Below are 57671 nucleotides of genomic sequence, written 5' to 3' on the forward strand. Positions count from 1 at the left end.
GGCCAGCTCGTCGATGATGACCACGATGTGCGGCAGGCGCTGCAGCGGTTCGGGCTCTTCGGGCGTGAGGCTGAAGGGGTTGTAGATGAACTCCTCGCGCGCCTTGGCCTCGTCGATCTTGGCGTTGTAGCCCGCCAGGTTGCGCACGCCCAGCTTGGACATGAGCTTGTAGCGGCGCTCCATCTCGGCCACACACCAGTTCAGGCCGTGCGCGGCCTGTTTCATGTCCGTCACGACCGGCGCCAGCAGGTGCGGAATGCCTTCGTACACCGACATTTCCAGCATCTTGGGGTCGATCATCAACAGGCGCACGTCGCGCGCCTCCGCCTTGTAGAGCAGCGACAGGATCATCGCGTTGATCCCCACCGACTTGCCCGAGCCCGTGGTACCCGCCACCAGCACGTGCGGCATCTTGGCGAGGTCAGCCACCACCGGGTTGCCCACGATGTCCTTGCCCAGGCCCATGGTGAGCATGCTCTTGGCGTCGGCGTACACCTGCGAACCCAGGATTTCGGACAGGCGGATGGACTGGCGCTTGGCGTTGGGCAGCTCTAGCGCCATGTAATTCTTGCCCGGGATGGTTTCGATCACGCGGATGGAAACCAGGCTGAGCGAGCGCGCCAGGTCCTTGGCCAGGCCCACGATCTGCGAGCCTTTCACGCCCGTGGCGGGCTCAATCTCGTAGCGCGTGATCACCGGGCCGGGCATGGCGGCGACCACACGCACTTCCACGCCAAAGTCCTTGAGCTTTTTCTCGATGAGGCGGCTGGTCATCTCCAGCGTCTCGGGCGCCACGGTTTCCTGGCGCTGCTGAGCGCTGTCGAGCAGGTCCACCAGCGGCAGCTTGCTGTCTGGCATCTCGGTGAAGAGGGGCTTTTGCCGCTCTTTCACCACACGGGTGCTCTGGGGCACGTCCACCAGCACGGGTTCGATGATCTGGATGGGCTGGGGGTGGTGTTCTTCGATCTCGATGCGCTCTTCCTGCACCACCACCTCTCGCTCGCGCGCGGCCTTGCGGCCCACGGCCACGTCCTTGGCCACCTCGCGCTTGGCCAGACGCGCCTGGACCAGGGCGTCGATGCGGGCACCGAGAAACTCCGCCACATGCCCCCAGGAGAATCGGAACACCAGCGCCGCCCCCAGCACCGCCAGCACAATCGCCAGCAGGCCCGAACCGGTAAAACCGAGCCACTTCACACTGGCAGGACCGGTGAGATAACCCAGCACGCCGCCCGCATGTCCCGGCAGAAAGGATTCAAAGCGGTACAGCCGCGACCATTCCAGCGCGGTGCTGGCGCACATCAGCACCACCAGGCCCATCCAGAAGAGGCTGCGCCGCACCATCGGGCTGGCCGCGCCCGCCACCAGCTCGCCGCCGCGCATCCACCGCGCCAGCGACGAAAGCCAAGCCCGCACGCCGGCTGCCACGCACCACCACACCGAAAAGCCCAATGCAAAGTAGCTGCCATCGGCCAGCCAGGCACCAAACCGCCCCGCCCAGTTCTCCACCATGCGCGAATCACTCGCGCCCGACGTGGACCAGGCCGCGTCCTGCGCGGAGTAGCTGACCAGCGCCAGCAGCCAAAAAACCAGGGCCAGCAGGCCCACGACCAGGCCGATTTCGTGGCCAAACCGGGCGGCGCCCGTGCGGGGCGGCGACTTCGCCGCAGCCGATGCATTCAGGGTGTTCAGGGAATAGGTCATAAGCGTGCCGGGCGAGCTTAACGCAAGCGTCCAGAGCCGGAGAGCCCGGAACAAGAAACGCAAACTATACGCATCGGTCGTTCGTCATTGGCGACCTACGGTCCTTCGATAATGCTCATACGAAACGCCCTCCTGCGTACGTTGTCCGCAATGGCTGCGAGAGCAGCAAAGAATCTTTCTCATGGCAATCAATCTTTTCTCTAAACCAGCGGCCCTTCCCAGCGCGGGTGCAATCCAGCAACTGATTGCCCACTATCAGCACGGAAACTTGTCCGAAGCAAAGTGCGAGGCGGAGGCGCTCACAGGCAAGTTTCCGAGCCACCCCCTTGCATGGGCTATTCTCGGAGCCATTCACAGAGCTACATCCAAAAATGCGGAAGCGCTGGTATGCCTTAAGAAGGTTGTCGAACTGACTCCCAGCGACGCCAATGGCCAATTCAACCTAGCGAACACCTACAGAGATCTCGGCTACGCGACGGACGCGATTGATCACTATCGGCGGGCACTCAAACTCAAGCCCGACCTTCAGAACGGGTTCTTCCACCTCGGCAACCTGCAGCACGACGTGGGCTTGCTACAGGCCGCAGAGAAAAGCTTCCGCCAAGCACTGAAGCTCACTCCTACACACCTTGAAACCCTCAGCAATCTAGCCCATCTTCTACAAGACATGGGGCGGCTGCACGATGCCATCGCTATTTACGACGAGGCTCTGCAATATCACCCCCACCATGCCCTGCTGCATTACAACCGCAGCGACGCGCTGCGAGAGCTCGGGCTTTTTTCGGAGGCGGAACAAGCCGCGCGCACCGCTATCCAAATTGCGCCCGAAATGGCTGAAGCCCATGCGCGGCTAGCTGAGGCGCTATTGGAACTTGGGGACGTCCATAGGGCCGTAGCAGCCTATGAAGCGGCACTTGGGTTAGCACCCAATAATATCGTGGTCCACAGTAGCCTCCTGTTTACATTGAACTATGCGCCATCTTCAGATAGGCAGCGCAGTCTTGAGCTAGCCCGGTCATATGGCGAAAAGACAAAAGCTATAGCCACAAAATTGAAATGTCGCTGGAGCGGAGAGGCATTCCCGCAGCGCCTCCGGGTGGGTCTGCTTTCCGCAGATTTGCGCAACCATCCCGTCGGGCATTTCCTTGAAGGAATTCTTCGGCATATTGACCCCCGAAAAATCGAGCTTGTTGCTGTGAACACCCAAACGTTCGAGGACGAGTTGACACAAAGAATCCGGCCGTACTTTCACGAGTGGCAATCGATTGCTGGAGTGCAAGATGTTGAGGCTGCGGGATTGGTGCAGGAACTAAAACTCCACGTCCTGCTAGACCTGTCGGGCCATACCGCCGGAAATCGACTTTCCCTTTTTGCCCACCGGCTCGCTCCCATCCAAGCTACATGGCTGGGTTACTTCGCGACCACTGGCGTCGAGGAAATGGATTATTTGATCGCTGATCCCATCACGCTGCCTAAGGAACTTGAAGGCGATTTTTTGGAGCCCATCTGGCGGCTACCGGATACCAGGCTGTGTTTTACCGCGCCCCGGGAATCCATTGAGGTCAACAGCCTTCCTGCGCTTTCAAACGCTGGGATCACTTTTGGCAGTTTCAACAACCTCGTCAAGCTGAATGACGAGGTTATCGCACTCTGGAGTCGGATATTGCGCAGCCTTCCGACGAGCCGTCTGCTCGTTATGGCCAAGCAACTTCGCTCGCCTGAGATGAAAAGTAACCTGCTGGCACGATTCGCTAGCCACGGAATACTTCCCGCCCAATTGATCCTGGAAGCACCCGTGCCTCGAAAGGAATACTTGGCGACGTACCACCGAGTGGACGTTTGCCTTGACCCGTTTCCCTTCCCCGGCGGAACAACCACAGCAGAAGCTCTGTGGATGGGAGTACCGGTCCTGACGCTACAAGGACAACGATTTCTTGAGAGGCAAGGCGCTGGGCTGCTCCACAACGCGGGCCTTGTGGATTGGGTAGCTACGAATATCGACGACTACCACGCGCGCGCCATAAGCGTCGCAAATGACATTTCAACCCTTGCCCACTTGCGGTTGGAATTGCGCGAGCGAGTGCTAGCCTCGCCGGTGTTCAATGCAGTCAAGTTTGCCGAGAACCTCACGACTGCCCTGTGGGGCATGTGGGAACACCGCAAACCATTGTGAGCTCGGTGCATACGGTGCGCCCGATTCCCCCGCCAGATTTACCCCAGCGCGTTCAACCGGTCCTTGAGCACCGTCGCCCCATTGGGCAAGGCCTCGATGAAGCCACGCTCTTCCAGGTCTTTCATCACCCGGCTGACCATCTCGCGCGAGGCGCCCACCATCTTGGCCAGGTCCTGGCGGGATATCTTGTCCTTGATGACGAGCTGGCCCTGCGCGTCCGGCACGGCAAAATCCAGCAGCGCATGCGCCACGCGGCCGTACACGTCCAGCAGGGCGAGGGATTCGATCTTGCGGTCTGCATGGCGCAGGCGCTTGACCAGGCCGCGCATCACCACCAGCGACATGGAGGCGTTTTCTGTCAGGCAGCGGGCAAATTCGGCGCGGCCGAGCATAAGCACATCGGTCTGCACCTCGGCACGCACCGTGGCGGAATGAGGCTCGTTGTCGATGATGCTCATCTCGCCGAGGTAGTCGCCCTGCGACAGCGTGGCCAGGATGACCTCTCGGCCTCGGCTGTCGGCGGTCATCACGCGAGCCCGACCTGTCAGTAGGATGAAAAGGGCGTTGGATTTCTGTCCCTGCTCCACCAGGGCCTCGCCGCGCTTGAAGCGGCGCTTGATCACCGCGCCGCTAATCACCTCGGCCTGCGTCACCGTCAGCAGCGAGAACAGGGGCACCCGGCGCAGCAGGTCCAGGTTGGACAACATCGTCGACATGCAAGCATCTCCTTTCAAGGCAGGACACGGCTCCACCGGCGCCGCAGCGGGTTATCAATCGGTTCTTACAATCGCGGTGATTGAAAAAGGGGCCCCTCTTGCGAGCCGGCATCGGTTGATACTCGGCGGCTCAACCCCAGCTTTCCCAACAGCGCCCCGTGTAGCGGGCGCAAAACACAGGCTTTTACCATGTCCACCACCCAACACGCGAAAGTTCTGATCCTGGGCTCGGGCCCCGCAGGCTACACCGCGGCGGTCTACGCCGCGCGCGCCAACCTGAACCCGGTGCTCATCACGGGCATGGCCCAGGGCGGCCAGCTGATGACCACGACCGAGGTGGACAACTGGCCGGCTGACGTGCACGGCGTGCAGGGCCCGGACCTGATGCAGCGCTTTCTGGAGCACGCCGAGCGCTTTAAAACCCAGGTCATCTTCGACCACATCAACAAGGTCGATTTCAGCAAGCGCCCCTTCACCCTCACTGGCGACAGCGGCACCTACACGTGCGACGCACTGATCCTGGCCACGGGCGCATCGGCCAAGTACCTGGGGCTGCCCTCGGAGCAAGCCTTCATGGGCAAAGGCGTGTCCGGCTGCGCCACCTGCGACGGCTTCTTCTACCGCGAGCAGGACGTTTGCGTGGTCGGCGGCGGCAATACGGCCGTGGAAGAAGCGCTGTACCTGTCCAACATCGCCCGCAAGGTCACCCTGGTGCACCGCCGGGACAAATTCAAGGCCGAGCCCATCCTGGTGGACAAGCTCAATGAGAAGGTCGCCGCGGGCAAGATCGAACTCAAGCTCTTCAATACGCTGGACGAAGTGCTGGGCGACAACACAGGCGTGACGGGCATCCGCATCAAGAGCACCAAGGACGGCAGTACCGAAGAGATCAAGCTGCAGGGCTGCTTTATCGCCATTGGCCACGCGCCCAATACCGAGATCTTCCAGGGCCAGCTGGAGATGGAAAACGGCTACATCATCACTCAGGGCGGGCTGAAGGGTTTTGCCACACAGACCAGCGTGCCGGGCGTGTTTGCCGCCGGTGACGTGCAGGACCATGTGTACCGCCAGGCCATCACCAGCGCGGGCACGGGCTGCATGGCCGCGCTGGACGCTCAACGCTTCCTGGAACAAGAAGCTTGATGACGAGCAAGGCCCCCACGCTCCGCCGCTGCGCGGGTCGCTGCCCCCCAAGGGGGCTTTTTTGTCTTGGGGCGGCCCGTCGACAAAAATCGGGCTGCAGGCTATAATTTGCGGCTTTGCTGAATTCGGTCCGTCTTTGCGGCGGCTGAAGCCAAGCAAATCGGGTTACCGCCACCCTTTCTGGCGAGGTGAGGCCGCAAGCCATCCTGGGGACATTCCCCCGGGGCCCAGCGAACGGCCGTTGAAAAGTATCGGAGTGTCCTCATGGCACGCGTCTGCGACGTAACGGGCAAGAAGCCCATGACCGGGAACAACGTTTCCCACGCCAACAACAAAACCAAGCGCCGGTTCCTGCCGAACCTGCAATACCGCCGTTTCTGGGTCGAAAGCGAAAACCGCTGGGTGCGCCTGCGTGTTTCGAGCGCCGCCCTGCGTTTGATCGACAAGAACGGTATCGACTCGGTGCTCGCAGACCTGCGTGCCCGTGGCCAGGCTTAAGGAGTAGCACCATGGCAAGCAAAGGCGGACGCGACAAGATCAAGCTGGAATCCACTGCAGGAACCGGCCACTTCTACACGACGACCAAGAACAAGAAGACGATGCCCGAGAAGATGCTGATCATGAAATTTGATCCCAAGGCTCGCAAGCACGTCGAATACAAGGAAATGAAGCTGAAGTAATTCAGCCCATGCCCTTCAAAAAAAGACCGCCCTTCGGGGCGGTTTTTTTATGCCCGCCCCGCGCTAGCTATCGCGCCGGGCGACCTCCAGAAGGGCCACAGCGCGCTCAGGCGGCCTTGCGCGGCGCAGGCAGTTCGGCCATCTGCGCTGCCAGCAGGGCCCCGAGCGTGCGGTAACCCGCCTCCACCTCGGGGGTGAATGGCATCCCGCAGCTCAGGCGGAGAAAGTGCTCATAGCGCCCGGTGTTGGAAAACATGGGTCCAGGGGCGACCCGAATGCCGTTTTGCAGTGCCTCGTCATACAGGCGGGTTGATGAGATGCCCACGGGCAGTTCCAGCCACAGGCTGAGACCGCCCGGCGGCAGGCTCAGGCGTGTGCCCAACGGAAAATAGCGCGCCACGGCGCGTGCCGCCTGCTCACGCTGCATACGCAGCTGGGCCCGCATGCGGCGCATATGGCGGTCATATGCCGGTGAATCCACGCTGCGCGCGGCCAGCAGCTGCGACCAAGTCTGCATGTTGCGCGTGCGGGCAAACTTGATCATCTGCACGCGCGCCTGCCAGCGGCCCGCACTCATCCAGCCCTGGCGAAGACCGGGCGCAAAGCTCTTGCTGAGTGACGCGCAGTAGATCACCTGGCCGGCGTCGCCCGGGCGGTCCCAGGCCTTGGCGGGCCGCAGCACCTGAGGCGACTCCACGAACTCGCGGTAGATGTCGTCCTCAATGAGGGCCAGCCCATGCTCCACGCACAGAGCCACCAGGCGCTCTTTGTGGACATCGGGCATCACGCTGCCCAGGGGCATCTGCAGGTGCGGCACCACCACCACGCCCTTGAGGCGCGGCTCGTTGCGTGCAGCCAACTCCAGCGCCTCTAGCGACATGCCGGTGTGCGGACTGCTGGGAATCTCCAGCGCCCGCAGGCCCCGCACCTCAATGGCCTGCAGGATGCCGAAGAATGTGGGCGACTCGACGGCGATCACGTCCCCTGGCTCTGCGATTGCATCCAGCGCCAGATTCACAGCCTCGGAATTGCCCAGCGTCGCGCCGATGTCCGCGGGCGCCACGCACACGCCAAAGGTGAGGGCATGCCGCGCCATGGCGCGCTGGAATTCGGGGTGTGTGGTGGGAGCGGAGGGGCCATACACCAGAATGTCCGGCTGCTCGCGCAGCAGGCCGTGGGCCAGCCGGTTGAGCGCTGCAGCATCAAACAGGCTGGGCGCGGGCATGGCACTGCCCAGGTCCAGCGGCAGAGGGCCAGCGCGACGGGCTTTCTCCAGAAAGCCAGAGATGCGCTCGTTGATGCCCGCGAACACCCGCGGGTCGTGGGCCAGCGGCTCGTGCCAGTCCGGCTCGCGCGCCCCGGGCAACTCCACCCCGCCCAACTCTCGCACGAAATACCCCACGCGCTCCCGTGCCTCCACGCACCCTTGAGATTCGAGGTGGCGAAGCACCTGCAGCGCGGTGGTCAGGCTGACCTGATGGCGCTGGCAGAGCTCACGCACCGACGGCATCCGCATGCCGGGAGTGAGGCTACCGGCGGCAATCGCCTGTTCGTACAGAGCGGCGAGCTGGCGGTAAAGCGGGGTATCGCGGGATTCGGGCGAAGGTTGTTGTGGCATGTCCTGGACTGGGCTGGTACAGCGTGCACGAACAGTGGTGTGCTACCCGGCGCACGGCGGATGTTCGCATCGTGCCGGAACAGTGGCCGCAAGAACAGATACAGAACGACAAGGTAGTGACCATAACAGCACCCCATCCATCGGCACTGTTCTACCCGACTGTTATGGCACGTGTGCCTGTCGGAAAGGCGACGGTTTTTTTACGCTGGAGCCTTCTTTGCCACCCTTCTTCCACCCTCTGACTCGGAGCCGCACCATGTCCCGCGCCATGACGTCTACGCAACACATGCCCCGCCCTCAACCCCTGACTCTGGAACCAGGCCAGAGCCTCTGGATGTGCCTGCTTCCAGGCAGCACCCTCCACGCCACCCATGGCGAGGTGGCGGTGCGCTGGAGCCCTGCCACTTGCGGGCAGACCTGGCACACCCCTCCGCTAACGCGGCTGAGGGCGGGCGAGCAACTGCTGGGCAACGACCAGCGGCAGCCGGTCTGGGTGCAGTTGCACAACCCGCAGCCCGCCGCCGCCACAATCCAGCTCACAGAGGTCGCACCCACGCCGGGCTTTTTGGAGACTCTCTGGTGCAGTCTGCGCGCAGTCCTTTCATCGGCCAAAAAGTCGGCCAGAGGCCCTGGCGATCACGGCGGATGGAATACCGCGCGATAAGGACGCGGCGCAAAAAAAGACCTTGCCGGATGGCAAGGCCTTGGTGATCCATGAGCGCAGGGGCCGCGCCTGTCAGGCCTGCGCAGCCCGCAGCCGCAGCGAAAACTCGCGCAGGGCAGCAATACCGCTTTCTTCCGCGCGGCGGCACCAGGCTTGCAGGTCGGCCGTCAGTTGCTCGCGCGACTGCGAGGTATTCAGCCACAGCTGGCGCAATTCCTCGCGCATAGTGACCATCTTGTCGAGCGCAGGATGCGCGGCGCGCGCCTGGGCCAACTGCGGCAAGGCCACGGCAGGCACCTTCTCCGCGTCGCGGTGCAGCCAGCGCTTGGCAGCCTGGAGCACCGAGGCGTCGGCATTGCGCGCCTTAAGCGCCGCGATCTCGTCCTTGCAGGCTTGGCGCACACCGCGGGCGTAGCCGGCCATCACTTCGTAACGGTTAGCGATCAGGGCCTCCAGCGTCTTCTCGTCAGCCACCGGCTTCACATCGCCCAGCTGCAGCTTGGGCGGCACCTTCTTGACCGTGGCCCAGCCCACCTTTTTCATCAGGCTGATGTAGACCCAGCCGACGTCGAACTCATAGGGCTTGACCGAGAACTTGGCCGAGGTGGGATAGGTGTGGTGGTTGTTGTGGAGCTCTTCGCCGCCAATGATGATGCCCCAGGGCGAGAGGTTGGTGCTGGCGTCCTGCGCCTCGAAATTGCGGTAGCCCCAGTAGTGGCCCACGCCGTTGACGACGCCCGCCGCCCAGAAAGGGATCCACAGCATCTGCACGGCCCAGACCGCAGCGCCAATGGCACCGAACAGCGCGAGGTTGAGCACCAGCATCAGGCCCACACCTTGCCAGGGGAAGCGGGAGTACACATTGCGCTCCACCCAGTCATCGGGTGTGCCGTGGCCAAACTTCTTGAGGGTCTCCCGGTTCTTGGCTTCGGCGCGGTACAGCTCGGCGCCGCGCCACATCACGGTGTCCAGCCCGCGCGTCTGCGGACTGTGGGGGTCATCGGCGGTCTCGCACTTGGCGTGGTGCTTGCGGTGGATCGCCACCCACTCCTTGGTGAGCATGCCCGTACCGACCCACAACCAGAAACGGAAGAAATGCGAGGGCACAGCATGCAAGTCCAGCGCTCGGTGGGCCTGGGCGCGGTGCAGAAAAATCGTGACCGCCGCGATGGTGATGTGGGTGGTCGCCAGGGTGTACAGCACGATCTGCCACCAGGCCAGGTTCCACAACCCATGGCCCAGCCAGTCGATGGCCGCATTCAGTACAGCCCAATCCGGTAACAGCATATTCAACAGAAGCCTTACAACAAAGAAACCCGTTCACCAGCGAAGCAGGTGCCCGATTTTAAGGTGACACCCTCTGAAACACTCGAGGGTATCCATGGGATGTACGCTGGTTTAGCACCGATTTTCCATCCAACTGTCGCCAACTGGTCAGATCACCAAACTGGTGCACCCGGAAATCGGGGCTGACGACCTCAGCGCTTGCGGGTCCAGACTGCTGCAAAAAACCCATCGGTCTGATGCAGGTGGGGCCACAGGCGCAAATATCCAGTGCCCGATTCGCCCCCGCTGCACAGCGCCTGCGCGCCGTCTACCTTCAGCTGCGCCAGCAACTGGCCTGCGTCCTGCAATTCGAAATCCGGGTGCGCGGCGCTGAAGGCTTCGGCGATGGCCTCGTTTTCCTCGGGCAGGATGCTGCAGGTGGCGTACACCAGCCGCCCGCCGGCCTTGAGCAGGCGCGCGGCGCTGGCCAGGATGGCGGACTGCTTGGCCGTCAATTCCTGCACTGCCTTGGGCGTTTGACGCCACTTCAGGTCGGGGTTGCGACGCAAGGTGCCCAGGCCCGAGCATGGCGCATCCACCAGCACGCGGTCGATCTTGCCGGCAAGGCGCTTGACGCGCTCGTCGCGCTCATGGGCAATCGCAGCGGGATGCACGTTGGACAGGCCACTGCGCGCCAGGCGGGGCTTGAGCGCATCCAGCCGGTGGCCGGACACATCAAACGCATACAGGCGGCCGGTGTTGCGCATGCTGGCGCCGATAGCCAACGTCTTGCCACCCGCGCCCGCGCAAAAGTCCACCACCATCTCGCCGCGCTTGGCATCCAGCAGCAAGGCCAGCAGTTGCGAGCCTTCGTCCTGCACCTCGATGGCGCCCCGCGTGAAGGCGGGGAGCTTGGTCAAGGCGGGCTTGCCCTCGATGCGCAGCCCCCATGGCGAATACGGAGTTGCTACCGACTTGATAGCTGCCTGCGCAAGCTCCTTCTGCACTTCAGCCCGTTTTTCCTTCAAAGTGTTGACCCGAAGGTCTAGCGGCGCGCTTTGCGCAAGACTCTCGACCAGCGGCCAGAAACCCGCGCCAACCTGGTCCTTGAGCGGCTGCACCAGCCATTCGGGCAGGTTGTGGCGGTGCCGTTCCATCAAGTCGTCGGGCTTGATGGTGTCGCACTGGTCCAGCCAGTTTTTCTCCTGGTCGGTCAGCGCGCTCTTCAGGAAGTCGCGCGGGCCGTGCTCAACGCTAGCGTTGGCGCGCCTAGCGTACTCATCTTGGCTGTGCGCAAAGCCCAGGATGGCCAGGCGGCGCTCCTTGGGGCCGTAGCCGGAGGGGGCCAGGTGGTCGAACAGCAGCTTCTTGCGCAGCACGGTGTAGACCGTTTCGGCCAGCGTGGCCCGCTCCCGGGGGCCCAGGCCCCGGTTGTCACGGAAAAAGCGCGACACCATTGCATCAGCGGGATGTTCGAAGGTGAGGGTGAGCCTGACGAGTTCGGCGCAGGCGTCGAGGAGAGCTTTCGGATGCATATGTCCTGATTGTCCCACTGGACAGCAAACGCGCGGCCTGCGCCAGCAGCGCAGGGCGATAAGGGTGAGCGGCTACCGCGTGAAAATGGGATCGAACGCGTAGCGCTGGATTTCCTTGAGCGTGGGCGACTCGCCTGCCCAAAGCGCAAGAGCCGGGCCCGGGATGCTCAGATTGCGCTCCAGTGCACGGCACAGCGAATAGCGGCTGTCGTCGTCCATGCCGGGCAACTCGACAAACAGCAGGTAGGCGCGGCGCTGCGGGTGTTCGCGCAGTTGCTTACGCACCAGCCAGCACCGGGCCACGGGTGCGCAGCGGGCCAGTTCCGACTGCAGCTCCGCCAGTTCAAAGGGACTCAGGTCGTGCCGCGCGATCTGGCTGAAGAAGGACGTGCCCGACAGTTCTTCCCACGCCCGCTCTTCCGATTCCTGTGCGCGCTCCAGCCGCTTGCGCCACTGCTTGAAGGCAGCGGCATCGTGCTCCTTGCCCAGGCGCGGGGTTTCCAGCTCGGCCAGGGCGGTGCGCGCCGCCCAGTAGCGGTCGTTGCTGCCCGCGTCCCACAGCCGGTGCAGCAAGGCAAGCTTGCCGTCGCGGTCGTCCTCGGCCAGGCAGGGCACCAGCCCGCGCAGCGCAGCGGGGTGGTCGGGGCTGCGCTCCAAGGCCATGTCATACAGGGCCCGCACGCTGGCCCGCGGATCCAGATGGCGCTTGAGGCGGGCCAGCTCGACCAGGTCTGCGGCGGAGGCCTGCGCTACAGCCGCTTCCAGCGCCTCGGCGCGCGCGCGCACGCGGCCCAGCCAGGCATGGTGCTGCTTCCACTCGGTCGCGTTGTCGCGGCACCATTGCTTGTCGAAATGCTTGACCCAGCGCTTGGCGTCATCACCCAGCAGGGCCAGGGCCGTGCCGCGCGACCAGTCGGGCACCGTGGGGGTGGCGTCCAGCGCCTCGATGCGGTCGCGCAGGCCGGGGTGCGTATCGTCCACATCGCTCAGGCGCTTGAGGGCCTGGCGCATCGCGTCGTTGGCAAACGCCGCATCGGGCGGCTGGGCCAAGCGCCGCCGCATGCTGCGGTACGGGCCCACGGGCAAGGGGTTGCCGGCGGCGGCGCACCAGTGGTCGCGCCAGAACTCGGCGTTCAGCCACGCGCCGCGGATCTCGATCTCGGCCAGCGCCGCGGCCGTCACCTCGCGGCCCAGCAGCTTGCCGGCAATGCGGTCGGCCTCGTACTCGTCCTGCCGGGCCAAGGCAAAGGTCTTGGCCGAAAAGCGCGGGAAGTACCAGCGCATGAAGGCCTGCGTGGCAGCCGCCACGGGGCCTTGGTCATCCGCCAGGCTGTGGTTCAGCCGCATCCACGACAGGCGCGTGCGGTAGATCCACGCCGCAAAGCGGCCGTGGTCGCCGCGCAGATGGCCGTATTCGTGCGCCAGCACCGCCAGAAAGCGCGGGCGGTCCAGGGCCATCAGCAGCGGCAGGCCGATGGTGAGGTGGTTGACAGCGCCGCCCAGCAGCCCGTAGCGAGGCACCTGCTCAATGCTGGCGTTGAACTCGTCGTTCAGCAGCACCTTGTGCAGCGGCGGGCCTTTGATCTTGCGGCGGATGCGCTCCAGCGCCTCGAACAGCTCTGGCGCCTCCAGCGCCGTGATCTCCACGCCGCGGGGCGCGTCAAACCGCACCCACAGTGCGCGCAGGCTCACCCACAGCAGTCCCGCCGCGCTGACGAGCAGCAGTACCATGGCAAAACGAAACCGCCCTTGCAGCAACTGGGGCAGCACCCACGCCAAAATACCGATGGCAAGTCCCAGGCAGCCCAGCACCCACGCATAGCCCAGCGCGGCAAACGCAGCCACGCTGCGGCGGTAGGCGCGGCTGTTGTCGGCACTGGCATGCTCGCTCATGCGCACCAGGTGCACAAAATCTGCCTGATCCACGGGCGTCCCTCACTCTTGGTTGATTTTTGTCAGCCACCATCGTAACCACTGAACCCAGCCACCCTATGACCGACGATGACCTCCCGCCCCTCACACCCACCGCGCCCGGCCTGTACCGCCATTACAAGGGCATGTTGTATGAAGTGATCGACACCGTGCGCCACAGCGAAACGCTGGAGCCCATGACGCTGTACCGCGCCCTGTACGGCCAACGGGGCTTGTGGGTGCGGCCCGCGGCGATGTTTGGAGAAGACGTGGTCATCGACGGCGTGCGGCGTCCCCGGTTTGAAAAGTGCCCCGAAGACACGCCTCGCACATGACCAATGAGGCGGACCAAGGCGCCCCTCCAACGCCGCGCGCCGCTGCCCTTTCAAATTTGAATCAAATATGCCTCTAGCGCCTATCAGTCAAGCGCTGGAAGCTATCTATTCAATAGCATTCAGCGTTTGCACCAGCGCCCGCACGGCACGGGGGTAGATCACGTGCTCCTGCGTAAGCACCCGCGCCGCCAGCGTGGCGGCCGTGTCGCCGGGCAGAACGGGCACGACGGCCTGGTCCAGGATGGGGCCCACGTCCAGCTCGGCGGTCACCTGGTGCACGGTCACGCCAGCAAACTTGCAGCCGGCATCGATGGCGCGCTGGTGGGTGTTCAAGCCGGTGAAGGCGGGCAGCAGCGAGGGGTGGATGTTGACGAGCCGACCTGCATAGCGGCCCACGAAGCCCGGCGTGAGAATGCGCATAAACCCGGCCAATACGACCAGAGCGGGATGGTGGCGGTCGATGAGAGCGGCCAGCGCGGCGTCAAAGGCCTCGCGGCCGTCAAAGGCCTTGTGGTCCAGTACCTCCGTCGCAATGCCCTGCTGCCTCGCAAACGTCAGCCCTGCAGCATCCGGCTTGTTGCTGATGACGGCCGCCACGCGGGCGCCGTAGCGCTGCTCCCACTGCTCCTGCTGCGCCGTGCGCACGATGGTGGCCATGTTGGAGCCGCCGCCGGAGATCAAAATGACGATGTTCTTCATAGATTGCCCGCAATTATCCAGCCCATGCCATTCGACCCAACCACCCGCCCCCTCACCCCCAATGAAGCCCGCGTGCTTGCCACCTTGATGGAAAAAGCGCGCACTGTCCCCGACAGCTACCCCATGTCGCTCAACGGCCTGGTCACCGGCTGCAATCAGAAGACCAGCCGCGACCCGGTGATGAACCTGAGTGATGCCGAGGCGCAAGAGGCGCTGGATTCGCTCAAGCTGCTGACGCTGGCGTTTGAAACCAGCGGCAACCGCACCACCCGCTGGGAGCACAACTTTCAGCGCGGTGTGGGCGTGCCTGAGCAGTCTGCCGTGCTGCTGGGGCTCTTGATGCTGCGCGGCCCGCAGACGGCGGGCGAGTTGCGCATCAACGCCGAGCGCTGGTACCGCTTTGCCGACATCTCGTCGGTCGAAGCCTTTCTGGACGAGCTGCAGGAGCGCAGCGCCGAAAAAGGCGGCCCGCTGGTGGTGCTGCTGCCGCGTGCCCCCGGCGCACGCGAACCACGCTGGGCGCACCTGCTGTGCGGGCCGGTAGACACCAGCATCAGCGGGTCCTCCGCGGGCACCAGCACGGGCGGGGCCAGCAGCGCCACGGCGGCTCTGCAAAGCCGTGTGGACGCACTGGAGACCCAGGTGGCCGCGCTGCAGGCCACCGTGCAGCGACTGTGCGCAGAGCTCGGCATGGCCGACGGAATGTCGCCACCCGGACAGGACTAAAACGAACGACCGTGCTACAAATGCGGATCACTTGGAGACAAACCGATGGATCTCGCATTCACCCCCGAAGAACAGGCGTTCCGCGAAGAAATTCGCGCCTGGGTTCAAGCTAATCTACCGAAAGAAATTTCGCACAAGGTCCACAACGCCCTGCGCCTGACCCGCGACGATCTGCAGGGCTGGGCCAAGATCCTGGGCAAGAAAGGCTGGCTGGGCTTCGGCTGGCCCAAGGAGTTTGGCGGCCCCGGCTGGACGGCCGTGCAAAAGCACCTGTTCGAAGAAGAATGCGCCCTGGCCGGCGCGCCCCGTATCGTGCCGTTTGGCCCGGTGATGGTGGCCCCCGTGATCATGGCGTTTGGCAACGCCGAGCAGCAAAAGCGCTTCTTGCCCGGCATCGCCAGCGGCGAAGTCTGGTGGAGCCAGGGCTACAGCGAACCCGGTTCGGGCTCGGACCTGGCCAGCGTCAAGACCCGCGCAGAACGCGTGGGCGATAAGTACATCGTCAACGGCCAAAAGACCTGGACCACCCTGGGCCAGCATGGCGACTGGATGTTCAACCTGGTGCGCACCAGCACCGAGGGCAAGCCCCAGACCGGCATCTCCTTCCTGCTGCTCGACATGAAGTCCAAGGGCGTCACCGTGCGCCCCATCAAGCTGCTGGACGGCGAATGCGAGGTGAACGAAGTGTTCTTCGACAACGTCGAAGTGCCCGCCGAGAACCTGATCGGTGAAGAGAACAAGGGCTGGACCTACGCAAAGCACCTGCTGAGCCACGAGCGCACCAACATCGCCGACGTGAACCGCAGCAAGCGCGAGCTGGAGCGCTTGAAGCGCATCGCCAAGACCGAAGGTGTGTGGGATGACGTTCGCTTCCGCGACCAGATCGCCCTGCTCGAAGTGGACATCGTGGCCCTGGAAATGCTGGTGCTGCGGGTGCTGTCGGCCGAGAAGAGCGGCAAGAACTCGCTCGACATCGCGGGTCTGCTCAAGATCAAGGGCAGCGAGATCCAGCAGCGCTATGCCGAACTGATGATGCTGGCGGCCGGCCCCTTTGCCATGCCCTTCATCGAAGAGGCCATGGAAGCCGGCTGGCAAGGCGACTTCCCAGGCGGCGTCACCGCCAACGCGCCGCTGGCATCGACCTACTTCAACCTGCGCAAGACCACCATCTACGGTGGCTCCAACGAAGTGCAGCGCAACATCGTGGCTCAGACCGTCCTCGGCTGATCCCAAGTTCCAGGAGACAAGAACATGGATTTCGATTTTTCTGACGACCAGGAACAACTGCGTGACGCTGTGCGCAAGTGGGTGGACAAGGGCTACACGTTTGAGCGCCGCCGCGCCGCCGTGGCCGCCGGCGGCTTTGACCGCACCGCCTGGAACGAACTGGCCGAGCTGGGCCTGACCGCCCTCACCGTGCCCGAGGCGCACGATGGCATGGGCCAGGGCGCCATCGACGCCATGGTGGTGGCCGAGGAACTGGGCCGCGGCATTGTGCTGGAGCCCATCGCTCAGGCGTTCATCGCCAGCAGCGTGCTGTCGCACTACGCACCGGCCGATGTGCAATCGGCCTGGCTGCCCCGCGTGGCCAGCGGCGAAGCGCTGGTGGTGTTGGCCCAGCAGGAGCGCAAGGCGCGCTACCGTCTGGATGTTTGCGAGGCAAAAGCGACCGCAGCCCAGACTGGGTATGCGCTGACAGCTACCAAAAGCATAGTACCCGCCGGTGACAAGGCCGACGCGTTCATCGTGCCCGCACAGCTCGACGGCAAGATCGCGCTCTTCCTGGTCGAGCGCACCGCCAGCGGCGGGACCACGCAGGGCTACGTCACGCAAGACGGCAGCCGCGCCGCAGAGGTGAAGCTGGCCAACGCACCCGCCACGCTCATCACCACCGACGGCCTGGCCGCGCTGGAACTGGCCGTGGACACCGGCATTGCCGCCGCCTGTGCCGAAGCTGTGGGCGTGATGGACAAGACCGTGGCCATCACCGTCGAATACATGAACCAGCGCAAGCAGTTCGGCGTGTTCATTTCCAGCTTCCAGGCCCTGCGCCACCGCGTGGCCGACATGAAGATGCAGCTGGAGCTGGCCCGCTCGATGAGCTACTACGCCAGCCTCAAGCTCGGCGCCCCCGCCGACGAGCGCCGCCGCGCCATGGCCCGCGCCAAGGTGCAGCTGGGCCAGTCGATGCGCTTTGTGGGCCAGCAAGCCGTGCAGTTGCATGGCGGCATTGGCGTGACGGACGAGTACATCGTCAGCCACTATTTCAAGAAGCTCACGCAGCTGGAGATGACCTTCGGCGACACGCTTCACCACCTGGGCGAAGTGTCCGCCCGCATGCAGGACACAGCGGGCGTGTTTGCCTGAAAAGGACTGTCACGCAAGCATGCAATGCTCGTGGGCTTGACGGCCCACGGGCATTTTTGATTTCTGGAGTTCCCACCATGACGACAACCCCATTTATATTGCAGCGCCTGCAACGCCGCGCGCTCCTGGCCGCAGCCACCGCTGCCGCCGCGCTGGCCTTGGCAGGCTGCGCCACCCCTGGCACCATGCCCTCGCTGGCCGAGGCACCACCCATCGTCTTCGTGCACGGCAACGGCGACACCGCCGCGCTGTGGCAAACCACGGTGTGGCGCTTTGAATCGAACGGCTGGCCGCGCGAGCGCCTGCACGCCATCGACGTGCCCTACCCGCTCTCGCGCGACGACGACACCAAGCCCCAGCCCGGCCGCACCTCCGCCGCAGAACACATGGCCTACCTGAAGGCCGAAGTGGACAAGGTGCTGAAAGCCACAGGCGCCAAGCAGGTGGTGCTGGTGGGCAACTCGCGCGGTGGCAATGCCATCCGCAACTACATCTACAACGGCGGCGGCAGCGCCACGGTCAGCCACGCCATCCTGGGGGGCACGCCCAACCATGGCGTATGGGCGATTCCCGGCTTTCGCGAAGGCAACGAGTTCTCGGGCACCGGCCCCTTCCTCACGGCCTTGAACGCCCCCAAGAACGCTGCGGGCGATGAGGTCAGCGGACCGGTGAAATGGATGACCGTGCGATCGGACAACAACGACAAGTTTGCGCAGCCCGACGGGCTGTGGATTGGCCAGAAGGGCAAGCCCACCTACGTGACGGCCGCAGGCCCCGAACTGAAGGGCGCGCTGAACGTGGTGATCCCCCGCATCGACCACCGCGAGACGTCCTACTCGCCTGCCGCTTTCGAGGTCACCTACCGCTTCATCACCGGCAAGGCCCCACGGTCCACCGCCATCGTGGCCGAAAAATCCGTGGTGCTGAACGGCAAGATCACGGGCCTGGGCGTGGACCCCGCCGACCCCAAGACCGGCAACTTCAGCAACAACCTGCCCCTGGCTGGCGCAACGCTGGAGGTGTATGCCACCCACCCCGCCACGGGCGCCCGGGTGGGAAACGCCCTGCTGCGCAAGACCGTGGGCGCCGACGGCCAGTGGGGTCCGTTGACCACCCAGCCCGGCGTGCCACATGAGTTCGTGATCACGGCCCCCGGCTATGCCACCACGCACATCTACCGCAGCGGCTTTCCGCGCAGCAGCAACCTCATCCACCTGCGCGCCGAGCGCATGGCCGACGCCGACAAGGGTGCCGAATCCGTCGTCACCCTGACCCGCCCCCGCGGCTACCTAGACCCGGCGCGCGACGCCATGCTGCTGGACGGCGCACGCCCCGCCGGCGTACCCGAAGGCGCCGGAGTCGCCACCGCCAAGGCCAAGCCGACCGGCGGGGTACGGCCCATCACGGCGGAGTTCAACGGCGAGAAAGTGACAGGCCAGACCTGGCCTGCGGCCGAAGGGCGGGTGGTGATGTTGGAGATCAGCCAGTAAAGAAGGAAGGCGCACCCGGCGGCAAGCCCACGCGCCCCTCGCGGAAACAACCGAAGCGCGCCGGGGCGCCCAGCAACCCGGGGACTGCCCAGACCTTAGTGCTTGTGCCCGCTATGGTCGGCGTTCTGGGCCCGCCGGTGGTCGTCCACCACGTTCACTGTCACCCCGTTGGGCAGCAACATGTCGCCCGGACGCTGCCCGGCGGCGCAGTCACCCAGCCAGCGCCCTTCAAAGACCATGCGCCCGGTGTTGTGCAGCGGCGTCTTGGGGAACTTTGCCTCGAAGCTGCCATGGTATGTAGACTGCAGGTCTCCCAGCAGCCGCATCTGCGTGTCCACACGGTTGTCGTGCACATAGCAGACCGTGATGATGTCATGGCCCGCCTCAGCGCCCTTGCCGCGCCGAAGGACCTTGCGCTCGTGGCAGTCCTCCTGCCCAGGAACAATCGACATCAGCATGATCGGTTCAACGGCGGCGCTGGTGCATTGGCGCACCGTGACAGGCTGTGGCGTACCGCGCCCAGCCCTTTTGAGCACCAGATCATCGCTGCGCACCAGAACCTCCCACAAGCCGTCCTTGCGCGCTGGCAGCACAGCTTGCCGAGACGCCTTGGGCACATTTGGAACTGGGGCTGCAGTATGTTTTGCGCCGGCATGCGGCGCCTCATGGGCAACGCCCGATGCACCCCACGCCAGAAAACACAGTGCAAAAACGCCTGTTGGATACCGCATATTTGCTCCGATAGATTCAAAAACTATAGCTACTAGCGCTTTATTGACAAGCGCTAGGGATGGCCTGGATAACCCTCGCGAGTCTGTGGTGGTGCGGATCGGGATGGGCCGCAAGGCGTCTTTTCGCAGCCAATAGCCTGGCTATTGGTAAGAGCAACGCAGCGGACCGCCCGAGGCCGCGCTAACACGGACCGCAGGGAGTTACGCGGGCCATCCCTAGAGGCCAATATCATCAAAAAAGCCAGCGACGCTGCAAGGCGCCGCTGGCTGCCGGTGGCCGGGGCACCGCCGATGCCCTGGGTTCACACTGCCGATCAGAACCTCCGGCGGCGGCGCAGTGCCACCATGCACAGGGCGATCAGCACCGACGTGATGGCCAGACCCCATTCGCTGAGCGTAGGAATGGCGTGCGGATTGGCGGCAGCAGCGACCGCGGCAAAGCTGAACACCATGGCGCAGTTGGCCGTCACATTGGGCACCGTGTAGATGGTGTTGGTGGCGTCAAAGCTGCCACCGGCGCATGTGCTGGCTGGGTCGGCTGTACCAGCTCGGCTCAGCGTGAACACGGCCGAGTCGCCGCTCGCCACATTTTGTGAAGCACCCGCTATCACCGATCCAGCACCAGGAGATGTGCCACTGACCGTGCCTGTCACGGTGAAAGAGGCGACGAATGCAAAGGCAACGTTGCAGTTGGCATTGATCGGGGCAATGGTGTATTCCGTGCGGCCTGCGTTCCACGAACCCACACCGGGCGCGCAGGTGTGGGTGGGGTTGCCAGGTGCGAAGCCCGAGTTGGGCACCACACGCCAGGTCGCAGAACTGCCGGGAGTTACCGTCTTGGCACCGCCGATGATGGAGCCGCCGGCCGGGGCGTTTGGCGTGGCAGTGACCACGCCACCCGCGTTGGTGAAGGTAACGTCCACCGTGCAGTTGGCTGTGACCGTACCCGTGGTGTAGGTATTGCCCACATAGCTGCCCGCGGGGCAGGTGCCACCAAAGACGGGCGCAAAGCCAGCGTTGGGCACGACGTTGAGCGAGGTCGTGCTGCCCGACGCGACCGGCACGGTGGTACCGCCGGGAGGTGTCACGGTTCCGCCTGCCCCAGCGGTGACGGACACGTCCAGAGGCACCGAGAATGCGGCGGTCACACTGCGCGCTTGATCCATCGTCACGAGGCAAGGTTGCGCAGTGCCCGAGCACACCCCGCCGGACCAGCCAGAAAAAATGGATCCAGCAGGCGCGTTTGCATACAGCGCCACCTGGGAGCCCGCGGTGAATTGCTTGATGTCGGTGCACTGCGCACCGGCGGCGGTCTTGTCGCAGACGATGCCTGGCAGCACCGAGGTGACCCGGCCGATGCCATCGCCGGACGTATTCACCGTCAAGGGCTGCACAGCTGGACCGGCACTCATCGAATGGGCGCTGGTGTTGTTGCTGGATTCAGGGTCCACAATGGTTGCGTCGGCCGCTGGCAGGTTGACGGAAACCGCGTAGATGATGGAGCGGGAACCGCCAGCACAGGCATCTACGGTGGCGGCCACCGTGAAGACCATCTGCTCGCCAGGGGCCCAGGGCGTTGTTGTTGTGCCCGCGATGGAGCCCGAACCCGTGGCCGCAGGGCATGCCAGAGCGCCTGTGGCACTGCAAGTCCAGTTGCCGACGGTAAGCCCTGCGGGCACGCTGTTGCCGATGCTCACGCCGCTGGGGGCGGTGTCGGGGCCGTCATTGCCCAGCGTCACGGTGTACGTAGTGCTGGACCCACAGGTCTGCGACGACGACGGATTGGTCACCGCGACCTTAAGGTCAGCACGCTGCAGCGTCGTCAGCGTGGATTTGACCAGGGGGCCCAACAGCGGCGGCGAACTGGCCGACCGGATGTAGTAGTTGCCGTGGTTGAGCGTGGGTGCCCGGGCGGTGTCAGGCACGATCCACTGCACCTCAATGTTGCCGACGTTGCCGGGATTGAGCGTGCCTACGTTGCAGGTGACTACATCAATGGAGCCAAGCGAACTGTCGGCATGGGGTGGGCTGAGGGTTTGCGTGATGGAGCACCCGGCTGGCAGCGTTCCTGGGTCCACCCGCAGATTCTGCTGGCGGTTGATCACGGCACCGCTACTAGGGTTGCGCTCATCCTGGTCCTGCGGAGAACGGATGATGACCTGGCTGTTGGGCATGGGCGCTTCGCCCCCATTGCTGTACTGGTAGTTGTAGGTGACGGTACGCTGGCCTGCGGCAGCGGGTATCGACGGCGTGTTGGCACCGGCATCAGAGCGCACAACGTATTCCGGTGCCGTGGCCGTCACGAAGGGGCCGGGTAACGTGGTCAGCCCCTGACCCGAATCCACGTACACCAGCCCGCCATGGCCGCTTTGCCCGCAGCCGCCACTGACGATGATGACTTCTACCTGGTCGCCCACATCCAGCACGCCTGCGCCAGGAGACACATCCACAGCCTGCCAGTTGGTGAACTGGTAGTTGCCCACCGCCTGCCAGGCCACGCCGGTCTGGTTGGCGAAGTTGAAGGTGTAGAAGAGCTGGGTGCCCTTCGTCACGTTCTTCACTTCAACAAAAAAATACGGCTGTTGATTGCCAGGGTGCGTGGGTGCGTCCAGCACCGGCGCGACGGCAAAGCGCACGTGCACCTTGCCGTCGGCAGGATCAATGTCACCTACGCCCATGGTGGCGGTCTGGCGGATCTGTGCGCCACGGTACTGCGTGCGTCCGTCGCCCACCCGTGCGCTTTTGTTGCCAAACAAAGGGGTCGTCAGCGCACCGCCCGTGTTGGCCGCCACCGTGCTACCGACCACCGCAGACTGGCCAGGGTCGGCTGCCACCCAGGGCGTGGTGCCCAAGTCTTCAAACCTGGTGGGTGGAAACACCGGAATCGTGTTTGCCACACGCAGCGGCGACACCGTCCAGCCAGCCCAATCCTGCTCGAAGCTGCCGTTCTGAAATTCGGCGTGCGCCATGGGTGCTGCTAGCAACGCGGCGGCTAACGCCCAGACGGCTCGGGTGGATTTTCCTAACGCCCTTATGTTCACGCAATTTCCCTTCATTTTTAAGCTTCTTATTTGCACCATCGCTGCAGCACCAAACCGCATCAGCGGATCGACGATCCATTGCCTCGAAATTGGAGTTTTTTGGGCCCTATTGACTGGCCGCGACACCCGCTCATGGCGTCGTGCAAGAGACCCAGTTCATGCGACGAATACAAGCCCCTTGCCAAACACAGCACGCACCGGCAGGGCAGTGCCTGTTGTTTCCAAAGTTTTGCGACGCAGCCGCGTCAGTTGGGACTCGATGCGATGAAAGCCGTCCTCGGCCTCGTCGGCGCCCACGGCGTGCATGAGCGCTTGCTTGCTCACCAGCGCTCCCTGGGTAGCCATCAGGCATGCCAGCAGCTCCAGTTCGCGGCTGGTGAGATCCAGAGAACGTTGATTGGGGGCAATGAGCCGCGCCGCTGCCTGGTCCAGCCGCCACGGTGCCAATGCGCCCTGGGGTTCGGTGCGCGGCGTCTGGCGGCGCAGTTGCGAGCGGATACCGGCCGTGAGCTCCTGCATGTCCACCGGCTTGACAAAGTACTGCAAGGCGCCGGCGTCCAGGCCTGCGATGCGGCTGTCCAGGTCTGCCCGGGCCGTCATGAGAATGGTGGGCACACCTTGTCCGGCCAGACGCCCCACCAGGCTCAACCCGTCCTCGCCGGGCAGGCCGATGTCCACAACAACCAGGTCCGCGCGGTCTTTCAGCAGGCGCACATAGAAGTCCTCCGCAGACTCAGCACCCCATGCCTTGAAGCCTGACCTTTGGAGATATCGGCACACGTTGCCCCGAATGTCTTCGTCATCCTCGACGACTGCAATGATGGATTCAGAGGGCACAGACATGAAAATCGAGAAAGCGGCAGAGACTGAAACACTTGGATACGCCCTATTCTCTCTGCGCCCCGATTTGCCAGCCATGCACAAGCACTCACAATTACTCACAGACCGGAAAAGAGATCCATCGAGACCGGTATGGCAACTTATCCTGTGGCTTCTGTGCTGCATGCTGCTGGTTCACGTGGACCATACGCCGGCGGCCGCGGCCAATCCTTCCCCGGAGCCCGCCAGCCTGCGCCTGGGCTGGGATATCCCGGTGGAGCGGCTCAACGACCTCAGCGGGCAACTTGGGCCGGATGAGGCGCAGGCACTCAACGGCGCTAGCTGGGAAGCGATGCCCCATGCACTCAATGCCGGGTACGTCCAGCATGTCGTGTGGTTGCGGTTCAACGTGCCACCAGCTCGGGCCAGCGATGCACTGGACACGGGGCCATTCTGGTTGCTGGCCCATCCTGCGTATCTCGATTCGGTGGTGCTGTACCAGCGTGATGACGCCACGGGCGTATGGCGGTCACAGCGCAGCGGCGACCATGTGCCTGCGAGCGAAAAGCCGGCAGTGCGTCAGCACCTGTTCCGCCTGGAGCCGGGGACGCTGGCGCTGCTGCGCATACAGACCACCAGTGCCATGCAGCTGCAGGGGCAGGTGTTTACCACCCCGACTGCCCTCAGTGCGCAGCTTGCAGCTGGCGAGCGTGCGCTGGGCCTCTACTTCGGAGCGATGATTGCGTTGCTCCTCGGCATATGGGCTGCAGCCGGCGTCTTTCGCACACACAACCTCTTCGCGCTTGCCATGTTGGGCACGGTCAGCACGCTGCACGTGTTCAATGTTCGGGGATATGCCAGCCTGTGGGCGCCAGATGCCTGGGCTTGGTGGGTCGGCGACCTAGTGGGCCTGGGTGCCTTCGCCCTGCCAGCCACCGTCGCCTGGCAGATGCGAGAGCAGTTGACGCGCAACACCCGATTCCGCCGCACAGACCGGTTTTTTCTGGGGGTGATTGCACTCAACCTGCTGTGCATATTCAGCGTTCCACTGGGCTTCTATGCGTCTGTGGCCTGGATCAACCTGGTGTCCCTGGTCGCCAGCGACGCCGCAGCGGTGGCGCTGTGTATCTCCGCACTGCGTCGGCGACACCGCCAGGCCCAGCACGCGTTATTGCTGGCGGCCTATGCGGTGCACCTCCTGGGCGGCATCCCCACCGCAGCCGTGATGACCGGTACGGTTCACTGGGACGTCGATGTCACCACCCTCTGGCAGATGCAGATCCTGGTGTTCACAGGGCTGATCGCCATCGCAGTGTTTGTCGGCATGGTTCTCAGATACCGTCAGGCCGAAATCTCCAAGGACAAGGCCATAGAACGCCTGGCCCAGTCAGAACACCTGCTGGAAGACCGCATCGACCAACGCACTCAGGAGCTGTCGCGCACCCAGATGTCATTGAGGCAGGCCCTGGACAGCGAGCGGACGCTGCGCCATGAGCAGCGCCAGTTTTTTCACATGATCAGCCACGAGTTTCGAACCCCGCTGGCGGTGGTCGACAGCGCCGCTGCCGAGCAGCAGAGTTTTCCCGTCCCCGATCTACAGATCCAGGTCGACCGGGCTGCGCAGATCCGCAGGGCCTGCCGCCGCCTGACCTCGTTGATCGACAGCTGCCTCATCAATGAACGCCTGGACGGGGCTGGGTTCACCATCCAGGCTGCTCCAGCAAACGTGGAGGCCATGCTGGAACATGCGGCCCAACTGGTGCGGTGGTCACCTCACCATCGGCTGCATCTTTTCACTGATGCAGCCCCCACAGAATGGACCTGTGACCAGACGCTTGTGCGCATCGCGCTGTCCAACCTGGTAGACAACGCCGTGAAGTACGCGCTCTCTGGAGAGATCTTCATAGCGGCGCAAAAGAACGAGGCAGGTATGCTGGAGGTGACGGTGGCGGATGAAGGGTCCGGAATGTCGCTGGAGGTGATGAACCGGATTTTTCAGCAGTACGAACGCGGCGACCGGTCGGACCAGAGCCGGGGCTTTGGCCTGGGCCTGTGGGTGAGCCGCAGGGTGGCCCAGTTGCATGGGGGTGACATCACGGTGCAGTCGGAGGCGGGTCATGGCGCATGTTTCACGCTCACGCTGGCGCCACAACGTGTTGTCCGAGCCTCATGAGGCTGCTCCTCCGTGCAGGCTGGCCGCTGGCGTGGATTTGGGAGTTACGCGCCAGGGGCAGAGTCACGAACGCGAATCCTGGATAATCGCGGGCTATTTCTTTACGGCGCAGGCCCTCAGGCCCGCGCGGACCGCACCACGGTCACTTGCAACCATCCAGCACCCATGAGCGCCACAGCGACCGACCCCAACCTCCAGCACCTCACCAAGGCCCGTGATCAGATCGCACAGGGCGACCTGAAAAACGCCGCATTGACGCTCAACAAGGCCAATCGCCAATGGCCACAGGACCCTCGCGTCTTCATGCTGGGCGGCCTGCTGGCCGAGAAATCGGGCAACGTGAAGGGCGCGTTTGAGGCCCTGCGCAAATCCGTGGCGCTGGCTCCCGACTGGGGCCCGGGGCTGCTGGAACTGGCGCTGCTGCTGGCCCGCCAGAACCAGTTCAAGGAAGCCGTGGAAACCGCCGAGAAGGTGGCTTTGATCGAACCCCGCAACCTGCAGGTGCTGGCTGGCGTGGTGGACATCGCCCACCGGGCAGGGCATGCTGAGATGGCCGTGCGCCATCTGCGCCGTGGCCTGGAACTGGTGCCGGGCGACGTGATGCTGCGCCGCCTGCTGGCCCGCGACCTGAGCGAGCTGGGGCAGCATGAAGAGTCGATCGCGCTGTGGACCGCGCTGGTAGCGGAAAACCCCCAGGACCCGCAGTCCCTCATCGGTCGCGTGCAGGCCTGCATCGCCGCAGGCCAGCCTGCCCAAGCAGAGCAGAACACCGCCGCCCTGCTGCAGCTGGCGCCGGACGACGTGGTGTACCAGTACTACGCGCAACTGGCGCGCGGCGAAACGCCCGCACAGCAACCCGCTGAGCTGACACGCCCGATGTTCGACAACATGGCCGAGTTCTACGACCTGCACGTGGTGCGCGGCCTCAAGTACCAGTTGCCCAAGCAGGTGGGCGACCAGATCCTGGCGCGCCACCCCGACAAGAAGATCAATGTGCTGGACCTGGGCTGCGGCACAGGCCTGCTGGGCGTGTGCCTGGGGCGGCTGGACGGTGCGCTGGTGGGCGTGGACCCGTCGATGAAGATGATCGAGCAGGCCGCCCGCCACAATGTGTACGACCGCTTCCACACCGTCAACCTGCACGATGCGCTGCGCGAAACGCCCGACGCGCTGTACCAGGTGATTGCGGCGCTGGACGTGTTCATCTACGCGGGCGACGTGAGCGAGGCCATTCCCAACGCGCACCGCGTGCTGGCGCCCGGCGGCATGATGGTGTTCTCTTTCGAGGCGGCTCCTGAGCAGGGCCCCGATCTGGTTCTGCTGCCCTCGGGCCGCTATGCGCACAAGCGCAGCCACGTGGAGGCCCTGTGCCAGGCCGCGGGCTTTGCCACCGTGGAAGTGCGCGACACGGCGCTGCGGGAGGAGAACCGCCAGCCCGTCAACGGTTTCGTGGTGACGGCCTGCAAGGCCGCCTGACGCTCCCGATACCCCATTCCTGTCGGCCAACGCATCCTTGCGTGGCCGGCGTCACGCCAGCAGGCGCGACGACTTGGGCACGTGCGCGATCAGAAAGTCCATCTGGTCGGCCAGGATGCGCCGGTTGCGCAGGATGAAGTCCTCCCACAGGCTGGGCACATAGGGGGCGTACAGCAGCGGCATGTGCGCCTGTTCGGGCGTGCGCGGGCCCTTGCGGTGGTTGCAGGGGCGGCAGGCGGTGACGACGTTCATCCAATGGTCCTGCCCGTTGCGGGCAAAGGGCACGATGTGTTCGCGCGTGAGGTGCTCCTCGTGAAAATGTCCGCCGCAGTAGGCGCACACATTGCGGTCGCGCGCAAACAGCTTGCTGTTGGTAAGGCTGGGCTTGAGATCGAACGGGTTGATGCTGGGCACGCCCTTGGTGCCGATGATGCTGTTGACGGCGATCACCGATTGTTCGCCCGTGATGGCGTTGTGCCCGCCCCGGAACACCGCCACCTGGCCGCCGGACTCCCAGCGCACTTCGTCGGCAGCGTAATGGATCACCGCCTGTTCCAGAGTGATCCACGATTGGGGCAACCCCTGGGCTGAGAGCTTCAAGACCTTCAAAACACGCCTCCTGGAACAACAAGTACACAAGGACATGACCGGCGCAAAACGGGGCTGGGGCAAGCGGCACGCCCTCTGGGCGAGGGCAGTTGTTGCATCCCGATTTGCGCAAGTCCTCAAGGATTCCGAACGCAGATGTCTCGCGGGCGGCCCTGCGCTGGGCCAGCCGTGGGTCACAATATACTCCGTTTTCATGACAAATTGGCGTCCTGCGCTTGATGGGTATGCGCAGGGCGCTATCAAAAAGATAACAAGCCGATGAAGATCTTTCGCGGATTCCACCACCCGGGCGTTGCCGATGCCTGTGCGCTGACCATCGGCAACTTCGATGGCGTACACCGGGGCCACCAGGCCATGCTGGCGCTGCTGAACAACGAGGCAGCCCACCGGGGGGTGGAGAGCTGCGTGCTGACCTTCGAGCCCCACCCGCGCGACTACTTTGCGGGGGTGCACCACAAGCCAGACCTGGCACCCGCGCGCATCGGCACCCTGCGCGACAAGCTCACCGAACTGGCCCGCTGCGGTGTGCAGCAGACCGTGGTACTGCCTTTCGATGCCCGGTTGGCGGCCCAGTCGCCCGAGGCCTTCATCGACGAGGTGCTGATCCAGGGTCTGGGCGCCCGCTACGTGCTGGTGGGCGACGACTTCCGCTTTGGCCGCCAGCGCGCGGGCGACTACGCCATGCTGGACGCGGCCGGGCAAGCCAAGGGCTTTGATGTAGCGCGCATGAACAGCTACGAGGTACACGGGCTGCGGGTGTCCAGCTCCGCCGTTCGGCAGGCTTTGGCCGCGGGCGACATGGAAGACGCCGCGCGGCTGCTGGGCCGGCCCTACACCATCAGCGGCCACGTGGTGCACGGCCGCAAGCTGGGGCGCGAACTGGGCGCCACGGCGCAGGGCGCTGGCAATGGCTTTCGCACGCTCAACCTGCGTTTTGCGCACTGGAAGCCCGCGGCCAGCGGCATCTTTGCCGTGCTGGTGCACGGTCTCACGGCCGAGCCCTTGCAAGGCGTGGCCAACCTGGGCGTACGCCCCTCGCTGGACCCAAACGATGCCAACGGCGGCCGCGTGCTGCTGGAAACCCACTGCCTGTACTGGCCAGCCGAACTGGGCCCCGAAGGGGCGTACGGTAAAATCGTGCGCGTGGAACTGCTGCACAAACTGCACGACGAGCTGAAGTACGACGGTCTGGATGCCCTGACAGCGGGCATTGCCAAAGACTGTGCGGATGCGCGCGCCTACTTTGCGACGGCCCACGCACCCAATCACACCGAGACCCGGCGTCAGACCACGCGCGACCGAATTTAGGGGGCTGCCTGCGCAGCGCCTGCCCTGCAGGCCCGACACCTCTCGCGTTTCGCTCCCTGTTTCCCCGCATTGCTCCGGGCCTGCCCCGGAATGCCCCGTTTTAAGGCTCCCTCATGTCCGACAACGCCAGCACGCCCACCTCCACTGCTCCGGATTACCGCAGCACCCTGAACCTGCCCGACACCCCCTTCCCTATGCGCGGCGACCTGCCAAAGCGCGAGCCAAACTGGGTGAAGGACTGGGAAGACAAGGGCATCTACAAGCGCCTGCGCGACGCCCGCCGCGGCGCGCCCAAGTTCATCCTGCACGACGGCCCGCCTTATGCCAACGGGCAGATCCACATGGGCCATGCGGTCAACAAGATCCTCAAGGACATGATCACCAAGGCACGCCAGCTCGAAGGCTTTGACGCGCTGTACGTGCCGGGCTGGGACTGCCATGGCCTGCCCATCGAAAACGCCATCGAGAAGAAACACGGCCGCAACCTGAGCCGCGACGACATGCAGGCCAAGAGCCGCGCTTTTGCCACCGAGCAGATCGCGCAGCAGATGGTGGACTTCAAGCGCCTGGGCGTGCTGGGCGAATGGGACAACCCCTACAAGACCATGAACCCCGCCAACGAGGCGGGCGAAATCCGCGCGTTCAAGCGCGTGATGGAGCGCGGCTTTGTGTACCGAGGCCTCAAGCCCGTGTACTGGTGTTTTGACTGCGGCTCGTCGCTGGCCGAATTCGAGATCGAATACCAGGACAAGAAGAGCACCACCCTGGACGTGGCCTTCAAGGCACACGACCTAGCCAAACTGGCCGCTGCCTTCGGGCTGCCCGCATTGGCCAAGGACGCGTTTGTGGTCATCTGGACCACCACCGCCTGGACCATCCCGGCCAACCAGGCCCTGAACCTAAACCCCGAGATCACCTACGCGCTGGTGGACGCGGGTGAACGCATCCTGCTCGTGGCCGAGCCGCTGGTGGCCTCGTGCCTGGAGCGCTACGGCCTCACCGGCAGCGTGCTAGCCACCACCCTGGGCAAGAACCTGGGCGGCCTGGAATTTGAGCACCCGCTGTACGACGTGGCCAGCGAAGACGGCAGCTTTGGCTACCGCCGCCTGTCGCCCGTGTACCTGGCCGACTACGCCACGGCCGATGACGGCACGGGTATCGTGCACTCCTCGCCCGCCTACGGCCTGGAAGACTTCAACTCCTGCCGCGCACACGGCATGGCGCTGGATGAGATCCTGAACCCCGTGCAGGGCAACGGCACCTATGCGGCGGACTTCCCGCTGTTCGGCGGCCAGCACATCTGGAAGGCCGTGCCCGTCATCATCGAGGCCCTGCGCAATGCAGGCCGCTTGATGACCACCAAGGACATCACGCACAGCTACCCGCACTGCTGGCGCCACAAGACGCCGGTGATCTACCGTGCAGCGGCGCAGTGGTTCATCCGCATGGACGAAGGCGAGGGTGTCTTCACGAAGCCCGGCATGAAGCCTGCCAAGACGCTGCGCCAGATCGCCCTCGATGCCATCGAGCACACCAGCTTCTACCCCGAGAACGGCAAGGCCCGCCTGCACGACATGATTGCCGGACGGCCGGACTGGTGTATCTCGCGCCAGCGCAGCTGGGGCGTGCCCATCCCGTTCTTTTTGCACAAGGATTCGGGCGAGCTGCACCCGCGCACCATGGAGATCATGGACCAGGCCGCCGACATCGTCGAAAAGGGCGGCATCGAGGCCTGGAGCCGCGTGACGACCGAAGAAATCCTGGGTGCGGCTGACGCGCCCCACTACACCAAGAGCACCGACATCCTGGAAGTGTGGTTCGACTCCGGCTCCACCTTCAGCCACGTGCTGCGCGGCACGCACCCCGAGGTGCACCACGACACCGGCCCCGAGGCCGACCTGTACCTGGAAGGCCATGACCAGCACCGCGGCTGGTTCCACAGCTCGCTGCTGCTGGCCAGTGCGCTCGAAGGCCGCGCGCCCTACAAGGGCCTGCTGACCCACGGCTTCACCGTGGACAGCCAGGGCCGCAAGATGAGCAAGTCGCTGGGCAACGGCATCGATCCGCAGGAGATCAACAAGAAGCTGGGCGCCGAGATCATCCGCCTGTGGGTGGCCGCGAGCGACTACTCGGGCGACATCGCGGGCGACGAGAAGATCCTGGCGCGGGTGGTGGACGCCTACCGCCGCATCCGCAACACGCTGCGCTTCCTGCTGGCCAACGTGAGCGACTTTGACCCAGCCCAGGACGCCGTGCCGTTTGACCAGATGCTGGAGATCGACCGCTACGCGCTCACCCGCGCGTCCGAGTTCCAGGCCGAAGTGCTGGCGCATTACAAGGTGTACGAATTCCACCCCGTGGTCGCCAAGCTGCAGCTGTACTGCTCGGAAGACCTGGGCGGCTTTTACCTCGACGTGCTCAAGGACCGCCTCTACACCACGGCGCCCAAGAGCCTGGCCCGCCGCAGCGCGCAGACCGCGCTCTACAACATCACGCACGCCATGCTGCGATGGATGGCGCCGTTTTTGTCGTTCACGGCCGAAGAGGCGTGGAAGGTGTTCGGCAACTCCGACTCCATCTTCCTGGAGACCTACGGCAACGTGGCAGGCGTGGGTGCCGGTGCCGACGAAGGCCTGCTGGCCAAGTGGTCGCGCATCCGCGAGATCCGCGATGCGGTGAACAAGGAGATCGAGGCCCTGCGCGCCGCCGGCCAGGTGGGCTCGTCACTGCAGGCGGTGGTGCAACTCACGGCGGCGCCGGAAGACCACGCGTTGCTGGCCAGCCTGGGCAACGATTTGAAGTTTGTGTTCATCACATCCGCTATCGAGTTGGTAGCTGGTAGCGCTCTGCAGATCAGCGTCAGGGCCAGTTCTGACACCAAATGCGAGCGCTGCTGGCACTACCGCAGCGATGTGGGCCACGATGCCGCCCACCCCACCCTGTGCGGCCGCTGCACCAGCAACCTGTATGGCGACGGCGAACAGCGGGTGGCGGCATAAATGGCGCGCTCGTCTTCCTCCTCGGACTTTGGCGGCCGTTCCAGCGCCAGCATGTGGCCCTGGCTGGCGTGGGCGGTGGTCATCTTGGTGGCCGACCAGATCACCAAGACGCTGATCCTGCAGTACTACCAGCTGGGCGATGCCACCTTCATCACCAGCTTCTTCAACATCGTGCGGGCGCACAACACAGGCGCGGCGTTTTCCTTCCTGGCTAACGCGGGGGGGTGGCAGCGCTGGCTGTTCACCGGCATTGGTGTGGTCGCCACCATCTTCATCGTGTGGCAGCTGCGCGCGCACCCGGGGCAAAAGCTGTTTTGCTTTGCGCTGTCCAGCATCCTGGGCGGGGCCGTGGGCAACGTGGTGGACCGGCTCATGCACGGCTACGTGGTGGATTTTCTGGACTTCCACGCGGCGGGCTGGCACTTTCCCGCGTTCAACTTGGCGGACTCGGCCATCACGGTGGGCGCGGCCTGCCTGATCCTGGACGAGCTGCTGCGCGTGCGGCGCGAGCGCTGAGAAGTGGCCCACTCCGATTCCGACAGCCCGCCCATGCGGGCTGTTTCTTTTTTAAGCGTCTGCAAAGCCATTGACGCTGGACCCAACAGGGTCATGGCTGCACGACTCCAAAATCAGGAGTATGCTTATATGTCAGTTTTGTGACAAATGGCCAAGGTGTGCAGGTTTTTCCGCGCGCACCCTCATCCCCCGGATGTCGCGCAGCCCGGCTCCGCCCAGCGCTCGCCCCGCCTGCCTCCGCCTACGGGCACAGAAATGAAGTAAACCTGCCACCCTGTGCAGGCGCCAGCGTTGTTAGTGCCGGTGTCCGCACGGGGCGCAATGCATGCTTTTTGCATTCCACAAGAAAAAGAACACGTTTTCCATGAAGCATCTGTTGAATCTGCTGGCAGCCGTGGCGCTGCTCATCTGGGGCACCCACCTGGTGCGCACCGGCATCCTGCGTGTGTTTGGGGCCAACCTGCGGCAGTTGATTGCGCGCAGCGTCAGCAGCCGGTTCACGGCCGTGCTGTCGGGTATGGGCGTGACCGCCGTGGTGCAGTCGAGCACGGCCACGGCGCTCATCGTGTCGTCCTTCGTGGGCCAGGGGCTGGTGGGGCTGCCGGCCGCGCTAGCTGTCATGCTGGGGGCCGACGTGGGCACCAGCGTGATGGCGGTGGTGTTCTCGATGGACCTGTCGTGGCTCTCGCCGCTGTTCATATTTGTGGGCGTGGTGCTGTTCATCTCGCGCAAGGACACGGCTGTGGGGCGCGTGGGGCGCGTGCTCATCGGCCTGGGGCTGATGCTGCTGGCGCTGCGGCTCATCACCGAATCGACCACGGTGCTCACCCAGTCGCCCACCGTGCGCACGCTGCTGGGCGCACTTACCAGCGATGTTCTCCTGGAAATCTTCACCGGCGCAGTGCTAGCCATCGTGGCGTATTCCAGCCTGGCCACCGTGCTGCTGACGGCCGCGCTGGCCGGCTCGGGCGGCATCCCGCCCGACGTGGCGCTGGGCCTGGTGCTGGGTGCCAACCTGGGCAGCGGCGTGCTGGCCGTGCTGACCACGCTGAAGGCGAATGTGCAGACGCGCCAGGTGCCGCTGGGCAACCTGTTCTTCAAGATCATCGGCGTGGTCATCATGACGCCGCTCACGGGGCTGTGGCTGCAGCACGTGCGGCCCTATGTGCCCGACACCGCCACGCTTGTGGTGCTGTTCCACTTGGCCTTCAACCTGGTGGTGGGCATCATCTGCATCGGCCTCACAGGCACCGTGGCGCGCACCGTGCAGCGCCTGCTGCCGGCCGAAAGTGCCCAGCCCACCGCCGGCACGCGCCCGCAGCACCTGGACCCATCCGCGCTGGCCACGCCGTCGCTGGCCATATCGTGCGCCGCGCGCGAAGCGCTGCACCAGGCCGACGTGGTTGAATCGATGCTGCTGGGCCTGCACCGGGTGATCCGCACCGACGACCTGAAGCTGGCCGAGGACCTGCGCAAGCTGGACGACGAGGTGGACGGCCTGTACTCGGCCATCAAGTACTACATGACCAAGATCTCGCGCGAAGCGCTCGACGAGCGCGAGGGCCGGCGCTGGGCCGACATCATCAGCTTCACCATCAACATGGAGCAGATCGGCGACATTATCGAGCGCGTGCTCATCGACATCGAGGACAAGAAGATCAAGAAGGGTCGCCAGTTCTCCGAGGCCGGCATGGAAGAGATCAACGAGTTGCACGCCCGCCTGATCGACAACCTGCGCCTGGCGATGAGCGTGTTCCTCAACGGCAGCGTGCGTGACGCGCAAAAGCTGCTGGAGGAAAAAGCCCGCTTCCGCGACCTGGAACATGCGTACTCGGCCACCCACCTGGCACGCCTGTCGGACAACACGGTGCAAAGCATCGAGACCAGCTCGCTGCACATCGACCTGATCAGCGAACTCAAGCGCATCAACTCGCTGCTGTGCTCGGTGGCCTACCCCATTCTGGAATCGGCCGGCGCCCTGGCCCCCAGCCGTCTGCGCACGCTGAACGAGCAGGCTTGAAGCTTTTTTGGCCTCTAGCGCTTGATAGGCAAGCGCCAAAAGCTATGCTTTTTATAGCGTAGGTCGGGTTAGCGCAGCGGAACCCGACCCCTTCGCCCAGGCTGCGCTGTGTAGCCCAACCCTCGGGCCACCACCCTGTCACCCACCCCGCCGCGCATACCGCTGCGCCAGCACCGCGCACACCATCAACTGCATCTGGTGAAACACCATGATGGGCAACAGGATGGCACCCACCGCGTGGGACGCGAACAGCACCTTGGCCATGGGCACGCCGCTGGCCAGGCTCTTCTTGGAGCCGCAAAAGACGATGGTGATCTCGTCCTCCTTCGAAAACCCCATGCGCCGCGCAGCCCAGGTAGTGGCCACCAGGGCCATCGTCAAGATGATGGCGCAGACGGCCAGCAAACCCAGCAGGGCGGACAGCGGCACCTCGCGCCACAGCCCCTGCACCACAGCCGCGCTGAAGGCCGTGTACACGACCAGCAGGATGGAGCCCTGGTCCACATAGCGCAGCACAGCCGCGCGCCGCTGCACAAAGCCGCCCACCCAAGGCCGCAGCAAATGCCCGGCCACAAAGGGCACCAGCAACTGCAGCATGATGCGGCCGATGTTGGCCAGCGTGTCGTGCGACGCAGTGGCCGATGCACCGCCGCCACCACCGCCTGCACCTTGCGCCTCGGGCAGCAGCAGTCCCACCAGCAACGGCGTGATCACGATGCCCAGCAGGGTGGAGGCAGACGCGCTGCAGATCGCCGCCGGCATGTTGCCGCGCGCCATCGCCGTAAAGGCAATGGCCGACTGCACGGTGGCCGGCAACACGCACAGGTACAGCACGCCGGTGTAGATCGCTGGCGTCACCAGCGGCAGCAGCACGGGCTTGAGCGCCCAGCCCAGCAGCGGAAACAGCACGAACGTGGTGCCCACCACCACCAGGTGCAGCCGCCAGTGCGACAGCCCCGCCACGATGGCATCGCGCGAGAGCTTGGCGCCGTGCAGAAAGAACAGCAACGCAATGGCCGCCACCGTCAGCCCCTCCAGCGCGCGTGCCAGGGGCCCGGCGGCCGGCAGCAGGCTGGCAAGCGCCACGGTGCCCAGCAGCGCCAGGGTGAAATTGTCCGGAAGAAAACGCGAGCGGGCCATGGTGCGCAGAGGCAAGAAGTGAATCGACCCGGTATTGGAGCCGGCTTGCATTCCAAAGAGAAATCGATTTCTCTGATGGATTTATGATCTGGCCGCATGAATGTCACCCTGCGCCAGTTGCATGTGTTCCAGTCGGTGGCAGCCACCCGCAATTTCAGCCGCACCGGCGACGCCGTAGGCCTGACCCAGCCCGCCGTGAGCCGCTGCATCACCGAGCTGGAGGCGCAACTGGGCCTGCAGCTATTCAATCGCACCACGCGCGAAGTCACCCTGACGGACGCCGGCCAGCGCTTGGCCGCGCGCCTGCCACGGGTGCTGGAAGAGCTGGACAACACCCTGCTGGACGTGCAGGAGATGGCCACTGCCCGCCGCGGCCGCGTGCGCGTGGCCAGCAGCCCCACGCTCTCGGCCAACCTCATGCCCGACTGCATTGCCCACTGCCAAGCCACTTACCCGGGGCTGGAGCTACTGATGCTGGACCGCATTCAAAGCGCGGTGCTGGCCAGCGTTCTGTCGGGCGAGGTGGACTTTGGCGTGGTGATCGACCCCAGCGACCGCGAAGCGCTGCATTGCGAAACCATCCTGACCGAGCCCTTCTGCCTGGCCTGCCCGCCCACGCACCGACTGGCCCGCAAACGCAACGTGCGCTGGGCCGACCTGCAGGGCGAGCCACTGGTGCTGCTGGACCATGACTCCGGCAGCCGCCGCCTTATCGACCGCGCGCTGGCGGACCACGGCGTCGCCGGCCCCGTGGCGCACGAGGTGGGCCACCCCACCACCATCTTCCGCATGCTGGACGCAGGCCTGGGCATCTCCGTCATTCCCACGCTGGCCCTGCCGCCCGATGGCCTGGCCCACCTGGCCGTGCGCCCGCTGTTGCCGCGCGTGGACCGCGACATCGTGCTGGCCCACCGCCGCCACCGCGCGCTGTCGCCACTGGCGCAGACGGCGTGGGAGCTGGTGCGGGGCGTCGCCGCGCAGCGCCTGATCAAGCCTTGACCATCGCATCAACATGCAAGCGCAGGCGGCCCACGCGCCGCGCTGACAAACGCTTACTGCTATCCGATCTGCAGCAGCATCGCCTTTAACTGCGCCGCCTTCACGCGAACGATGCAGATTGTGTTTCCCTACGCCGGCAGGGGAATAAATCAGCGCTGCGCGCGCTGCGGGATACCCTGGGTCGGTCCCCCCCTTGTGCGGCACCGATGTCCTGGCTCTTCCGGCGGGCACCGCCTCGGTGGGCGGTCTGAGCGTCGGCCGCTTTCCGATTTGCCAAGGCATTCGCCCCCTCCCCGCCCGCGTCAACGCCGCGGGCGCTCACCCCTCAAGGAGATCCCTACGATGGCCGTTGCCTCCCCACAATCACATGAACGCCGCGGTTGGCACTGGACGTACCTCGCCTTCGCGAGCCTTGCGGGCGTTCTGGGTGCCGGCATGCTGGCCCTGGGCGGCTGGCTGGTCGCGTTGGGCGGCACGGTGTACTACGTCGGCACCGGCTTGCTGCTGGTCGTTGCCACGGCAGCCGCGTGGCGGGGCCGGCACCGCATGGGGCTGGGGCTTTCAGGAGGTGCGCTGCTCATCACCCTGGCGTGGTCTGTGGCCGAGATCGCAGGCAAGGGCTGGCAGCCAGCCTGGGGCATCGACCTGGCCGGGCGCGCAGGCTTTCTCGCTGCACTGGTGGCTGGTATGGGCTTGGCCTGCCTGATGTGGCGGGTGCCGCCGCGGGCGGCCCCACGGCGCGTGGCGCTGGTCGGCCTGCTGTCCGCGGCTGCGGCCCTGGGCGCCTTGCTGTGGGCGCACTGGGAGCGCCCCGGGCCCGCCGCCAGCCTGGCGGCAGGCTCCCCGCCCACCACCGGCACCGCGCAGGAAGGCGCCGGGGCCGACTGGCGGGCCTATGGCGGCACGCACGCAGGCCGTCGCTATTCGACCCTGCGGCAGATCACCCCCGCCAACGTTGCCGACCTTCGGGAAGCCTGGACGTTCCAGTCCGGAGACCTGAACCCTGCCGAAGGCCGGGTTTTCTATTCGTCGCAGAACACGCCCATCAAGGCCGAGGATTTTCTGTACACCTGCACTCCCGCGAACAAGGTGTTTGCGCTCGACCCCGGCACGGGCGAGGTGCGCTGGAGCTACGACCCCAAGGTGCCTGCCAGCACGATGGAGTCGCTGTTCACGGCCGCCTGCCGCGCGGTGGCGTATTTCGACGATGGCGCGCCCGCGGGGCGCCCCGAGGCCATCGCCAGCATGCCGGCGGTGCCCGGCGCGATCGGGCCGGTGCCCCGCGGCGGCAGCCAGTGCCACCGGCGCGTGTTCGTGGCCACCGCCGACGGCCGCCTGGTCGCTCTGGACGCGGTGGGCGGCTTTCCGTGCACGGAGTTCGGCAGCAACGGGACCGTAGATATGACCGTGGGCATGGGTTTGCGCGAAAAAGGTTTTGCCTCCAACACTTCGGGCGCGACAGTGGCCGGTGGCCTGCTGATCCTGGGCCAGCAGGTCAGCGACAACCAGCGGCGCGATGCGCCTTCGGGAGTGGTGCGCGCCTACGACGCACGCACCGGCGAACTGCGCTGGGCCTGGGACGCCCTGCGCCCCGACGCCCAGGCCCCGCTGGCGCCCGCCGAGATCTACCCGCGCGGAACGCCCAACGTGTGGAACATCATCTCGGCCGACGAGTCGCTGGGCCTGGCCTTTTTGGCCACGGGCAACGCCGCGGCCGACCAATGGGGCGGCAACCGCACGCCCGAGGAAGACCGCGCCACCGACGCCGTGGTGGCGGTGGACCTGCAGACCGGCGCCACCCGCTGGATGTACAGCACCATCACCCACGACCTGTGGGACTACGACCTGGGCGCGCAGCCCGTGCTGGTGGATGTGACCATCGACGGTGCGCCCCGGCGCGCGGTGATGCAGGCCAGCAAGACCGGCAACATGTTCCTGCTCGACGCCGCCACGGGCGAGCCGCTGCGTCCCGTGGAGCAGCGCCCCACGCCGCAGGGCGCCGCACCCGGCGACTGGGTGGCGCCCACGCAGCCGCAGTCGGTGTTCTTCCCCAACATCGGCGGCGTGCCCGGGCGCGAGCCTGAGCAGATTGACGCCCGCTATGCCTTCGGCCTCACACCCATCGATGGCGCGCTGTGCCGCATCCGGTTTCACCAGCACCGCTACGAGGGCATGTTCACGCCGCCCACCGTGGACAAGGCCGGCACGCTGCTGTTCCCCGGCACCGTGGGCGGCATGAACTGGGGCGGCCTTGGGTACGACCCCGAACGCCGCCTGCTGATCGCCAACAACTCGCGCCTGCCCAACCTGATCGTGCTGCACCCGCGCGAAGAGGTCCAAGACAAAGCCGTCGGCTCGGGCGGCGCCCGGCCGGACCAGAAGGTGGCGCCGCACTCCGGCACGCCATTTGGCGTGACGCGGCCCATCTGGTGGTCGCCGCTCAAGGTGCCCTGCATTTCACCCCCTTGGGGCTATCTCTCCGCCATCCACATCGACACGGGCGAGCTGGTCTGGTCTCAGCCGCTGGGCACGGGATTTGACGTGGGGCCGCTGGGCCAGCGCACCTTCCTCAAGATCGCGGTGGGCACGCCCAACCTGGGCGGGCCGCTGGTCACGGCCAGCGGGCTGACGTTCATCGGCGCTGCACAAGACAACTTCTTGCGCGCGTTGGAAACCGGCACCGGCAAGCTGCTGTGGCAGTCCCGCCTGCCCGCCGGCCCGCAGTCCGGGCCGATGACGTATGAACACCAGGGTCGGCAGTATGTGGCGGTGACGGCCACGGGCCACGCCCGCTTTGAGACCACGCCGGGCGACTACCTCAAGGTGTACGCGGTGCCCGATTGAGGGGTGCCGGGGCCAACGCTCGGCGCGTCTCACCGCGCCTCACCAGGCTGCGCCCGCGTACCACCTCCCCCTGCAGCCCTGCGCCACTCTCCAGGTAGGCGTGCAGGCCCTCCCACAGGGCGTCAAAAGTGGCGCTGCACCGCGGGCTGCGGCGCAGGTCTTCGTGCATGACCACCCAGGTCTCAAGACCCCAGCGGAACTGCCCGGGCAGTATGCGCACCAGGGCAGGCGCACGCAGCGCCAAGCCCGCCTGGCAAACGCCGATGCCGCCCCCGGCGCGCAAAAACGCGAGCTGCGCCACGTCGCTGTCACTGCGCACGGCAAAGCGCTCGCGCTGCCAGGCCGGAAAGGATTTGCGCGCCGATCGCACGAAGGCCGTTTCTTCGTCGAAGCCCACCAGCCGGTGTCGCGCCAGCTCGGCCAACGTGGCCGGCGTGCCGTGTCGCACCAGGTAGTCCGGGTGGGCGTACAGGCCCAGCTCCACCGCGCCCACGCGCCGCGCCACCAGCGCGTCCTGGCGCGGCTCTGTCATGCGGATGGCGATGTCGGCCTCTCGCTGCAGCAGGTCGTGCACGCGGTTGCTCAGCACCAGCTCCACGGTCAGTGCGGGGTGCATGTCCTGCAGACGGGCCAGCAGGGGGGGCAGCACCTCCAGACCGATCACCTCGCTCGCGCTCACGCGCACGGTGCCGCGCACGCCATCGCCTTGCGCGTCGGCCGCCCGCACCAGCGCGGCGGCCGCATGGCCCATGGCCTGCGCGTACGAGCGCAGCGCCAGCGCCGCGTCCGTGGGCAGCAGGCCCTGCTGCGAACGGGTGAACAGCACCAGCCCCAGCGCGGCCTCCAACGCCGCGATGTGGCGGCCGATGGTGGGCTGCGTCAGGCCCAGCGCCCGGGCGGCGCCTGAGAGCGAGCCTTCTTTCAACACCGCAAGGTAGGAGCGGTACAGCTCCCAGCCGATGTCCTGAGGAGGGATTTTTTCCATACATAAATGTATAGCCAGCCCACGGCTTTACGGAATTTTCTTTTGACACGCAGGCGATCACACTTCGTCCATCCGGTCTCTGCTCCTTTCCACACCGTCTTTTTTTCAACGTTTCTTTTGAGGATTTTGAACATGAAACACGAAGCATTCCCCACCGCAGCGGCAAATGGCCGCACAGCACTGGTGCTGGGCGCTACCGGCGGCATTGGCGGCGAGGTGGCACGCCAGCTGCGCACGCAGGGCTGGGCCGTGCGCGCCCTGTGCCGCAACCTGCCCGCCGCAAATCAGGACGGTATTACGTGGATGCGTGGCGACGCCCTGCACCGCGCCGACGTGCTGGCCGCCGCCCGAGGCTGCAGCGTGATCGTGCACGCCGTGAACCCGCCCGGCTACCGACGCTGGAGCGAGCTGGTGCTGCCCATGGTGGACAACACCATCGCTGCCGCGCAGGCAGAGGACGCCACCATCGTGCTGCCCGGCACTGTCTACAACTACGGGCCCGATGCCTTCGAGGCCTTGCACGAAGATGCACCCCAACGCCCGCTGACGCGCAAGGGCGCCATCCGCGTGGAACTGGAGCGCCGCCTGCAGCAGGCCACTGAAACCCACCCTCTACAACGCAGTTGCCGCGTGATCATCGTGCGGGCGGGGGACTTCTTCGGGCCCCAGGCAGGCAACAGCTGGTTCGCGCAGGGACTGGTCAAGCCCGAGCAGCCGGTAACGGCCGTGCTCAACCCCGCAGCGCCAGGGGTGGGGCACCAGTGGGCCTACCTGCCCGATGTGGCGCGCACCATGGTGCAGCTGCTGGACCGACGCACCACCCTGCCCGCGTTTGCACGCTTTCACATGGCCGGGCACTGGGACGCCGACGGCACGCAAATGGCCGCGGCCATCCAGCGTGTGACGCGTGGGGCCACCGGCACATCACCTGCGGTGCGGGCCTTTCCGTGGTGGCTGACGACGCTCGCGGCCCCCTTCGTACCCACGCTGCGGGAACTGCGCGAAATGCGCTACCTGTGGCAGCAGCCAGTGCGCATGCAGGGCGTCCGGCTGCGCGCCGTGCTGGGGGAGGAGCCCCACACACCGCTGGATGAAGCCGTGCGCGCCACGCTGCGGGGTTTGGGCTGCCTGCCCGGCGAGCCCGTTTCGATCAAATCGGGAACGGATCGAGGTGGAGATTTCTTTGCAAGCACCTCGCACCAATGACCTTTGGATTTTGCTGAAGGCGCGGGGTGAGCCTTGAACAAATGACAGGGGCTACGTTGATACGATGGCCTAGACCGGCCAATATCAGTCAGATGAATCGTTGCGAAAGCATTTCTTGAACAACTCAAAGCAGTCTCACGACGAAGCCGTCGCCCCTGACATCACCAAGAGCGTCAATCACCATTTCAAGAGGGAGGGAAGATTGATGGTCTGGGTTGCTATTGGCGTACCACTCATCTTGCTGATCGGCGCCTTCGTGTTCGGTCCCGCGCTGCTCACACTCGCCGGTAGGTAGAACGATCGACGCTTGGCACATACGGTTGGCCGTTGGGACACAAGTCGCGCCAGAGCCCGTCTCCTTGGCCGTCTGTGTCGTGGGCTCCGAAATCAAGATGCCGCGCTAGTCGTGCTCACAAAGAGACGGCGCCGAAAACATCGCGTTGGGTGTGCCGCCATCCGCCTCGCACGACGAAAACTGATGGCCCCGAAATAACGTCCAGCAGCTTCTACAGCCCCCAGTGCGCCGCCATCACCAACGCCGCTTCCAGCGTGAACCGGTCCTCCGCCACCTGCGTGTAGAGGTCCTCCGTAGCACGCAGCGCAAACTCATCCACCTCACCATCCTGGTTCGACGGTGCCATGCCCTCGGGCACGGTGGCGCGAAACCAGTCGATGCGCTCGACCATGTAGCCCGTGCCGCCCGCTTCGCTGCTCGGGCGGCTGAAGAGCACGTGGCCGCCGTGGGTGACGGCCTGCAGGTCGGCCACGTGCAGGCCGGCCTCTTCCCAGGTCTCGCGCGCCAGGGCCTGCTGCAGCGAATCGGTGGCGGCGATCATGCCGCCCATCAGCGTGTCCCAGAGGCCTGGGTCGTTGGGCTTGGTGAGGGCGCGCTTTTGTACCCACATGCGGCCATCGGGCGCACTGCCCACCAGATGCACGGCCACGGTGGCAATGCCCAGCACGCGCACGGCACCCCGCTCCACCGTGCCCACGCACTCGCCCTGGGCGTTGCACACGGCCAGTTGCTCGTTGCGCCAGGGGCCGCACAGGTCGGCGTCGCGCAGCGCGGTGGCCAGGGTGTTGAGGGCGTCGGTGGCGGCGTCTGCAGGCACGTCAAGGTGCCAGATGGCGGTACCCGAACGCTCTGTTTTTGATAGCTTGTAGCGCTTATCCAGTAAGCGCTGGAGGCCGATTTGATCCAAAACCCCGACCGCGACAGACCCCACCGGCTGCCCGGCCACCCACAGGGGCAGGCGCGGCTGGGCCGGTGGCTGCTGCGCACGCTGGCGCGCCGCCTGCAGCCAGGCGTGCAGCGCCGCGCTCACGACAGCGTGAGGATGGTGGAGCCGGTGGTCTTGCGCGCTTCCAGGTCGCGGTGCGCCTGCTGCACGTCGCGCAGGGCATAGCGCTGCTCGATGTGGATCTTCACCTGGCCGGTTTCCACCACCTTGAACAGATCGTCGGCCATGGCCTGCGTGGCCTCGCGCGTGGCGATGTGGGTGAACAGCGTCTGGCGCGTGACGTACAGCGAGCCTTTGGCACCCAGGCTGCCCGGCGCAAACGGTGCCACCGGGCCGGACGCGTTGCCGAAGCTGGCCATCAGGCCGAAGGGGCGCAGGCATTCGAGCGACTTGTCCCAGGTGTCCTTGCCCACGGAGTCGTACACCACCTTCACGCCCTTGCCTCCGGTGATCTCCTTCACACGGGCCGCGAAATCTTCGGTGCTGTAGTTGATGGCATGCGCCGCGCCGTTGGCCAGGGCCAGCTGGCACTTCGCGTCGCTGCCTGCGGTGCCGATGAGCTGCAGGCCGAGCGCCTTGGCCCACTGGCAGGCGATCAGCCCCACGCCGCCGGCCGCCGCGTGGAACAGCACGTGGTCGCCGGGCTGCAGGCCTTCCACCGGCAGCGTCTTCTTGAGCAGGTATTGCGCCGTCAGGCCCTTGAGCATCATGGCCGCGCCGGTTTCAAAGCTGATGGCGTCGGGCAGCTTGCACACGCACTTGGCTGGCATCACGCGCACTTCGCAGTAGGCGCCGGGCGGGTTGCTGGCGTAGGCGGCGCGGTCGCCCACCTTCAGGTGCGTGACGCCCTCGCCCACCGCCTCGATCACGCCTGCGCCTTCCATGCCGATGCCCGCGGGCATGGTGAGCGGGTACAGCCCCGTGCGGTGGTACACGTCAATGAAGTTGAGGCCAACGGCGTGGTGGCGGATGCGCACTTCGCCGGGGCCGGGCTCGCCCACGGTCACATCAACCACGTGGAGTTCTTCGGGACCACCGTGCTGGCGGATCTGGACGGCAAGGCTCATGGCAAAAGTCTCCTCAAAAAATCGGGGGGTGCAAACAACGGCGGCCATCCTGCCACGATTCAGTCGCGCGTGCCGAACCCGGCCGGCGTGCCGGGAGGCTGCGGGGGGCCTTGGAGCCCGCCCGGCGCACGCGGGGGCGCGCACCGTTACAGTGCAGCCCCATGACTCACAAACTCACACCCGGCACGGCCGTGCTGCTGGTGATTCCGCCGCTGCTGTGGGCCGGCAACGCCGTCACGGGGCGGCTGGTACATGACCTGATTTCCCCCGCCGCTCTCAACTTCATCCGCTGGGTGCTGGCCTTTTTCATCCTGCTGCCGCTGGCCCACGGGGTGCTGCGCAAAAGCAGCCCGCTGTGGCCGCACTGGCGCCGCTATGCGCTGCTGGGGCTGCTGGGCATTGGTCTGTACAACGCGCTGCAGTACATGGCGCTGCAGACGTCCACGCCCATCAACGCAACGCTGGTGGGCTCCAGCATGCCGGTGTGGATGCTGGCCGTGGGCGCACTGTTCTTTGGCGCAGCCGTGACGCGGCGGCAGGTGGTGGGTGCGCTGCTGTCAGTGTGTGGTGTGTTGCTGGTGCTGAGCCGGGGCGAATGGGCGCTGCTGCTGGCTTTCCGCCTGGTGCCGGGCGATCTGTTCATGCTGCTGGCCACCATCTCGTGGGCGTTTTACAGCTGGCTGCTGGCGCGCACCAGCGAGCCCCAAAGCATCCGCAGCGACTGGGCTGCCTTCTTGATGGCGCAAATGGTGTTCGGCCTGGCCTGGTCGGGCAGCTTTGCGGGGGTGGAATGGGGCACCGGCCGCACGCACATCGAATGGGGTTGGCCGCTGGTGGCGGCGCTGGTCTTTATCGCTGTCGGGCCGGCCGTGCTGGCCTACCGCTGCTGGGGCGTGGGCGTGCAGCGCGCGGGGCCGGCGGTGGCGGGCTTTTTTGTCAACCTCACGCCGCTGTTTGCAGGCATCTTGTCTGCCGCTTTTCTGGGCGAGACGCCGCAGCTGTTCCACGCCGTGGCGTTTGCGCTGATCGTCGGCGGGATTGTGGTGTCGTCGCGGCGCTGACGGGGCAAAAGCATCAGCCAAAAATGGCTCTAGCGTTTGTTTTATAAGCGCTAGAAGCTATCAATATGATAGTAAATCTCAGCCCTGTACGGGCAGTGCCTGTACGGTGGCGGCGGCGTCCAGCAGCGCTTCCAGCCCCGCCAGCGGGGTGGGCCTGCCCAGCAGGTAGCCCTGGAAGAGGTAGCAGCCGTATTCGGCCAGAAACGCTTTTTGCGCCTCGGTCTCCACGCCTTCAGCAATCACGTCCAGCTCCAGGTTGCGGGCCATGCCGATGATGGTCTGCACGATCACGTCGTCGGTGTGGCGCACGCCCAGGTTGTGCACAAACGACTGGTCGATCTTGAGCTGGTCCAGTGGCAACCGCGTCAGGTAGGCCAGCGACGAATACCCCGTGCCAAAGTCGTCCACCGAAAAGCGCACGCCCTTGGTCTTAAGGAGGCCCATCTTGGCGATGGTGTCGTCCACGTTGTCCAGCACCAGCGATTCGGTCAGCTCCAGCTTGAGCAGGTGGGGCCGTGCGCCGGTTTCGCGCAGGACCTCCACCACGCGCGCCACAAAGTCGCGCTGGCGAAACTGCCGCGCGCTCACGTTGACCGACAGCTGCACATGGCGGTAGCGCGCATCGTTCTGCCAGGCCGCCAGCTGCTCGCAGGCGGTGCGCAGCACCCAGTGGCCCATGGGGATGATGAGCTCGCTTTCCTCGGCCACGCCGATGAATGCGCCGGGCGCCACCAGCCCACGCTCGGGGTGGCGCCAGCGGATGAGGGCCTCGGCGCCCACGATGCGGCCGTCCAGGTGAAATTGCGGCTGGTAGTGCAGCTCGAACTGCCGACCCGTGAGGGCCAGCTGTAAATCGCCCTCCAGCTGCGCCCGCGCGCTGATGGCGACCTGCATCTGCGGATCGAAAAAGCACAGTGCGTTGCGGCCCTGCGACTTGACCTGGTACATCGCGATGTCGGCCTGCTTGAGCAGATCGACCGAGGGCTGCAGCGCCCCGCCCATCAGCGTGGCGCCAATGCTGGGCGTGCTGTGGTGCGTGATGGTGCCCAGCGTGTAGGGCACGTTGAGCTTGCGCAGGATCTTCTCGCCCACACGGCGGGCAAAGGCGGCGGCTTCTTCGGCGTTGGGCGACAGCTCGTGCAGCATCACCACAAACTCATCACCGCCCAGGCGGGCCACCGTGTCTTCGCGGCGTACGCAGGTCTTCAGGCGCTGGGCCACCTGGCGCAGCAGCATGTCGCCCACCTCGTGGCCCTGGGTGTCGTTCAGGGTCTTGAAGTGGTCCAGGTCGAGAAACAGCAGCGCACCATGCTGCCCGCTCCTCACGCTGGCGGCAATGGCCTGCTGCATGCGGTCCATCAGCAGGCGGCGGTTGGGCAGGTTGGTCAGCGGGTCATAGAAGGCCAGGCTTTCAATTTCGGCGCTGGCCTGTCGCAGCGCGGTCACGTCGTGGTAGGTGATGACCATGCCGCCCTCAGGCGTCGCCCGCTCGGTGATCTGGATGGTGTTGCCGCTGGGCAGCGCCTGTTCGTGCGGGCCCTCCAGCTGCCGCTGCTTTGCCAGGCGCTGCTCCACCCAGCGCATGCGCTCGTCGTGCGTAGCGCGCGGCAGGTGGTGGCGCGAGGTTTCTTCCATCACGCGCCGAAACGGAATGCCCGGCGCCATCACACCTTTGAGCCAGGGGTAGATCAGCTCGAACTGGCTGTTCCACTGCACCACACGCTGGTCGCGGTCTAGCAGCAGGAACCCGCTCACCATGGACGCGAGCGCCTGGTCCAGCGTGGCCTTGGACTGCGCAATGGCCACGCGCGCTTGCGACAGCCGGTCGAGGTAGCGCAGGGCCAGCCAGCCCGCAGCCAGAATCATCGCCACAAACAGCAGCCCCGTGAGGGTGATGGCGTTGCGCTGGTCGCGCCAGCCGGACAGCGCAGCCCTGCGCGGAATGCTGGCCGCAATGCGCAGGTCCTGATAAAGGATGGGGCGATACACCACCAGGCCGGGGTCGCCGCTCAAGCGCGCGGGGGCGTTCCAGTCTCCACCCGCCGCGGCCAGGGTGGCCAGGGGCGGGCTGAGTGTAGGAGCCAGGGCCTCTTCGCGGTTGGGCACGCTCAGCAGCAGCTGGCCGTCTGCACGCTCCAGCGTGACCTGCAGGCCGGTGATGTCCACACCCTGCACCAGCACCGAGCTGAGCGCCGCCACCGGCAGTTCGGCCACCGCCACCACCAGCGAGCTGTCTGCCATGCGCAGGTAGCGCGCCACGTAGATCACGCGCTCTGAACTGGCAAAGCTGACCACGGGCGGGCTGATCATGAGGGTAGACACCGGCTGCCCCATGATGGACGCGAGAAATCCGAGCGGTAGCTGCACCTGCAACGCGCTGCCTGACGGGTCGGACGACGCAATGGTCTTGCCCGTGTCGTCCAGCAGCGCCACGTAGCGCACCATGAGGTTCTGGCGGGCCGAGCTGCGCAGCCGCTGGCTGGCGCTTTCGGGGTCCACCCAGTCGGCCATGGCGCCGGCAAGGCCCAGCATTTCGTCAGTGCTGGCCAGCAACACGTCCACCGCCAGCAGCGACCGGTTGAGCGCTGCCTCGGCACCTGCCACAAAGCGCGTGGCCTGGGCTTCGCTGTCGGCCAGAGCCACCTGGCGCGCGTTCCACACCAGCGCCGCCGACACCAGCGCCACGGCCGCCACAAACACCGCCACACCGGACCATACAAAGGCCCTGATGCGCTGCGGTGTGGTGGACGACTCACTCATCGGTGGGCGGGCCTCGGGTTACTTGGCGGCAGGTGGTGTGGCCACCAGGCCCCGTACGGGGCCGATGGTGTTGTTCCAGATGTCGGCACAACGCGCGCCACAGCGCTGCACCCAGCGCGGCAGCACGGTGGCCGAGAGGATGTCCTGGCGGCTGCGATCGTCCTGCGGCGACACCGGCACCACGACCATGCGGCCCTTGGTGCCGCCGGCGCAGCTGGGCGCGCCTTGATTGCAGGCCATGCCGTCGGCGGTTTCGCGTTCGGACTCTTCCCAGATGGCGGCCTCCAGCCGGGGCAGCTCGCGCCGCAGCAGCGCGCGCAGGTCGGGCGGCAACGCCGTCCAGGCCGTCTGGTTGGCGCCAAACACGGCCAGGCCCCAGGTGATGGGCAGCGAATGCACGTGGCTGGTGATGCTGGCCAGGCCCAGCGTGTTGCCCGACATGGTGCCGGTCACGGCGCACTCGGTATTGCCCGCCGAGAGGCTGGGAACGATCTGCGCAAACCCCGTGAGCACCGGCACGCCGCCTAAAGCGCCCACAAAGTCCGCCTGGGTGGAAGACGACACTCGGATACGGCGGCCCGACAGGTCGGCCAGCGTGCGCAGCGGCTTCTTGCAGAAGACCACCTGCGCCGGGTAGACGTAGATGGCCAGGGCTTCCACACCATGCTGGTCGCGCAGGGCTTTTTCCAGATAGGGGCGGAAGGCGGCGAGCGTGGTCTTGAGGGTGGCGATGTCGGGGTTCAGGCCCGCGAGATCGGGAGCGGTGTACTCGGGGTGCTGGGCGGTGAACGAGCTCATGAGGGTGGTGCCAAACGGCACCACGCCCAGCTGCAGCAGCCGCAGCATTTCGGAGCCGGGCACACCAGCGCGGTCGAACGGGACGATCTCCGCCTCGAACCGGCCGTTGCTCAGGCGCGAGAGTTCCTTGTTCCAGAACGGTTCTTCCTTGCGCGTGTACTGGCTGATGCCGGCCAACCCGCCGACGATGCGCAACTTGTAGGGGGCCGCCGCACCCGGCGCAGCGGCTGGCGACGGGGCCTGCGCCTGGACCTGCGCCACTGCCGCGCCCCCCAACGCTCCTAGCGCCATGCACAGCCACAGGGCGCCTCGACGCATTGCAGGAAACAGGACAGGCAGTAGCGGGTGCATGGGTGGGTGCATGGCGGAGTCTCCGGCCCCATTCTTTACCAAGTTTTTCCGTCCGCCAGAAAAACATGTCTGCAAAACACCACTGCGGAGGCAGTGCCTGCGGGCGGGGGCGCGCCCGGTGCGCGTCCATTGTGCCGAAGGCCGGCCGCGCCCACATTTAAAAAAGCCGGGGTTATCCCCGACTGTCCGTGTCTTTCAGGGCGGGCTTCGTCAGAACGTGCCCGGATACGCGCCGCCGTCGGCCAGCACGTTCTGCCCCGTCATGTAGCCCGCCTGAACGCTGCACAAGAACGCGCAGATGGCACCGAACTCGGCCGCCGTGCCGTAGCGCCCGGCCGGAATCTGCGCCTGCTGGGCGGCGCGGAACTCGTCCACGCTTTTGCCAGCCTTGCCTGCTGCGGCGTTCACCGTGGCGGCCAGGCGGTCGGTGTCGAACTTGCCGGGCAGCAGGTTGTTGATGGTCACGCCGCGCGCGGCGATCTTGCTGCGTGCGGCGCCGGCCACAAAACCGGTCAGACCGCTGCGCGCACCGTTGGACAAGCCCAGGATGTCGATGGGCGCCTTCACCGCGCTGGAGGTGATGTTGACGATGCGGCCAAAGCCGCGCGCGGCCATGCCGTCCACGGTGGCCTTGATGAGTTCGATGGGGGTGAGCATGTTGGCGTCCACCGCCTTGATCCAGGCCTCGCGGTCCCAGTCACGGAAATCGCCCGTGGGCGGGCCGCCTGCATTGGTGACCACGATGTCAAAGTCGCGCCCGGGCCCGCCCGCAGCGGCAAACACAGCGGCGCGGCCGGCCTCGGTGGTGATGTCCGCAGCCACGGCCAGCACCTGGGGTTTGGAGGCTTTTGGGCCGCCAGCGCTTGCTGCATTTGCGCTGTCAGCTATCAAAAGTGCAGCAGTCTCTTGCAGAGCCTCCGCGTTGCGGGCGTTGATGACCACGTTCACGCCCTCGCGCACCAGCGCCTGCGCGCAGCCGTAGCCCAACCCCTTGCTGGCGCCGCACACCAGCGCCCATTTGCCTGCGATACCCAAATCCATAACAATCTCCGTGTTGCACACTGATACATGTGCCTTCGTCAAATCTTAAACGGAGAGGTCCCCCATGAAATGGCTGCACCGCGGAGCCCTTGCCTTAGGGTTGGCATTGGCCGCCCTGGCCCCTTGGGCCGGCACGGCCCACGCGCAGGACGCCGCCGTGGTCAAGCGCGCCACGCAGTTGCGCAGCACCCCGGAGGAAAGCGGCGCCAGCGTGGCCGCGCTGGCGGCGAACACGGTGGTCACCCGTAGCGCCGAGCGCAAGGGCCCCTGGACCAAGGTGAGCACCGCACAGGGCGCCAGCGGCTGGGTGCACATGTTTGACCTGGGCCCGCAGACGGGTTCGGCCTCGGGCACCGGCAACGCGGCCACGGGGGGCCTGCGCGGGCTGGGGGGCTTGTTTGGGGGCAACAGCGGCTCCACGACCACGGCCACCTCCACCGTGGGCATCCGCGGCCTGGGTGCGGAGGATATCGCCAATGCGCAACCCAATCCGGCAGCCGTCACGCAGGCCGAAGGCCTGCGCGTGAACGCGGACCAAGCGCGCAAATTTGCTAGCACGGCGTCGCTGAACAACCGCACGGTGCCACCGCTGGCCGAGCCGCCACGGCCCACATCCAGCGGCGGGTCGGGGGCCACAGGGTCTTCGTCCAACCCGTCGGACCCCAACTTCAGCCCCAACTGAGAAAGACCCGGGGAGAACCACGATGCGATTGCCCAGATTTCTTGAATCGCGCCTGCCGTCCGCGCCGGCGCGCCTGGTGGCTACGGCCTGCGCGGCCCTGGCGATGGGCCTGCTGCCCAGCCACGGCCACAGCCAGAATGTGATGAACCTGTTGAACTCCCTGGGAGGCGGCGGCAACAGCGGGGCGGGCGGCATCCTGGGTGCCGTCACCGGCGGGGGCGGCAATGCGGCGCAGGGCGATGACCTGATCGGCATGCTCAGCCGGTCGGTGGAGAGCATCGACGAGCCACGCGAGATCCAGATCGGCCGCCAGCTGGCCGCCGTGCTGTTGGGCAGCAAGCCGCTGCACCCCGACATGGCGCTGCAGCGCTACGTGAACCAATTGGGCCGCTGGATCAGCCTGCAGTCCGAGCGTCCCAACCTGCCCTGGACCTTTGTGGTGCTGGACGACCCGGGCTACAACGCGTTCGCCGCGCCTGGCGGCTACGTGTTCGTGACCAAGGGGCTCATCGACCGCTGCGCGGACGAGGCGGAGCTGGCGGGCATCCTGGCGCACGAGATCACCCACGTTACGGGCAAGCACCACCTGCACGCCATGCGCAAGACGGCGCAGTCGGGCCTGCTGACGCAGCTGGTGGCCTCGCAGATCAAAACCAACGCCGTGGGCAACGTGGTGGCATCGCAAGTTCTGGCGCTGGGCCGCAACCTGTACGCACGAGGGCTGGACCAGACGGACGAGTACGAGGCCGACCGCGTCGGCGTGGCACTGGCCACGCGTGCGGGGTTCGACCCCTATGGCCTGGTGGCTGTGCTGCAGCAGCTGCGCACCGCCACGCCGGACAACCCCATGTTCACCCTGGCGCTGGCCACGCACCCGCCAGCACAAGCCCGGCTCGACCAGCTGGAGCTGGCCATGGGCAAGAACCTGGATGGTTTCACTGGCGCCGCACCTGTCACCCTGGCCCAGCGCTTGAGCACCCGCGCGCCCGCCGCAGCGCCTGCAGCGGCCGCCACTGCTACCACCCCGGCACCCGCTGCGGCTCCGGCCCGCAAGCCACCACCGCCCAAGAAGAAAGAAAAGGCATCTTGACACGTGGAAGGTGCTGCTCAGACAAGGTAACTTCGGTCACCTTGTTTTTTGGCGGCAGCACCGTTCAGGCCGATGGCCGCCGCGCCATGCGGGTGAAAACGAAGATGCCCGCCACGACCAGCGCTGTGCCGGCCGCCACCCATACGGTGAAGGGCTCGCCCAGAATCAGCACGCCCATGAGGATGGTGGACAGCGGCCCCACCATGCCCGCCTGCGCCGCCATGCCCGCGCCAATGCGCTCGATGGCCATCATGACCATAAGCACCGGAACAGCCGTGCACAGCGTGGCGTTGAGCACCGACAGCCACAGCACCTCGGGCGCCACCACAGCGGCGCTCAGCGGGCGCAGCAACACAAACTGCAGCAGGCAGCACAGGCACGCCACCGTGGTGGCCAGCCCCACCAGCCGCAGCGAGCCCAGGCGTCGCACGAGTTCGCCGCTGTAGACCAGGTACACGGCGTAGGTGCCCGCGCTCAGAAACACCAGCAAAGTGCCCCACGCCACGTTGCTGCCCTGCAGCGTCGCCTCGTGCCCGAACACCAGCAGCACCCCGCAGTAGCTGATCGCCATGCCCAGCGCCTGTCCCCAGCGAATGCCGTGCCGGTAAAGCACCCAGCCCAGCAGGACCACCAGGGTGGGGTTGAGGTACAGGATGAGCCGCTCCAGGCTGGCGCTGATGTAGGCCAGCCCGGCAAAGTCGAGAAAGCTCGACAGGTAGTAGCCGGTGAAGCCCAGGCCCAGGACGCCGAGCCAGTCCTTGCGTGTGAGCGGCGGCTTCCCGCGGCTGGCCCACCAGGCCATCACGGCAAAGATGGGCAGCGCAAACAGCATTCGGTACATGATGAGCGTGACGGCGTCCACGCCGTAGCGGTATGCCAGCTTCACGATGATGGCCTTGCCGCTGAACGCGATGGAGCCGAACAATGCCAGCAAAAGGCCGGGTGCTATATTTTTTCTAGCTGCTAGCGCTTGTGGGAATTGGGCTGAAGGCACTTTTTATCGAAATTTACCGTGAACAGGCCACACAGTGTGGCACGCGCGCCCGGCTGCGCGGCATCGAGCATATGGCGGGGCGCCACCGCCATCGGCGATGGCGCAGGCCCGCATGGGCCGGCCCAAGTGCCGGGCCGGGTCAACCGTGCCTGCGGAACACCTTGTGGTGCAGGCGGCGCAGCGACCACCACACGCCCAGCGCCACCACCGGGATGGCCACGGCAGCGGTGGTCTCGGGTGATGCCGGCCAGCCCAGCTTTTGCGCGCCCTTGGCCAGGTAGCTCACCAGGCCCACGATGTAGTAGGTGATGGCCGCCACCGACAGCCCTTCCACCGTGGACTGCATCTTGAGCTGCAGGTCCTGCCGATGGTTCATGGTGGTCAGCAGCGCTTGGCTGCTTTGCTGCTGCTCGATCTCGACCCGCGTGCGCAGCAGGTTGCTCATGCGCGAAACGCGTTGCGACAGCGCGTCCTGGCGCCGCGCGGCCCATTCGCAGGTGCTGCGCGCGGGCGTGAGGCGCCGGTCCATGAACTCGCGGATGGTCTGCATGCCGGCCAGGCGCGATTCGGCAATGTCCTCGATGCGCTTGTCCAGCAATTCAAAGTACGCACTGCTGGCCGAAAATCGCGAGTGCGTGGCGGCGTACTGGCTCTCCACCTGCCCTGCCAGGCGCGTCAGGCGGTCCAGCAGGGCGGGCTCGGCGTCACGGTTGGCGGTGCGGATGGCGTTTGCCAACTCGGCCAGTTCACGCTCGGCAAAGGCCAGCACGCTGGCGGCCTCGCGTGCGGCGGGCAGGCCCAGCAGTGCAGCCATGCGGTAGGTCTCGATCTCCAACAGACGCTGCACCAGGCGCCCCAGGCGGCGCGGCGTCATGCCGCCGGCCAGTAGCACCATGCGCGACGAGCCATCGGCATGGATGGCGAAGTCGGTGTACACCTCGCCATGCCCGTCGGCCACGGTGGAGGCGACCAGCGTGTCCTCGTGCAGCACGTGCTTGACGAGGGACGCCGAGCCGAAGGTGTGCGTGGGCAGCACCCACAGGTTCAGGCTGCACAGGCACTGCCCGGGCAGCGCGGCCAGCCAGTCGCGCGGGACGGCGTCGGCGGCACTGGCGGGCTCGCGCTCGCCAAAGGCTTCGGCGGCCACGGGCACCATGAAGGTCCACGACACGAACTCGGTGTGCAGCTCCCAGCGGATGCGGTAGGGGCCCAGGTCCATGCGCAAGTGGGTGGTCTCAGCGTCGGGCAGCGCAAGGTGGTGGTCTCGCAGCAGGGCCGCCACATGCGCGCGGCTGGCTTCGCGCCCCGCAGCGTCAGCCAGCATCACGATGTGGGCAATCGCCAGCGGCGCAGCCATGGCCTCGGGCGGACGGGCGTGGATCTCGTTGTGCAGCAGGGCCCGCTGGGGGTGCTGCGCAGGGTGGACGGGTGTGGGCATGCGAACCTCTTTAGCCCGCCGATTGTTACCGGCCCGGCAGCACCCCCACCCGGCGGCGCACCAAAAAACAACGGCACCCGAAGGTGCCGTTGTGAGCATGCGATTCAGCGAACCGGCGGCGTTCAGTCTTCGACGAACGCTTCCTCGCGCTTGTTCTTCACGGCTGGCAGCAGCACGATGATGAGCAGCAGGGCAGCCGCAGCCAGCAGGCCGGCAGACAGCGGACGCGTGACAAACACACTCCAGTCGCCGCGCGACAGCAGCAGCGCACGGCGCAGGTTCTCTTCCATCATCGGTCCCAGGATGAAGCCGAGCAGCAGCGGCGCAGGCTCTGTGCCCAGCTTGTGGAAGACATAACCCACAAAACCGAACAGACCCACCATCCAGACGTCCCAGGTGTTGTTGTTGGTGGAGTACACACCCACAGCGCAGAACAGCACGATGGAAGGGAACAGCCAGCGGTAAGGCACGGTGAGCAGTTTGATCCAGATGCCGATGAGCGGCAGGTTCAGCACCACCAGCATGGCGTTGCCGATCCACATCGATGCGATCAGGCCCCAGAACAGCTCGGGGTTGCTGGTCATCACCTGGGGACCAGGCTGGATGTTGTGGATGGTCATGGCACCCACCATCAGCGCCATCACGGCGTTGGGAGGAATACCCAGCGTCAGCAGCGGAATGAACGAGGTTTGCGAACCAGCGTTGTTGGCCGACTCTGGCGCCGCCACACCGCGGATGTTGCCTTGGCCAAAAGGCACCTCGCCCGGCTTGAGCTTGGTCTTCTTTTCGATGGTGTAGGCAGCGAAAGCCGAGAGCAGTGCGCCACCACCTGGCAAGATACCCAGCGAAGAGCCCAGCGCGGTACCGCGAAGCATGGCCGGGAACATGCGCTTGAAATCTTCCTTGGTCGGGAACAGGCCCTGCACCTTGGCGGTGAACACTTCACGGTCTTCTTCGGGGCGCGACAGGTTGGCAACAATTTCGCCGTACCCAAACACGCCCATGGCAATGGTCACGAAGCCGATGCCGTCGGTCAGCTCAGGAATGTCGAAGCTGTAGCGCGCCACGCCCGAGTTCACGTCGGTGCCCACCAGGCCCAGCAGCAGGCCCAGCACGATCATGCCCACAGCCTTGAGCAGCGAGCCCGAGGCAAGCACCACGGCGCCGATCAGGCCCAGCACCATCAGCGAGAAGTATTCGGCGGGGCCGAACTTGAAGGCGACTTCGGTCAGCGGAGGCGCAAAGGCCGCCAGGATCAGCGTGCCCACGCAACCCGCGAAGAACGAGCCGATGCCCGCCGCCGCAAGCGCCGGTCCGGCCCGACCCTTGCGCGCCATCTGGTAGCCATCGATAACGGTCACCACCGACGAGGACTCACCCGGCAGGTTCACCAGGATGGCGGTGGTGGAGCCGCCGTATTGCGCGCCGTAGTAAATGCCGGCCAGCATGATCAGCGCCGACACGGGCGGCAGCGCATAGGTGGCGGGCAGCAGCATGGCGATGGTGGCCACGGGGCCGATGCCAGGCAGCACCCCGATCAGCGTGCCCAGCAGGCAGCCGACGAAACAGTAGATGAGGTTCTGAAAGGTGAAGGCAACGCCAAAACCTATCGAGAGGTTGTTGATGAGATCCATGGGAGTGCTCTACTTCTCTTGTCGTCGTGCTTAACCAGCAATGAAGCTGGGCCACACCGGGAACTGGAGCTTGAGCGCCCAGACGAATGCCACATAGCTGCCCACAGCCAGAATGGTGGCCAGGATGAAGGATTCCTTGACCTTGAACTCGCTGCCGGCCAGGCCCGCGATGAACGTCAACGCATAGATGGCAACAATGAGGCCCATGGCGGGAACGCCCATGGTGGGCAGTCCTGCCAGCAAAATGCCGAAGGCGAAGTTGGATGCCAGGATGAAGAACAGCGGCTTCCAGGCCCACTTGCCGATCTTTTCTCCGTCAGCGGTCTCCACCGTGACGGCCTTGAACATGATCAGCGCGCCGATGAACGCCAGCAGGATGCCCAGCATCAGCGGAAAGTAGCCGGGGCCCATGCGTGCGCCGTTGCCAACGTTGTACGTGGTGGCCCCCCACGCAAACGCCCCTCCGACACCCATGAACATGAGGCCGGAAAAAAAGTCTTTTTGACTCTTGATTTTCACGAATTGTCTCCTTTGGGGGAAATCACGAATGCGCGATTGTGCGGGCTGGCACCGCGTTTTCGGATGTGGATTCCACCTACATCCGGTAACGGTTGGCTCACTGCCAAAAGCGAAGTCGCGCAGGAGACTGCCGGGACGCCAGGTGCCGCAGGCGGCGCCCCGGCTAGCCGTGCTCCAGCGGCGGCGTGGCGGCCACCACCTCTTCCAGCGTGGTCAATCCTTCCGCCACGCGCAGGGCCCCAGCCAGGCGCAGCGGGCGCATGCCATCGGACACGGCCTGGCGGCGCAAAACATCAATGGACGGGGCCTGCGTGATCTTGTCCTTGAGCTGCTCGCTCACCGTGAGCAGCTCGTACAGGCCCATCCGCCCTCGGAAGCCGCTCATGCGGCAGTCCACGCAGCCCACCGGCTTGTAAGGCTGGTAGGCGCCGTTGATCTTCCAGGGCTTGACGACCTCGGTGAGTGTCTCGCGGGCAGCGGCTTCGTCCTTTTGCTTGCACTGCTTGCACAGCGTGCGCACCAGCCGCTGGGCCAGCACGCCCAGCAAGGTGGCATTAATGAGGTACGAGGGCACGCCCAGCTCCATCATGCGGGTGATGGCGCTGGGCGCGTCATTGGTGTGCAGGGTCGAGAACACCAAGTGGCCCGTGAGCGCGGCCTGGATCGCCATCTCGGCCGTCTCCAGGTCGCGGATTTCGCCCACCATGATGATGTCCGGGTCCTGCCGCATCAGCGCACGCAAGCCCTCGGCAAAGTTGAAGTCGAGCTGGGGCTGCACCTGCGTCTGGTTGAAGCTGGGCTCGATCATTTCGATGGGGTCTTCCACCGTGCTCACGTTGACCTCTTCGGTGGCCACGCGCTTGAGTGTGGAGTACAGCGTGGTGGTCTTGCCCGAGCCCGTGGGCCCGGTCACCAGAATGATGCCGTGCGGGCGCTTGACCAGGGCCTCCCACCGCTGCGCATCGTGCTGCGCGAAACCCAGCGCATCCAGGTCCTTGACGGCGTTGTCTGGGTCGAAGATGCGCATCACCATCTTCTCGCCGAAGGCGGTGGGCAGCGTGGACAGGCGCATTTCCACCTCGTCGCCGCGCTGGTTTCGCGT

Annotated in this window: 44 protein-coding genes (1 of these 44 running past the window's edge); 21 read left to right on the plus strand and 23 right to left on the minus strand. The window is 65.6% G+C overall.

Annotated features, from left to right (window positions below; translation table 11 throughout):
- Window positions 1-1704, minus strand: a 1704-nt coding sequence (locus tag ACK4HJ_RS00005; protein ID WP_409826548.1) for a DNA translocase FtsK 4TM domain-containing protein, incomplete at its 3' end; no start/stop codon positions are given.
- A 181-nt stretch (window positions 1705-1885) separates the two neighbouring features.
- Between ACK4HJ_RS00005 and ACK4HJ_RS00010 the strand changes: the two genes are divergently transcribed.
- On the plus strand, window positions 1886-3877 hold the full coding sequence (locus ACK4HJ_RS00010; RefSeq protein ID WP_409826549.1) for a tetratricopeptide repeat protein: 1992 nt from the start codon (window positions 1886-1888) through the stop codon (window positions 3875-3877).
- A gap of 38 nt (window positions 3878-3915) precedes the next feature.
- On the opposite strand, the gene ACK4HJ_RS00015 is transcribed toward ACK4HJ_RS00010, so the two are convergent.
- Complete coding sequence (locus ACK4HJ_RS00015) at window positions 3916-4593, minus strand: Crp/Fnr family transcriptional regulator (RefSeq protein ID WP_409826550.1); 678 nt, start codon at window positions 4591-4593, stop codon at window positions 3916-3918.
- 189 nt (window positions 4594-4782) lie between these two features.
- Here ACK4HJ_RS00015 and trxB point away from each other — a divergent pair, with 189 nt between their 5' ends.
- From trxB to rpmG, 3 genes are all read left to right on the plus strand, one after another.
- Window positions 4783-5736 carry a thioredoxin-disulfide reductase gene (gene trxB / locus ACK4HJ_RS00020; protein ID WP_409826551.1) on the plus strand — a complete coding sequence of 318 codons (954 nt, stop codon included), beginning with the start codon at window positions 4783-4785 and terminating at the stop codon, window positions 5734-5736.
- Window positions 5737-6000: 264 nt separating this feature from the next.
- A complete protein-coding gene (rpmB, locus tag ACK4HJ_RS00025) occupies window positions 6001-6234 on the plus strand; it encodes a 50S ribosomal protein L28 (protein WP_015013086.1) in 234 nt (77 codons plus the stop codon).
- An 11-nt stretch (window positions 6235-6245) separates the two neighbouring features.
- The gene (rpmG, locus tag ACK4HJ_RS00030) at window positions 6246-6416 is read left to right on the plus strand and encodes a 50S ribosomal protein L33 (RefSeq protein ID WP_008904999.1); all 171 of its coding nucleotides are present in this window, start codon (window positions 6246-6248) and stop codon (window positions 6414-6416) included.
- Between the two features lie 106 nt (window positions 6417-6522).
- Here the strand turns inward: rpmG and ACK4HJ_RS00035 are convergent, their stop codons facing one another.
- The 4 genes from ACK4HJ_RS00035 to ACK4HJ_RS00050 all read right to left on the minus strand — a co-directional run bounded on the left by ACK4HJ_RS00035 (window position 6523) and on the right by ACK4HJ_RS00050 (window position 13425).
- On the minus strand, window positions 6523-8034 hold the full coding sequence (locus ACK4HJ_RS00035) for a PLP-dependent aminotransferase family protein (RefSeq protein ID WP_409826552.1): 1512 nt from the start codon (window positions 8032-8034) through the stop codon (window positions 6523-6525).
- Window positions 8035-8770: 736 nt separating this feature from the next.
- Entirely contained in the window at window positions 8771-9985 is a 1215-nt protein-coding gene (locus ACK4HJ_RS00040) for a fatty acid desaturase (RefSeq protein WP_409826553.1), read from the minus strand.
- A 191-nt stretch (window positions 9986-10176) separates the two neighbouring features.
- Entirely contained in the window at window positions 10177-11499 is a 1323-nt protein-coding gene (locus tag ACK4HJ_RS00045) for an RsmB/NOP family class I SAM-dependent RNA methyltransferase (RefSeq protein WP_409826554.1), read from the minus strand.
- Window positions 11500-11571: 72 nt separating this feature from the next.
- Window positions 11572-13425 carry a M48 family metalloprotease gene (locus ACK4HJ_RS00050; RefSeq protein WP_409826555.1) on the minus strand — a complete coding sequence of 618 codons (1854 nt, stop codon included), beginning with the start codon at window positions 13423-13425 and terminating at the stop codon, window positions 11572-11574.
- A gap of 65 nt (window positions 13426-13490) precedes the next feature.
- Between ACK4HJ_RS00050 and ACK4HJ_RS00055 the strand changes: the two genes are divergently transcribed.
- On the plus strand, window positions 13491-13745 hold the full coding sequence (locus ACK4HJ_RS00055) for a DUF1653 domain-containing protein (protein WP_409826556.1): 255 nt from the start codon (window positions 13491-13493) through the stop codon (window positions 13743-13745).
- A gap of 105 nt (window positions 13746-13850) precedes the next feature.
- Here ACK4HJ_RS00055 and purN read toward each other — a convergent pair whose 3' ends face one another.
- Complete coding sequence (gene purN / locus ACK4HJ_RS00060) at window positions 13851-14444, minus strand: phosphoribosylglycinamide formyltransferase (protein ID WP_409826557.1); 594 nt, start codon at window positions 14442-14444, stop codon at window positions 13851-13853.
- Window positions 14445-14468: 24 nt separating this feature from the next.
- Here purN and ACK4HJ_RS00065 point away from each other — a divergent pair, with 24 nt between their 5' ends.
- The 4 genes from ACK4HJ_RS00065 to ACK4HJ_RS00080 all read left to right on the plus strand — a co-directional run bounded on the left by ACK4HJ_RS00065 (window position 14469) and on the right by ACK4HJ_RS00080 (window position 19027).
- Complete coding sequence (locus ACK4HJ_RS00065; RefSeq protein WP_409826558.1) at window positions 14469-15170, plus strand: YceH family protein; 702 nt, start codon at window positions 14469-14471, stop codon at window positions 15168-15170.
- A 45-nt stretch (window positions 15171-15215) separates the two neighbouring features.
- Complete coding sequence (locus ACK4HJ_RS00070; RefSeq protein ID WP_182118341.1) at window positions 15216-16397, plus strand: acyl-CoA dehydrogenase family protein; 1182 nt, start codon at window positions 15216-15218, stop codon at window positions 16395-16397.
- Window positions 16398-16421: 24 nt separating this feature from the next.
- On the plus strand, window positions 16422-17537 hold the full coding sequence (locus ACK4HJ_RS00075) for an acyl-CoA dehydrogenase family protein (protein WP_409826559.1): 1116 nt from the start codon (window positions 16422-16424) through the stop codon (window positions 17535-17537).
- Window positions 17538-17614: 77 nt separating this feature from the next.
- Window positions 17615-19027, plus strand: coding sequence for an alpha/beta fold hydrolase (locus ACK4HJ_RS00080; RefSeq protein ID WP_409826560.1), 1413 nt, complete (start codon window positions 17615-17617; stop codon window positions 19025-19027).
- A 95-nt stretch (window positions 19028-19122) separates the two neighbouring features.
- On the opposite strand, the gene ACK4HJ_RS00085 is transcribed toward ACK4HJ_RS00080, so the two are convergent.
- The 3 genes from ACK4HJ_RS00085 to ACK4HJ_RS00095 form a co-directional block, all read right to left on the minus strand.
- Window positions 19123-19758, minus strand: a complete 636-nt coding sequence (locus ACK4HJ_RS00085) for a DUF3617 domain-containing protein (protein WP_409826561.1) — start codon at window positions 19756-19758, stop codon at window positions 19123-19125.
- 314 nt (window positions 19759-20072) lie between these two features.
- Window positions 20073-22727, minus strand: coding sequence for an IPTL-CTERM sorting domain-containing protein (locus ACK4HJ_RS00090; protein WP_409826562.1), 2655 nt, complete (start codon window positions 22725-22727; stop codon window positions 20073-20075).
- A 228-nt stretch (window positions 22728-22955) separates the two neighbouring features.
- Entirely contained in the window at window positions 22956-23642 is a 687-nt protein-coding gene (locus tag ACK4HJ_RS00095) for a response regulator transcription factor (protein ID WP_409826564.1), read from the minus strand.
- Here ACK4HJ_RS00095 and ACK4HJ_RS00100 point away from each other — a divergent pair.
- Both ACK4HJ_RS00100 and ACK4HJ_RS00105 read left to right on the plus strand, forming a co-directional pair.
- Window positions 23641-25791, plus strand: coding sequence for an ATP-binding protein (locus tag ACK4HJ_RS00100; protein ID WP_409826566.1), 2151 nt, complete (start codon window positions 23641-23643; stop codon window positions 25789-25791). The genes ACK4HJ_RS00095 and ACK4HJ_RS00100 overlap by 2 nt on opposite strands.
- A 165-nt stretch (window positions 25792-25956) precedes the next feature.
- Window positions 25957-27267 (plus strand): tetratricopeptide repeat protein, encoded by a 1311-nt coding sequence (locus ACK4HJ_RS00105; RefSeq protein WP_409826567.1) that lies wholly within the window; start codon window positions 25957-25959, stop codon window positions 27265-27267.
- Window positions 27268-27318: 51 nt separating this feature from the next.
- Here ACK4HJ_RS00105 and ACK4HJ_RS00110 read toward each other — a convergent pair whose 3' ends face one another.
- Window positions 27319-27876 (minus strand): HNH endonuclease, encoded by a 558-nt coding sequence (locus ACK4HJ_RS00110; protein ID WP_409826569.1) that lies wholly within the window; start codon window positions 27874-27876, stop codon window positions 27319-27321.
- A gap of 258 nt (window positions 27877-28134) precedes the next feature.
- Here ACK4HJ_RS00110 and ACK4HJ_RS00115 point away from each other — a divergent pair, with 258 nt between their 5' ends.
- From ACK4HJ_RS00115 to ACK4HJ_RS00130, 4 genes are all read left to right on the plus strand, one after another.
- On the plus strand, window positions 28135-29184 hold the full coding sequence (locus tag ACK4HJ_RS00115; RefSeq protein ID WP_409826571.1) for a bifunctional riboflavin kinase/FAD synthetase: 1050 nt from the start codon (window positions 28135-28137) through the stop codon (window positions 29182-29184).
- Window positions 29185-29297: 113 nt separating this feature from the next.
- Complete coding sequence (gene ileS, locus ACK4HJ_RS00120; protein ID WP_409826573.1) at window positions 29298-32183, plus strand: isoleucine--tRNA ligase; 2886 nt, start codon at window positions 29298-29300, stop codon at window positions 32181-32183.
- Entirely contained in the window at window positions 32184-32699 is a 516-nt protein-coding gene (gene lspA, locus ACK4HJ_RS00125; protein WP_409826575.1) for a signal peptidase II, read from the plus strand.
- 364 nt (window positions 32700-33063) lie between these two features.
- On the plus strand, window positions 33064-34719 hold the full coding sequence (locus tag ACK4HJ_RS00130) for a Na/Pi cotransporter family protein (RefSeq protein ID WP_409826577.1): 1656 nt from the start codon (window positions 33064-33066) through the stop codon (window positions 34717-34719).
- A 138-nt stretch (window positions 34720-34857) separates the two neighbouring features.
- Here ACK4HJ_RS00130 and ACK4HJ_RS00135 read toward each other — a convergent pair whose 3' ends face one another.
- Complete coding sequence (locus ACK4HJ_RS00135; protein ID WP_409826579.1) at window positions 34858-35859, minus strand: bile acid:sodium symporter family protein; 1002 nt, start codon at window positions 35857-35859, stop codon at window positions 34858-34860.
- A gap of 96 nt (window positions 35860-35955) precedes the next feature.
- Here ACK4HJ_RS00135 and ACK4HJ_RS00140 point away from each other — a divergent pair, with 96 nt between their 5' ends.
- Together ACK4HJ_RS00140 and ACK4HJ_RS00145 are read left to right on the plus strand one after the other, a co-directional pair.
- Entirely contained in the window at window positions 35956-36858 is a 903-nt protein-coding gene (locus ACK4HJ_RS00140; protein WP_409826581.1) for a LysR family transcriptional regulator, read from the plus strand.
- A gap of 342 nt (window positions 36859-37200) precedes the next feature.
- The gene (locus ACK4HJ_RS00145; RefSeq protein WP_409826583.1) at window positions 37201-39702 is read left to right on the plus strand and encodes a PQQ-binding-like beta-propeller repeat protein; all 2502 of its coding nucleotides are present in this window, start codon (window positions 37201-37203) and stop codon (window positions 39700-39702) included.
- Here the strand turns inward: ACK4HJ_RS00145 and ACK4HJ_RS00150 are convergent.
- A complete protein-coding gene (locus tag ACK4HJ_RS00150; protein ID WP_409826585.1) occupies window positions 39677-40687 on the minus strand; it encodes a LysR family transcriptional regulator in 1011 nt (336 codons plus the stop codon). The genes ACK4HJ_RS00145 and ACK4HJ_RS00150 overlap by 26 nt on opposite strands.
- A gap of 132 nt (window positions 40688-40819) precedes the next feature.
- Here ACK4HJ_RS00150 and ACK4HJ_RS00155 point away from each other — a divergent pair, with 132 nt between their 5' ends.
- Complete coding sequence (locus ACK4HJ_RS00155) at window positions 40820-41893, plus strand: NAD(P)H-binding protein (RefSeq protein WP_409826587.1); 1074 nt, start codon at window positions 40820-40822, stop codon at window positions 41891-41893.
- A 506-nt stretch (window positions 41894-42399) separates the two neighbouring features.
- On the opposite strand, the gene ACK4HJ_RS00160 is transcribed toward ACK4HJ_RS00155, so the two are convergent.
- Together ACK4HJ_RS00160 and ACK4HJ_RS00165 are read right to left on the minus strand one after the other, a co-directional pair.
- A complete protein-coding gene (locus ACK4HJ_RS00160) occupies window positions 42400-43218 on the minus strand; it encodes an NUDIX hydrolase (protein WP_409826589.1) in 819 nt (272 codons plus the stop codon).
- The gene (locus ACK4HJ_RS00165) at window positions 43215-44201 is read right to left on the minus strand and encodes a quinone oxidoreductase family protein (RefSeq protein ID WP_409826590.1); all 987 of its coding nucleotides are present in this window, start codon (window positions 44199-44201) and stop codon (window positions 43215-43217) included. The genes ACK4HJ_RS00160 and ACK4HJ_RS00165 overlap by 4 nt, the downstream gene beginning before the upstream one ends.
- A 161-nt stretch (window positions 44202-44362) precedes the next feature.
- Here ACK4HJ_RS00165 and ACK4HJ_RS00170 point away from each other — a divergent pair, with 161 nt between their 5' ends.
- On the plus strand, window positions 44363-45262 hold the full coding sequence (locus tag ACK4HJ_RS00170; RefSeq protein WP_409826592.1) for a DMT family transporter: 900 nt from the start codon (window positions 44363-44365) through the stop codon (window positions 45260-45262).
- 78 nt (window positions 45263-45340) lie between these two features.
- Here ACK4HJ_RS00170 and ACK4HJ_RS00175 read toward each other — a convergent pair whose 3' ends face one another.
- The 3 genes from ACK4HJ_RS00175 to ACK4HJ_RS00185 form a co-directional block, all read right to left on the minus strand.
- Window positions 45341-48022, minus strand: coding sequence for an EAL domain-containing protein (locus tag ACK4HJ_RS00175; protein WP_409826593.1), 2682 nt, complete (start codon window positions 48020-48022; stop codon window positions 45341-45343).
- Window positions 48023-48040: 18 nt separating this feature from the next.
- Entirely contained in the window at window positions 48041-49183 is a 1143-nt protein-coding gene (locus ACK4HJ_RS00180; RefSeq protein WP_409826595.1) for a TRAP transporter substrate-binding protein, read from the minus strand.
- Window positions 49184-49381: 198 nt separating this feature from the next.
- Window positions 49382-50212 (minus strand): SDR family oxidoreductase, encoded by an 831-nt coding sequence (locus ACK4HJ_RS00185; protein WP_409826596.1) that lies wholly within the window; start codon window positions 50210-50212, stop codon window positions 49382-49384.
- A 64-nt stretch (window positions 50213-50276) separates the two neighbouring features.
- On the opposite strand from ACK4HJ_RS00185, the gene ACK4HJ_RS00190 reads away from it, so the two are divergent.
- Window positions 50277-50894, plus strand: coding sequence for an SH3 domain-containing protein (locus ACK4HJ_RS00190; RefSeq protein WP_409826598.1), 618 nt, complete (start codon window positions 50277-50279; stop codon window positions 50892-50894).
- A 22-nt stretch (window positions 50895-50916) separates the two neighbouring features.
- Window positions 50917-51984, plus strand: coding sequence for a M48 family metalloprotease (locus ACK4HJ_RS00195; RefSeq protein ID WP_409826600.1), 1068 nt, complete (start codon window positions 50917-50919; stop codon window positions 51982-51984).
- A gap of 64 nt (window positions 51985-52048) precedes the next feature.
- Here the strand turns inward: ACK4HJ_RS00195 and ACK4HJ_RS00200 are convergent, their stop codons facing one another.
- From ACK4HJ_RS00200 to ACK4HJ_RS00220, 5 genes are all read right to left on the minus strand, one after another.
- Entirely contained in the window at window positions 52049-52978 is a 930-nt protein-coding gene (locus ACK4HJ_RS00200) for a DMT family transporter (RefSeq protein WP_409826602.1), read from the minus strand.
- A gap of 139 nt (window positions 52979-53117) precedes the next feature.
- Window positions 53118-54416 (minus strand): DUF3422 family protein, encoded by a 1299-nt coding sequence (locus tag ACK4HJ_RS00205; protein WP_409826604.1) that lies wholly within the window; start codon window positions 54414-54416, stop codon window positions 53118-53120.
- Window positions 54417-54538: 122 nt separating this feature from the next.
- Window positions 54539-56050 (minus strand): tripartite tricarboxylate transporter permease, encoded by a 1512-nt coding sequence (locus tag ACK4HJ_RS00210; RefSeq protein WP_409826606.1) that lies wholly within the window; start codon window positions 56048-56050, stop codon window positions 54539-54541.
- Between the two features lie 30 nt (window positions 56051-56080).
- The gene (locus ACK4HJ_RS00215) at window positions 56081-56569 is read right to left on the minus strand and encodes a tripartite tricarboxylate transporter TctB family protein (protein ID WP_409826608.1); all 489 of its coding nucleotides are present in this window, start codon (window positions 56567-56569) and stop codon (window positions 56081-56083) included.
- Window positions 56570-56732: 163 nt separating this feature from the next.
- Window positions 56733-57671, minus strand: partial view of a GspE/PulE family protein gene (locus tag ACK4HJ_RS00220; protein ID WP_409826610.1) — the 3' portion only. It continues 861 nt past the right edge of the window; 939 of the gene's 1800 nt are visible here — the last part of the coding sequence; the start codon falls outside the window, past its right edge; it ends in the stop codon at window positions 56733-56735.

It is taken from the genome of Acidovorax sp. (assembly GCF_046294525.1).
In the GTDB taxonomy this organism is placed as follows: domain Bacteria; phylum Pseudomonadota; class Gammaproteobacteria; order Burkholderiales; family Burkholderiaceae_C; genus Acidovorax.

Excerpts from the sequence above, each read along its gene's own strand:
- ACK4HJ_RS00010 (WP_409826549.1), top strand. The coding sequence starts at position 1,886 with ATGGCAATCAATCTTTTCTCTAAACCAGCGGCCCTTCCCAGCGCGGGT.
- ACK4HJ_RS00015 (WP_409826550.1), bottom strand. The coding sequence starts at position 4,593 with ATGTCGACGATGTTGTCCAACCTGGACCTGCTGCGCCGGGTGCCCCTG.
- trxB (WP_409826551.1), top strand. The coding sequence starts at position 4,783 with ATGTCCACCACCCAACACGCGAAAGTTCTGATCCTGGGCTCGGGCCCC.
- rpmB (WP_015013086.1), top strand. The coding sequence starts at position 6,001 with ATGGCACGCGTCTGCGACGTAACGGGCAAGAAGCCCATGACCGGGAAC.
- rpmG (WP_008904999.1), top strand. The coding sequence starts at position 6,246 with ATGGCAAGCAAAGGCGGACGCGACAAGATCAAGCTGGAATCCACTGCA.
- ACK4HJ_RS00035 (WP_409826552.1), bottom strand. The coding sequence starts at position 8,034 with ATGCCACAACAACCTTCGCCCGAATCCCGCGATACCCCGCTTTACCGC.
- ACK4HJ_RS00040 (WP_409826553.1), bottom strand. The coding sequence starts at position 9,985 with ATGCTGTTACCGGATTGGGCTGTACTGAATGCGGCCATCGACTGGCTG.
- ACK4HJ_RS00045 (WP_409826554.1), bottom strand. The coding sequence starts at position 11,499 with ATGCATCCGAAAGCTCTCCTCGACGCCTGCGCCGAACTCGTCAGGCTC.
- ACK4HJ_RS00055 (WP_409826556.1), top strand. The coding sequence starts at position 13,491 with ATGACCGACGATGACCTCCCGCCCCTCACACCCACCGCGCCCGGCCTG.
- purN (WP_409826557.1), bottom strand. The coding sequence starts at position 14,444 with ATGAAGAACATCGTCATTTTGATCTCCGGCGGCGGCTCCAACATGGCC.
- ACK4HJ_RS00065 (WP_409826558.1), top strand. The coding sequence starts at position 14,469 with ATGCCATTCGACCCAACCACCCGCCCCCTCACCCCCAATGAAGCCCGC.
- ACK4HJ_RS00070 (WP_182118341.1), top strand. The coding sequence starts at position 15,216 with ATGGATCTCGCATTCACCCCCGAAGAACAGGCGTTCCGCGAAGAAATT.
- ACK4HJ_RS00075 (WP_409826559.1), top strand. The coding sequence starts at position 16,422 with ATGGATTTCGATTTTTCTGACGACCAGGAACAACTGCGTGACGCTGTG.
- ACK4HJ_RS00080 (WP_409826560.1), top strand. The coding sequence starts at position 17,615 with ATGACGACAACCCCATTTATATTGCAGCGCCTGCAACGCCGCGCGCTC.
- ACK4HJ_RS00085 (WP_409826561.1), bottom strand. The coding sequence starts at position 19,758 with ATGCGGTATCCAACAGGCGTTTTTGCACTGTGTTTTCTGGCGTGGGGT.
- ACK4HJ_RS00090 (WP_409826562.1), bottom strand. The coding sequence starts at position 22,727 with ATGGCGCACGCCGAATTTCAGAACGGCAGCTTCGAGCAGGATTGGGCT.
- ACK4HJ_RS00100 (WP_409826566.1), top strand. The coding sequence starts at position 23,641 with ATGAAAATCGAGAAAGCGGCAGAGACTGAAACACTTGGATACGCCCTA.
- ACK4HJ_RS00095 (WP_409826564.1), bottom strand. The coding sequence starts at position 23,642 with ATGTCTGTGCCCTCTGAATCCATCATTGCAGTCGTCGAGGATGACGAA.
- ACK4HJ_RS00105 (WP_409826567.1), top strand. The coding sequence starts at position 25,957 with ATGAGCGCCACAGCGACCGACCCCAACCTCCAGCACCTCACCAAGGCC.
- ACK4HJ_RS00115 (WP_409826571.1), top strand. The coding sequence starts at position 28,135 with ATGAAGATCTTTCGCGGATTCCACCACCCGGGCGTTGCCGATGCCTGT.
- ileS (WP_409826573.1), top strand. The coding sequence starts at position 29,298 with ATGTCCGACAACGCCAGCACGCCCACCTCCACTGCTCCGGATTACCGC.
- lspA (WP_409826575.1), top strand. The coding sequence starts at position 32,184 with ATGGCGCGCTCGTCTTCCTCCTCGGACTTTGGCGGCCGTTCCAGCGCC.
- ACK4HJ_RS00130 (WP_409826577.1), top strand. The coding sequence starts at position 33,064 with ATGAAGCATCTGTTGAATCTGCTGGCAGCCGTGGCGCTGCTCATCTGG.
- ACK4HJ_RS00135 (WP_409826579.1), bottom strand. The coding sequence starts at position 35,859 with ATGGCCCGCTCGCGTTTTCTTCCGGACAATTTCACCCTGGCGCTGCTG.
- ACK4HJ_RS00140 (WP_409826581.1), top strand. The coding sequence starts at position 35,956 with ATGAATGTCACCCTGCGCCAGTTGCATGTGTTCCAGTCGGTGGCAGCC.
- ACK4HJ_RS00145 (WP_409826583.1), top strand. The coding sequence starts at position 37,201 with ATGGCCGTTGCCTCCCCACAATCACATGAACGCCGCGGTTGGCACTGG.
- ACK4HJ_RS00150 (WP_409826585.1), bottom strand. The coding sequence starts at position 40,687 with ATGGAAAAAATCCCTCCTCAGGACATCGGCTGGGAGCTGTACCGCTCC.
- ACK4HJ_RS00155 (WP_409826587.1), top strand. The coding sequence starts at position 40,820 with ATGAAACACGAAGCATTCCCCACCGCAGCGGCAAATGGCCGCACAGCA.
- ACK4HJ_RS00165 (WP_409826590.1), bottom strand. The coding sequence starts at position 44,201 with ATGAGCCTTGCCGTCCAGATCCGCCAGCACGGTGGTCCCGAAGAACTC.
- ACK4HJ_RS00170 (WP_409826592.1), top strand. The coding sequence starts at position 44,363 with ATGACTCACAAACTCACACCCGGCACGGCCGTGCTGCTGGTGATTCCG.
- ACK4HJ_RS00175 (WP_409826593.1), bottom strand. The coding sequence starts at position 48,022 with ATGAGTGAGTCGTCCACCACACCGCAGCGCATCAGGGCCTTTGTATGG.
- ACK4HJ_RS00180 (WP_409826595.1), bottom strand. The coding sequence starts at position 49,183 with ATGCACCCACCCATGCACCCGCTACTGCCTGTCCTGTTTCCTGCAATG.
- ACK4HJ_RS00185 (WP_409826596.1), bottom strand. The coding sequence starts at position 50,212 with ATGGATTTGGGTATCGCAGGCAAATGGGCGCTGGTGTGCGGCGCCAGC.
- ACK4HJ_RS00190 (WP_409826598.1), top strand. The coding sequence starts at position 50,277 with ATGAAATGGCTGCACCGCGGAGCCCTTGCCTTAGGGTTGGCATTGGCC.
- ACK4HJ_RS00195 (WP_409826600.1), top strand. The coding sequence starts at position 50,917 with ATGCGATTGCCCAGATTTCTTGAATCGCGCCTGCCGTCCGCGCCGGCG.
- ACK4HJ_RS00205 (WP_409826604.1), bottom strand. The coding sequence starts at position 54,416 with ATGCCCACACCCGTCCACCCTGCGCAGCACCCCCAGCGGGCCCTGCTG.
- ACK4HJ_RS00210 (WP_409826606.1), bottom strand. The coding sequence starts at position 56,050 with ATGGATCTCATCAACAACCTCTCGATAGGTTTTGGCGTTGCCTTCACC.